Consider the following 55,453-nt stretch of genomic DNA (forward strand, 5'->3'; position numbering starts at 1 on the left):
GGCAAGGAACTCGGCGCCGCGAGGCCGGCCGAGGCGCGCGGGCTTACCCGGACCATGATCCGCTGGGGCCTTGGCTTCGGCGTCGTGACCGGGGCCCTGCTGGCCGTGGCCGCGCCGTGGGCGGGCCTGCTCTTCACCTCCGACGCCGCCGTGCAGTCAGCGCTCACGGGAGCGCTCTGGATCCTGGCCGCCGGGCAGCCGCTGGCCAGCTTCGTGTTCGTGCTCGACGGCGTGCTGATCGGCGCGGGGGACGCCCGCTACCTGGCGATTGCCGGCGTCGTGAACCTCGCCTTCTACCTGCCCCTGCTGGCCGCAGTCCACCTGACGCGGCCCGGGGGCGCGGCCGGGCTGCTCTGGCTCTGGGCGGCCTTCGGCCTGGGCTACATGCTGGCCCGTGGAGTCACCCTCGGGCTGCGCTCGCGCAGCGACAAATGGATGGTACTGGGTTCATAGCCCCGGCCCCGCCGCAGCCCGTCAAGGGCGGCAGGGTCTGATCGCTAAACTGGACGGGTGACTTCCCCCTCGTCCCCAGCATCTGTCCCTTCCTGGCTCTCCGGCTCCGATGATGCCGCGCCCTGGAAGCCGGTGCTGCTGCGTGCCGCAATCGCCCTCGCCTTCGGGGCGCTGACGGTGTTCTGGGGCGCTCCGTCCGTGCAGGTCCTTGCCTGGGCGCTCGGACTGTACCTGCTCGCGACGGCGTTTGCCGTGCTGCGAAGCGGAAGCGCTCCGCTTGCCGTGGCGGCCGTGGTCGCGCTGGGCGGCGTGGCCGCACTGCTTTTCCAGTCCGACGCCGGAGTCACCCTTTCCGCCTCGACCGCCCTCCTGGTGCTCGGCGTATGGGAGCTGGTGCAGGGGCTGCGCCAGCGTGGACGCCAGGTGCTGGCGCGCGACTGGCTGATCTCCGGCGTCGTTGGTGTTGGAACGGCGGCGCTGCTGCCCTTCTTCACCAACCTCGGAGCGCACGCCTTGCTGGGCGTGGCCGGCGGCGGCGCCATCATTTCCGGCGTCCTGTGGACGCTCTCCGGCCTGAGCCTGCGCCATGACGCCGGCGGCCGCGGGAACGGTGGGCACGGCGTGCCCGCCGAGGACGTAAACTAGTTACCGTACCTTCTACTTTCTGTAGAACTCTTGAGGCGCGCGAAGCGCCGGCACCATTGGAGGACCACCTTGGCAGACCAGAAACCAGGAGAGCCGCGCAAGATGCGGACCTCGGTGAAGGGGCCACTGATGTTTTCCGCGTTCTGGGGAGTGCTGGTCTTCTTCGCAGTGCTGATCTTCGCCTCGGGCGGCAGCGGCCACTCGCCGCGCTTCGACCTCGCCTTCACCGGCGGCGGCATCGCTTTCATCGTCAGCCTGGTCATGGCCGCGATGCTCTCCATGAGCCACAAGGAAAACGCTGAACACCTGGGCAAGGGCTCCGGCGTCAACCTGAGTTCGCGCAGGCCCGGCAGCCACGGCGGCGCCGTTCCCGGCCCGGCTTCCCCCGCGCCGGAGAAGCCCGAAACCCCGGACTCCGGCAGCAACTAAGCCGGCTCTTGGTCTGCGCGCTGGCTGTCCTACGCGCTTGCCGTTCTACGCGCTTGCGCGGCGTGCCCGGTACGCTGCCACATGCGCCCGGTTGGCGCAGTTTCCCGTGTCGCAGTAGAGCTTGGAGCGGTTCCGGCTCAGGTCCAACACCACCGCGTCGCAGTCCTCGGCGGCGCAGACCCGCATGCGTTCGCTTTCCTTGCTGCGGATCACGTCCACCAGTCCCATGGCCGCCTCGGTGCCCATGCGTTCCACCAGCGGCGCATCCGGCGTCGTGGCGTGCAGGTGCCAATCCCAATGGTCGTGCTTCACGAGCTGGGGGAGTGCCTTCGCCTTCGCCAGCAGCTGGTTGATCGCCTGGACGGCAGTGTCCTCATCTGCCGTCCACAGCGCCGCGAGTTCCGTGCGGAGCCGCTTGACGCTCTCCAGTTCCCGCTCCGTTCCGGCCCGCACGCCGGTGAATTCTTCGGCGTCGAGGAAGGCATCAAGGTCTTCCGGAGTGCGCAGATCTTCGCCGCCGTTGGCGGCGGTATTGATCAGATTGACGACGGCGCGCAAGGCCACCTCAGTGTCAGGTGCAAAAAGCACTTTGACTCCTTACTTGGCTCGGGAGTATTGTCAGGAGCGTAACCCATTTTACTCCTGACAGGAGGCGTGCTGTGTCAGCTGCCAAGAACCGGGGCGCGGCAGGCTTCATGGCCTCCGGCCTGGGCGTCGCACTATTCTCCTCCGCGGTCTTCGGGCTGTCCGGCTCCTTCGCGAAATCCCTCCTGGAGACAGGCTGGACGCCGGGCGCCGCTGTCGCCATCCGCCTCAGCGGCGCTGCCCTGGTCCTGGCCGTGCCCGCCGTCGTCGCGCTCCGCGGCCGCTGGCACCAGCTCAAGGAAAACTGGCTCACCATCCTGCTGTTCGGACTGATCGGCGTGGCCGGCTGTCAGCTCTTCTACTTCAACGCCGTGGCGCGGCTGTCCGTGGGCGTTGCCCTGCTGCTCGAATACCTCGCGCCCACCATGGTCGTGCTCTGGCTCTGGGCCGCAACCCGGCGCCGTCCCCGTGCGCTGACCTCGATCGGCACGCTGCTGTCCCTGGGTGGCCTGGTCCTGGTCCTGGACCTCACCGGCGCGGTCAAGGTGGACTTCGTCGGCGCGCTCTGGGGCATGGCTGCGGCGGTCTGCCTGGTGATCTACTTCTTCATCACGGCCAAGCAGAATGACGGCCTTCCGCCCCTGGTCCTGGCTTCCGGCGGGCTGCTGGCCGGCGCGGTCGTGATGTGGGCCGCTGCCGCCGTCGGCCTGCTGCCGATGTCCTTCAGCACCGCGGACACCCACCTTGGCCCGTGGAACACCCCGTGGTGGGTTTCCGTTGCCGGCCTGGTGCTGCTGTCCACCGTCCTGTCTTACGTCACCGGCATCATGGCCGCCCGCAGCCTGGGCTCCAAGGTGGCGTCCTTCGTTTCGCTCACCGAAGTGCTCTTCGCCGTCGTCTGGGCCTGGCTGCTGCTGGCCGAACTGCCGGGCACCATCCAGCTCCTGGGCGGCGCCCTGATCATCTTCGGCGTGGTGCTGGTACGCGTGGACGAACTCCGCGCCGAGCGCGCGGATGTTTCCGTGCCCGGCGGTGCCGAGCCGTGTGCGGAGCTTGACCACGCGAACGACGTCGAGCCCGTGCCTTCGGTGCGGACGGTCCCGGAGCGCTAACCAGCGGCGTGGAATTTCCGGCCGAAACGTGGATGGCCCCCTCAAATTTGAGGGGGTCATCCACGTTTGGGCCGGTAGGACCGGTGGTCCGGATGTTAGTGGGAGGCCTGTTCCTGCTCGTTGGCGTTCTTGGTGGCCTTCTTGCCGGCTTCGTCCAGGGCCTGGGCGACCTTCTGGAGGGCGGTCATGTGCTGGGACTGCCATTCGTTGCGGAAGCGGTCGGCGTCCGGGCCTTTCCAGTCGGTGCCCTGGAGGACTTTATTCAGGGTGTTGCGCTGCTGCTCGATTTCGTTCGAGCCTGCGCTGAGCTTGCTGCCGAGGGTCTTGAGCTGCTGTACATCTGCGCCCCAAATGGCCATGGTGTGTCTCCTTTTGGATTGTCGCGGACCCGAACTCTTCGGCATCCCCAATACCTAGAAACTATCCCGGCCGGGTGAAGGGTGTCGATGGGAACCCCTCCCCATGAAGAGATCCCCCGTGAAGAGGTCCCCCGGGAAGGAGTCCCCGTGAAGGAGTCCCCACCGACACCCGGGCCGAGTCAGTTGGCTACTTGCCGAAGCCGCGCAGCCTCAGGGAATTGGCCACCACCAGCACGGAGCTGGCGGCCATCGCGGCGCCCGCGATCATCGGGTTCAGCAGCCCCAGGGCCGCCACCGGAATGCCCACCGCGTTGTAGAAGAACGCCCAGAACAGGTTGGTCTTGATCGTCGCCAGGGTCTTCCTCGACAACTCGATCGCCTGCACCAGCTGCCCCAGCTCGCTGCCCATCACAGTGAGGTCCGAAGCCTCGATCGCCACATCCGTGCCCGAGCCCATCGCGATGCCCAGGTCCGCCTGCGCCAGGGCCGCGGCGTCGTTCACGCCGTCACCGGCCATGGCCACCGTGGCGCCTTTGGCCTGCAATTGGCGGACCGCGGCCACCTTGCCTTCCGGCAGCACACCGGCGAACACATCCTCCGGTGCGATCCCGACGGCGTCCGCCACCTGGGCGGCCACTGCGGCGTTGTCGCCGGTCAGCAGCATCGGACGGATGCCCAGTTTCTTCAGTTCCGCGATCGCCGCTGCGGACCCGTCCTTGATAGTGTCCCGCAAGGCAACGATTCCGGCCGGCGTACCGTCCACGGCCACCCAGATCGCAGTGGCGCCGCCCGCCTCCGAGTCCGCCAGCGCCTTGCGCTGTGCCTCGTCCGGGGCGATCCCGTTCTCTTCCAGCCAGCCGGAGCGTCCCACGACGACGGTCCGGGCAGTACCGCCGTTAAGCGCTACCGTTCCGCGGACTCCGCCGCCGGCCGCCGAACTGAAGTCCGACACCGCGGGGAGGCTGCCGCCGTCGGGCAGCGCATCCTTGGCGGCTGCGGCAATTGCGTGCGCGATCGGGTGCTCGGAGGCTGCCTCCACTGCGCCCGCCAGGGCGAGGACGTCCGCCTCGCGGTGCCCGTTCAGGGAGCTGCCGTTGAAAGATAGCGTCCCGTCCACGGCCAGCTTGCCGCTGGTCACCGTGCCCGTCTTGTCCAGCAGGATGGTGTCCACGGTGCGGGTGTCCTCCAGGACCTGCGGGCCCTTGATGAGGATGCCCAGCTGGGCGCCGCGGCCGGTGCCGGTCAGCAGGCCCACCGGCGTGGCGAGCCCCAGGGCGCATGGGCAGGCGATCACCAGGACCGCGACGGCGGCGGTGAAGGACGCGTTCAGCTCGCCGGTGGCCAGGAACCAGGCCAGGAAAGTGAGCACCGCGAGGACCAGCACTACCGGCACAAAAACCGCGCTGATGCGGTCCGCGAGCCGGGCGATCGGCGCCTTGCCGGTCTGCGCCTGGCTGACGAGCCGCCCCATCTGGGCCAGCGTCGTCTCCGAGCCCACCCGGGTGGCTCTCACGATCAGCCTGCCCGAGGTGTTGATGGTGGCTCCCGTCACCGGGCTGTCCGGGCCGACCTCCACCGGGACGGACTCGCCCGTCAGCAGTGAAGCGTCGACGGCGGACGCGCCTTCCGTGACCACGCCGTCGGTGGCGATCTTCTCGCCCGGCCGGACCACGAACAGGTCGCCTGCTTCGAGTTCGTCCGCGGGGATCTTGTGCTCGACGCCGTTGCGCAGAACAGTGGCGTCCTTCGCGCCGAGGCTCAGCAGGGCCTTGAGGGCGTCGCCGGCTTTTGCCTTTGCGTTCGCCTCGAGGTAGCGGCCCAGCAGCAGGAAAGTGGTGACCACCGCGGCGACCTCGAAATACAGGCCTCCGCCCATGGTCTCCATGCCCGGGTGTTCGGTCATCCGCGGGTCCGCGAACAACTGCCACGCCGAGTACAGGTAGGCCGCCAGCACGCCGATGGAAACCAGGGTGTCCATGGTGGAAGCGAAGTGCCGGGCGTTGATCGCGGCGGCACGGTGGAACGGCCACGCCGCCCAGCTCACCACCGGCAACGCCAGCGCCGCCGCCACCCAGCCCCAGTTCGCGAACTGCAGCGCGGGGATCATGGAGATCGCGAACACCGGAACGGTGAGTACCGCGGCAGTGATCAGCCGCGGGCGCAGGGTCTTGGCGCCGGGGCCATGGTGCATGTGGTCGCCAGCCGCGACGCCACGACCCACATGCTCTGTGTGCTCGACGCCGGTGTGGTCGCCTTGCGCGGCCCCGCGAACCACATGCTCTGCATGCTCGGTCGTTCCTCGCTTAGACGCATGCTGCCGCATGTGTCCCGCATTGCCGCTATGGTCATGTTGCGTCGCGCTGTGCTCAGGGTGAGGTGCGCCAAGCATCTCGGTTTCGCGGTCAGCGCCGTACTGGTGTGCCGGCTCGCTGTGGTCGCCGTGCTCGTGCCCGTAGTGCTCCCCGTGCTTGTGGGTGCCCGGCTGGGGTTTGATGTAGGCCTTGTAGCCTGTGGCGTTGACCGTGTCTACGATCTGTTGGTCCGTGATGTCCGCGGGGACCGTGACGCTGGCGGATTCGAGGGGGAGGTTCACGGAGGCTTCGACGCCCTCCAGTTTGCCGAGCTTCCGCTCCACCCGGGCCACGCATGATGCGCAGGTCATGCCCTCGATATCCAGTTCGACGATGCGGGTACCTTGCTGTTTGAGTAAGTCCTGGTTCCCCACGATGCCCCCTAAGCGTCGTTGGCCACTACCAGGTAGCCGGCCTCGGCAACGGCTTCGCCGATCTCCGAAGGGGCGAGCTCCTGGGTGGAAGTGATGGTCACAGTTGAGATGCCGCCCGCGTTCAGGTCGATCGCCACGGATTTCACGCCGTCGAGGGCTTCGATCTCCTCGCTTACCGCCGAAACACAGTGCCCGCAGGTCATGCCCGAAACACTGACGTTGGTCTGGATGGTGGCGGTGTTCTGTCCCATGGCGTGCTCCTTGGTGGTGAGTTGAATGATGTGGTGAGAGTTCGCGGTGTTACCGCAGCAGGCGCCCGATGGCATCCGTGGCCTCCTTGACCTTGAAATCGATGGCCTCGGCACGGGATCCGGGATCCGGCTCCGCGGCGGCGCCCACCACGCAATGCCCGATGTGCTCTTCCAGCAGGCCGAGGCTGACGGCATGGAGCGCCTTATTGACGGCGGCGACCTGGGTGAGGATATCGATGCAGTACTTGTCCTCGTCAACCATGCGGGCGATTCCGCGGACCTGTCCTTCGATCCGCTTCAGCCTGCGCAGGTAGGAGTCCTTGTTCGAGGAATAGCCGTGCTGGGCGTGCGGCTCTTCCGGGGAACCGGAAGCAGGGGCAACGCCGGCCGGGGTGGTGAGGGGATCTACCGTGCTCATGTGATCAATGTATACCCCCCGGGGGTACTTGGCAAGTACCCCCGGGGGGTATACATGAAGGGTTAGGTGCACAACGCCGGCAGCTAAGCTTGCGCTCGGCCGGAAAGCCCAAGGAAAGGAACCCCATGCAGGAAACCGCACTCGAAAACGGTCCGGGCGGACCCGGCCCCTCGGAGTATTTCCGGGCCAAGCTCCGCTTCGAAATCGACGTCATGGACGTGGCTGACGCCCCGGCCGGCAGCTTCGTGCTGGTGGACACGCGGCGGCAATACTCCTGGGACCACGGGCACATCCCCGGTGCCGTGCACCTGCCGACGGCGCAGATCCCCGCCGGCGCCCCGGAAATCATTCCGGCTGGCAGCCGCGTGGTGGTCTACTCCTGGGGTCCGGGCTGCAACGGGAGCACCTTCGCCGCACTCGCCTTTGCCGAGCTCGGTTATCCGGTACAGGAAATGATCGGCGGGATCGAGTACTGGGCGCGGAATGGTCTTCCGGTGGAAACGGCCGACGGCGTCACGGTTCGGGAGTTCGACGGCCTGGTCACTGCACACCAGCCCGGGTAGTACTCAAGCGCCGATTAGATGGTTCCCGCACGGTTAGACGGCGGCCACCGTCTAACCGTGCGGGAACCATCTATCCGGAGGTGCCAGCCGGCCCGGAAGCCCATGAACCCGCCGGAACCTCAGTGCATCAGCCACCCCGCATTGCATCAGCCACCCCGCATTGCATCAGCCACCCCGCATTGCCGGGTACAGAGGCGTCACACCTTTGAACTGGTGATTTTCAGGTGGTGACTCGGCCAAGCCGTCCATCCGATTAGACGGTTCCCTTCCCACTAGACGTTGGCCACCGTCTAGTGGTGCGGGAACCGTCGAAACGGGCGAGGATCCCGGGCGTGCCGGGAAGGGCCGCCGGTACTTGTCCAGGCCGCCGGCACTGTTCCCGGGGTGCTAGATCCCGAGTCAGCGGCCAAAATGTGCCAAAACGGTTTTTCGCCGCGGGATGACCATAGGGCCACGCAAAGCTCCGCGTCAAGAGAAAAATCCTTTGGGCAGGCCGCTCAAACAATTTTTCTGTGACTCTTGACACGCTCGCCCAATGACCTTTACGGTTTTGCCAAGTCGTTTTGGCAAAACGATTCTTCACCCCGATCAATCTCGCCATTTCCGTTCGAGAGAAAGTGAGTCGACAGCGATGTCCACTCGAAAGACCATCAACAGGTTCGCCGCCCTCGGCGGCATCTGCACCGCCGTCGCACTCGCGGCAACCGGGTGCGGCGCGGGGGGCCCGGCAACCACGGGTAGCGCCGCCAGCAGCACCGTGAACGTCCTTGTCGAGGCCGGCGGCCACGCGGAACTCACCGGCGTCGCGGAGCAGTGCAAGAAGGAAACCGGCGTCACCGCCAACTTCGTCGAACTGCCCTATGACGGCATGTTCAACCGCCTGTCCAGCGAGTTCTCCTCCGGCAACGTCTCCTTCGACGTCGCCGCCCTGGACTCGGTCTGGCTGCCGAGTTTCAAGGACGCAGTCCAGCCCATCGACGAACTCTTCACCGACGAGGCCAAGAAGGACATCTTCCCGGCCTTGGTCAAGGAAGCGAACGTGGACGGCCACTTCATCGGCATGCCCGCCTGGACCAACGCGGAGATCATTCTCTACCGCAAGGACCTCTTTGAGGACGCCAAGAACAAGGCCGACTTCAAGGCCAAGTACGGTTACGAGCTTGCCCCGCCGACCACCTGGAAGCAGTACCAGGAAATCTCCGCCTTCTTCACCCGTGACGGCATGTACGGCACGGACGTGAAGGGCGCCGTCGAAACCGAATGGCTGGCGCACGTGCTGCAGGCCGGTTCGCCGATGGTCCTGGACGCCGACGGCAAGGTGGTCATCGACAACGCCGCCCACAAGGAAGCCCTGGACTTCTACACCAGCCTGGTGAAGTCCGCCCCGTCCGGCGCCGCGCAGGTCGACTGGGCCGCGGCACAGAACCTGTTCAACCAGGGCAAGACGGCGATGACCCGGTTCTGGGCACACGCATACCGCCAGATCCCCAAGGACTCCCCGGTGGCAGGCAAGGTGGGCGCCGCTCCGATGGTTGGCGGCAGCGCCGGCGTCGCGGGCGTCCCCGGACCGTGGTACCTGTCCGTCCCCAAGGCAACCAAGAACACCGAGGCGGCCAAGAAGTTCGTCAAGTGTGCCTACGACTACAACAGCATGGGCATCGAATCCAGCCTGGGCCTGGCCGCGCGCATCTCCGCTTTCGAGAAGTACCAGGACAAGCCGGGCTACGAAAGCTTCAAGCCGCTGATCGAAACCCTCAACGCCAAGGCCACGGCCACCCGTCCCGCAACCGCCAAGTGGCAGCAGATCGTGGACACCGTCCTCGTTCCGATGCTGCAGAAGGCAGTCGCCGGTGGTGACTCCGCCACCCTCCTCGCTGATGCCAAGAAGCAGATCGAGGCCCTCCTCAAGTAAGACTCCGCGGCCGGCACCTGCCCATGCAGGCGCCGCCAGCGCGGCACCGCAAGTTCGGTGCCGGCCGTGGCTCCAACCAGCGGAAGAGAAAACCGTGCGTATCTCCGATCGCCGCTTCGCATTGTTCCTGATGACCCCTGCGGCGCTGTTCCTGGCTGTATTCGTGGCCTACCCTTTGTTCCGCCTCGTGGCGGACAGCTTCTTCAAGATCTCGCCGGTCGCCGGCGGTCCGCGGGACTTCGTCGGCCTCGAGAACTACTTCCGGGCCTTCGCGTCCGAGGCGTTCATGGGTGCGGGCTGGCGGACCCTGGCCTACACGGCCGTGGTGGTCACCCTTGAATTCGCCCTCGGCCTCGGCATGGCCCTGCTGTTCACCACGTTGGGCCGCAAGTCCCAGGTGTGGCGGACCGTCTTCCTGTACCCGCTCATGATCGCCCCGATCGTGGCCGGCCTGCTGTGGAAGTTCCTGATGATCGATAACTTCGGCCTCATCGGCACCCTGCTGCACCAGGCGGGAATCCTCAGCAACCCCAACCAGATCGGCTGGCTCTCCGACCCGAACATCGTGCTGTTCTCGGTGGCCGTCCCGGACATCTGGCTGACCACCTCATTCATGTGCCTGGTCCTCTTCGCCGGGCTGCAGAACATCCCCGGAGACCTCATCGAAGCGGCACGTCTGGACGGCGCACGCGCACCGGCGCTGCTATTCCGGATCATCCTTCCGCTCCTGCGGCCCGTCATCGCCGTGGCGCTGGTGGTCCGCGGTATCGACGCCGCACGGGCCTTCGACACCATCCTCATCCAGACCAACGGCGGCCCGCAGTCCGCCTCGGAAACCATGAGCCTGCTGATCTACCGGACCATGATCCGCTTTGGCGATCCCGGCCTGGCCAGCGCCATGGGCACCCTCTACCTGCTGGCCATGCTCGCCGTCGCGTTTGTCGCGGTGTCCACCATCTGGCGGCCAGGAAAGGACAGCTGATGCGCGTCGCCGAACGAACAAAGCACGACGCCGGGACGCCGGCCGGGGTGCCCGCGGAACCTGCCGCGCAGACACCATCGCGGCCCCCCAGGCGCCGGGGCGCCAACCGGGAAGGCCTGGAAGCAGGCCGCCGGAGTACCAGGACGCTGCTCTGGATCCTCCTCGCCGCAGCGATGGTGCTCTACGGATTCCCCTTCCTGTACCTGCTCTTCACCTCCTTCAAGACCCCCATCGATACCATCGCGGTACCACCGACCATCCTCCCCAGGACATGGACGCTGGAGAACTACATCAACGCGCTGGGGCGGAACGGGGTGCTGGCCTCGTTCATCAACAGCGCGCAAACAGCGGTGATCAGCACCCTGCTGTCCCTGGTGCTGGCGGTCCCGGCGGCCTACGGCATCACGCGGTACAAGACCCCCAGCGGCCGCGTCTTCATCATGGCGGCGCTGGTGACCCGTATGGTGCCGCCCGTGGCCATCGGCATCCCCCTGGCCTCCATGATGGCCTCAGTGGGCCTGGCCGACACGCCCATCGCACTCTCGATCGCCCACACCACCATCTCCCTGCCGCTCTCCATCTGGCTGATGTCCAGTTTCTTCGAAGCTGTTCCACGTGACCTGGAGGAAGCCGCGACCGTGGACGGTTGCAGCAGGCTCGGAGCCCTGTGGCGGGTGGTGATCCCGGTGGTCTCCGGCGGCATCGCAGTCACCGCGATCTTCGCGTTCCTGGCCTCCTGGAACGAGTTCCTCTTCGCACTCCTGATGACGGCGATCCGCTCGCAGACCACCCCGGTGGTGATCGCCAACTTCCAGACCCAGTTCGGCCTGGACTGGGGATCCATGACGGCGCTGGCCGCGGTCTACTCCATCCCGGTCATCCTCCTGACACTTCTATTGCAGCGCAAGATCGTCGCAGGCATGACGCTCGGCGCAGTCAAGGGATAGCGCCGCCAAGGGATAGGGCTGTCGAGGGATAGCAAGCAACGAAAAACGACGTGGGAGACAGATGAGCTACAAGAACATCGGCATCAAGGACGTGGCCGCCGCCGCCGGCGTCTCCGTGACAACTGTCTCCCACGTCCTCAACGATGTTTCCTATGCCCGGATCAGCCCCGAAACCAGGGACAAGGTCAGGGCAACGGCGGAGCAACTGGGCTATGGCCCCAACCGCCTCGCCCAGGCACTTCGCACCCGGAGGACCGGCATGCTGGGCCTGGTCAGCGAGGATATCGCCACCACGCCCCACGCCGGCCGGATCATCCTCGGCGCTGACGAGGCCGCCAAAGCCCGGGGATACAGCCTCATGATCATCAACACCTCCGGCTCAGCCAGCCTCGAATCCCGGCAGGCCGACGTCGAGGCCCTCCTGGAAAGGCGGGTGGACGGAATCCTCTACGCCACCATGTACCACCGGAACGTGGAGCTGCCGGAAAACCTCGGCAGCGTTCCCGCCGTCCTGGTGGACTCGGTGGCTACCGGGGGAAACATCACAGCCGTGATCCCGGACGAAGAAGGTGGCGCACGGGCCGCCGTGGGCGCGCTCCTGGAAGCCGGCCACACCCGGGTGGGCTTCATCAACAACACCGATGACGTCCCTGCAACCCGTCTGCGGCTCCAGGCCTTCCGGGCCATGCTGAATGAGGCAGGGCTCGACGGCGATGCGGCCCCTGTCGAGTCGGAGGTCTCCGAGGTGCAGGGCGGCTACGAAGCGGCCCGGCGGATCCTGGCACGCGGGGACCGCGCCGATATGCCTACGGCGTTGTTCTGCTACAACGACCGGATGGCGATGGGGGCCTACCGGGCCGCGGCGGAATTGGGACTCACCATCCCCGCCGACCTTTCGGTCGTTGGCTTCGATGACCAGGAACTGATCGCCGCCAACCTCCAGCCGGGCCTCACTACCGTGGCCCTGGCCCACTACGAGATGGGTGCCTGGGCCACCGAGCACCTGATTGACGCCGTTGAGGGTAAGACCGACCTTTCCCTCATGGCACTTCACCCGACCATCATGGGCTGTCCTCTCGTGCGGCGCGATTCCATCGCAGCTCCCCGCCGATAGCCAGCCAATCCCTTCCACCCCGCAAGAGGAACGCCAGACATGTCGAGCAGCCTTGATGCCGCACTCCCGGAAACCGCTCCGGCCGGAACCTTCAGCTTCCGGCCGGCCATCCATTTCACGGCAAGGGATACCTGGCTGAACGATCCCAACGGCCTGGTTTTCCACGACGGCCTGTACCACCTCTTCTTCCAGAACAACCCGTACGGCAGCGTTTGGGGCAACATGTCCTGGGGCCACGCCACTTCCCGTGATTTGCTCCATTGGACGGAGCACCCGGTTGCCATTGCCTGCGACGAGACCGAGGACATCTTCTCCGGCAGTGTCGTGGTGGACCACGGCAACACATCCGGTTTCGGGACCGCGGACGTGCCCGCCCTCGTGGCCGTTTACACCAGCGCCTTCAAGGCTGGGTCCGAACACGGCGGCACGCAGGCACAGTCCCTGGCCTACAGCACGGACGCCGGAATGACGTGGCGAAAATACGAAGCAAACCCCGTCCTCACCAGGAACTCCGCCAACTTCCGCGATCCCAAGGTCTTCCGTTACGAAGGCGCGCAGGGTCCGTGCTGGATCATGGTCGCCGTCGAGGCCTTGGAACAGAAAGTGGTCTTCTACCGTTCGAAAGACCTCAAATCCTGGGACTTCCTGAGCGACTTCGGCCCGGCCAACGCCGACGCCGGGGAATGGGAGTGCCCCGACATCTTCCCCCTGCCGGTGGACGGGGACCCGGACAACACCAAGTGGGTGTTGATCGTCAACATCAACCCCGGCGCTGTGGCGGGAGGTTCCGGCGGCCAGTACTTCATAGGACAGTTCGACGGCGTCCGCTTCCTCCCCGACGCCGGTTCCCTTGCCGCTCCGGCAGGACTGTCCAAGCTCCCCGACCCGGAGACGGCCGCTGCCGCCATGCAGCAGTGCCTGTGGCTGGACTGGGGACGCGACTGCTACGCCTCGGTATCCTTCAGCGACGCCCCGGATGGCCGGCGCATCATCATCGGCTGGATGAACAACTGGGACTACGCCAACGATCTGCCCACCGCTCCCTGGCGGTCCTCGATGACCCTCGCCCGCGAACTGAGCCTCACCGCGGCGGACGGCTCCGCGCGCCTGGTCCAGCGGCCGATCCTGGCCGAAGCCGGTGCCGAGCCCCCTGCAGAAGTCCACCTGGACACAGGCACCTTTGAGCTGCGGAATTCAGCCCTCCGCTTGCCGGACCCGGTACCCGGCGGTGCCCTGATCATCGAGGCGGAGATTCTGCCCGGCAGCGCCGAACGTGTTGATTTCCGGCTCTTCGGAAGCGGCGATGGAAGCAAGGGCACCGTCGTCAGCTACGACGCGGGCGGCGCCGCGCTCACGCTTGACCGCAAGCACTCGGGAAACACCGGCTTCCACGAAAAGTTTTCATCAGCGGAGTCAGCCCCGCTGGTCCTTGAGGACGGCGTGCTCAAGCTGCAGATCGTCGTCGACCACTGCTCGGTGGAGGTCTTCGCGCAGGGCGGCAAAGTGGTCCTGACTGATCTCATCTTCCCCGATACCGAAAACCCGGAGAACCGGCTATCGGTTGTGGGAGGCTCAGCAACAGTACTGAAGCTCGCGGTCTCAACGCTCGCCTAGCACCGTCAATAGAAGAAGCACCAAAGGGAAAAGACAATGTCAAGCAACAACCACTACGACGTGACTACCTGGCCCGTCGGCAATCCGTCCAAGGACGTCGGCGAAGTCATCAACAGCATCATCGCCGACATCAAGGACCGGCAGACCGACACAGATGCGGACAATGGCGGAAAGCCGGGCGCGGTGATCTACATTCCGCCAGGGGACTACCACCTTCGCACCCAGGTGGTGATCGACATCAGCTTCCTTAGGATCCATGGCGCGGGACACGGCTTCACGTCGTCGAGCATCAGGTTCAACGTTCCCGAAGACGAATGGCCCGACTTGCACGAGCTGTGGCCCGGGGGGAGCCGCATCATCGTCGACCTTCCCCTCGATGCGGACGGGGAGGAGGCCCAGGGGGCCGCCTTCTACGTCGAGCGAAGCGGGAGCCCGCGGATCAGCTCGGTCGAGTTCGCCAACTTCTGCATTGACGGCCTGCATTTCACCCCGGACGGCTCGGGGATGCATCCGGAGAACAGCTACGTGAACGGCAAGACCGGCATCTACGTGGCGAACGCCAATGACTCTTTCCGCGTCAACGGCATGGGCTTCATCTACCTTGAGAACGCCCTCACCATCTACCACGCGGACGCTCTTTCCATTCACGACAACTTCATCGCCGAATGCGGAAGCTGCATCGAGCTGCGCGGGTGGGGACAGGCATCAAAGGTCACGGACAACCTGGTCGGAGCAGGCTTCAAAGGCCACTCGATCTACGCTGAGAACCATGGCGGCCTCCTGGTCACCGCGAACAACGTCTTCCCGCGTGGTGCGAGCAGCGTCCATTTCGAGGGCGTCACGCGTTCAAGTGTCAGCAACAACCGCTTGCATTCGTTCTACCCCGGCATGCTGGTCCTGGCGGCGAACAGTTCGGAAAACCTCGTGGCCACGAACCACTTCCTGCGTGACCATGAGCCTTGGACGCCCTTCCTGGGGATCGACAACGGGCTGGACGACCTCAACGGACTTCTCAGTGTCAGCGGCAGCAACAACTCCGTCGTCGGCAACCATTTCTCCGAGATCATCGACTCACAGAGCGTCCGCCCGGAAGGTGCGACGCCGGTCATCATCCGGCTGAAGGAGGGGACCGGCAATTTCGTCTCCAACAACCATGTGGTGGCGTTGGATGTTCACGCCAAGTCAAGTGACTCCTGCTTCTCGGCCCAGGTGGACGCCCTTTTGACGACCGAGGCTTCGGACGGCCTCGCCGTGACGGCCGTCCTGGTCGATCCCGAATCAGCCCGGAATACGATCCTGGATTCCGGAACCGACGCCCAGGTTGTCGCAGACAGGACTCTCAACGCCGTGAGGGCCACACCCACGGTCGGTTCCTAGCGGCACGGTAGCCTACTGCTACCAGACCGGCAGGAAACCATGACGACGTGGGAGAGATGTTGAACAACAGGACAGTGGGCATCAAGGACGTAGCCGCCGCCGCCGGGGTGTCCGTCACCACTGTCTCCCATGTGCTCAACGAAGTTTCCTATGCCCGGATCAGCCCGGAGACCCGTGACAAGGTGCGCGAGACCGCGGCCCGGCTGGGCTACGGACCCAACCGCTTGGCGCAGGCGCTGCGGACCCAGCGCTCGGGCATGATCGGCTTCATCAGCGAGGAAATCGCCACCACGCCGCATGCCGGCCGGCTCATCCTCGGCTCCGAGGTGACGGCCAAGGCGCGCGGCTACAACATCATGATCATCAACTCCACCAGCACCGGCTCGCCCGAGTCGCGGGAGAACGACGTCGCCGCCCTCCTTGAGCGGCAGGTGGACGGGATCCTCTACGCCACCATGTACCACCGGCGCTTCACAATCCCCCGGAACCTCGCAGGCATTCCCGCAGTGCTGGTGGACTCGGAGGACATCGGGCACACCATTGCGTCCGTCATTCCGGACGAGGAAGGCGGCGCGCGGACCGCCGTCCAGGTGCTGATCGACGCCGGGCACACCAGGATCGGGATGCTCAACAACACCGACGACGTCCCGGCCACACACGAGCGTCTGAGGGCGTTTGAGGAAACCCTGACGGAGGCCGGGCTGACGTTCCACCCGGAGTTGGTCCAGTCCGAGCTGTCGGAAGCCCTGGGCGGCTACACGGCAGCCATGCGCCTGCTGGCCGGCCCGCACCGTCCCACGGCCGTGTTCTGCTACAACGACCGCATGGCCATGGGCCTGTACCGCGCCGCCAATGAGCTCGGCATCAAGATCCCGGAGGACCTTTCGGTGGTGGGCTTCGACAACCAGGAGCTCATCGCGGAAAACCTCCACCCGGCCCTGACAACGGTGGCCCTGCCGCATTACGAAATGGGCGCCTGGGCCACGCGGCACCTCATTGATGCGATCGAAGGCAAGATCGAGCTTTCGGAGTTCGCCGCGCCGCCCACCGTGGTGGAATGCCCCCTGGTGGCCCGCGACTCCGTGGCCCCGCCGCACCCGCGTCCGTCCGTCTAATCGGAAGGGCACACCGCCGCCGCTACCGGACCGGCGCCCAGGCCCCAGTGTCAGCTGCACCCAGCGGCTCCGGGGTGCTCTCTCCTGCGGCGAAGCGGTCCAGGCGGAAGGTCTTCAAAACGGGCGTCGGCGTTCCGGTGCGGATCTCCTCGGCCAACAGTTCGCCAAGGATCAGCCCCAGGGTGGCACCCGAGTGGGTGAACATCACGTGCAGCCCGGCGATCGAGGGCACGGCACCAACCACGGGTTCGCCGTCGCCCGGAATGGGCTTCAGCCCGGCGCCGACCCGCTGCGCCGTCAGCCGTGGGTTGCCGGCCAGCACCTTCGAGGCCTCTTCGAGCAGGCCCTGCACCGATTCCTCCGGAACGGTAAAGGAGCCGTCATCCTCGGTGACCACCGTCTGTTCGGCCCAGTCGGCGTCGAGCACCAGGCGCCCGTCCGGGGTGGGGCGCACCGCCACGCGCGGAGTGTTCAGCACGGTCTTCACCTCCACGTCCACGGGATCGGTGAACAGCACGAAGGCGGCCGGAGTCGAATCCGGAACCGTGACACCCAGCACCGCGAGCTGGGGAGGAACGAGGCCGCCGGTGGCCAGGACTACCTCGTCCGCGGCTATCCGGGTACCGTCGCCGAGGATCATGCCGCCCGCGACGCCGTCCCGAACGTCCACGCGGACGTCACCGGCGTTTTCGATCACGCGTGCGCCGTGGGCTGCCGCTTCGGCGGCGAGCACCGGGATGAAGTCCGGCATGTTCAGCCAGCCTTCGCCAGGGTTGAAGATGGCACCTTCTTCGGCGACTGCGTCGGGATTTACATCCGGCGCAACGCGGGCGACGTCGGCACGGTCGATCCAGACGGCGTCGTAACCGCCGGCGCGCTCGAACGCGAAAGTCTCACGGAAGCTCTCGCCCGGACCCGCCCATTTCATGGCGCCGTCGAAGCGCAGGTAGGAGTGGCTCTCCGGGTGTCGTGCGCTCCAGGTGCGGTAACGGTCGATCGCGAGCATCCGCAGGTAGTGGTACCCGGGCGTGCGGGCTCCGGAGGAGTTCAACCAGGCGATCGAACGGCTGGATGCGCCGTCCGCGAGCGGCCCGGCGGTTGCGAGTGTCACCTGCACGCCGCCCCGCGCGAGGTGGAGTGCGGTGGAGACGCCCAGGATGCCGCCGCCGATGATGGCGACGTGCTTGGCGGGGGTGGTGGAGGACATGGTTCTCCCTTTCTTCGTCAAAGGAAATCGTGTGGAGGGTGGGCCGCGGTCAAGCGGAAAGCGCGTGGAGGCCTTCGATGATCCGCAGGACCTCAAGGGATTCGCGTGGGTCCACGAGAAGCGGTCCCGTGCCGCGGATAGCCCCGGCCAGGCCGCTATAGAAGCGGGGGTAGGCGCCGCGTTCGGCGGGAACCGGCGTTCCGGAACCCCCGACGCCGAGAATTCCCCAGGCTTCCTCCGGTTCCGTGCCATACGCCGGATCTGAAGGAACGACGCCGGCGGCGAGGTCCGGTTCCTGCCGGTCCAGTCCCCATTTGGTGTAGCCGGCGGCGGAACCCAATACGTGGAAGCGCGGGCCGGTCCTGGCGGCCAGGCCGTTCATCCACAGGCGGGAACGGACGCCCGACTCATGCAGCAGGGAGACGAAGGCCTCGCTTTCGCCGCCCGCAGGATTGGGGCCGTGGTTCGCTGTTTCGCCGTAGCTGTTGGCGACAGGTCCGAACAACTGGACGGCCTGGTCGATCAGGTGCGCGCCGAGGTCGTGCAGCAGGCCGCCGCCCTCGGCCGGCGTGGCACTGTCCCGCCAGTTCCCGAAGCCTTCCGGCCGCCACCACTCAAAGCGTGATTCGAAACTCCGCACCTCGCCCAGCGCACCGTCGGCAATGAGCTTGCGGAGCGTGAGGAAATCGGCATCCCAGCGCCGGTTCTGAAACACGGTCAGCTGCACGCCGGCGTCGGCCGCCAGGGCAAGCAGCTCCCCGCCTTCGGCCGAGGTCGGCACGAACGGCTTGTCCACTACAAGGTGCAGCCCGCGGGCGATCGCCGCGGACGCCAGCGCGAAATGGCTCGACGGCGGCGTGCCCAGGACCACAAGGTCCAGGTCCAATGCGAGGGCTTCCTCGGCCGTCGGGACGGTTTTCGCCTCCGGGTACAGCCGCGCGGCCTCGGCGGCACGTGCCGGGTCCGCCGTGACGATCGCGTCCAGCGAGTACGCCGGGTCCGCGGCGATCAGTGGCGCGTGGAACACCTTGCCGGAAACACCGAAGCCGACGACGGCGGTGCGGATGGGTGCCGATGCCGGCCGGACGGCGGTCATCACAACACCTCGGAGAGGAAGCGCTGCAGGCGCTCGCTCCTGGGGTTGTCGAAGAGCTCGGCCGGAGTGCCGGCTTCGACCACTTCGCCTTCGTCCATGAAGACCACTTGGTCCGCCACCTTGCGGGCAAAGCCCATTTCGTGGGTAACCACCAGCATGGTCATGCCGCGCTTTCCGAGACCCGCCATGAGGTTGAGAACGCCCTTGACGAGCTCGGGGTCCAGGGCGCTGGTGGCTTCATCAAAGAGCATGACCTCGGGCTCCATGGCCAGGGCGCGGGCGATCGCGACGCGCTGCTGCTGGCCACCGGAAAGGTCCCGTGGCCGGTGGTCGGCGCGCTCGGCCAACCCCACCTCGGCGAGGCGGCGGGCGGCGCGCTCCCGGGCTTCGGCCCTGGACATTCCCTTGACGCTCCAGAGCGCGAGGGCCACGTTCTCCAGGGCGGTGTGGTCCGGGAAGAGGTTGAAGTGCTGGAAGACCATGCCGATGCGGCGGCGCAGGACGTCCGGTTTGACCTTCAGGGCGCTGCTGCCGGCCAGCAGCACGTCACCGCTTTTGGGTTCGTGCAGCCGGTTGACGCCACGCAGCAGCGTGGATTTGCCGGAACCGGAGGGCCCGATGATGCAGGTGGTGGTGCCGGGCGCCACCGTCAGGCTGACGTTGCGGAGCACTTCGACGTCGCCGTAGGCCATGGTGAGGTTCCGCAGTTCCAGCGCCGAGCCGTGGAAGGTTTCGACACTTGCGCTGTTGGCGCCGGCGGGTTTGCTGGTGTTGGCGCTTGCGAGGTTCATGTGTTGCTCCCGGAGATGAGCGGCGATGCCGCATCGAGTTCCTTGACTTCCTTGAGGCCACTGGTGGGTGCGGTGGGCCGACGGCGGCCGGTGCGGAACTTGTTGTCGAAGTAGTTGACGAGGTGGGTCAGCGGAACGGTGATGACCAGATAGAAGACACCGGCCAGGACCAGCGGCGAGAGGTTGCCGGAGAGGACGGCGGCGTCCTGGCCCACACGGAAGAGTTCGCGCTCGCTGACCAGCAGGCCAAGGAAGTACACCAGGGAGGAGTCCTTCACGATGGCGATGAACTGGTTGACCAGCGCTGGCAGTACCCTGCGGATGCCCTGCGGCACCACAACCAGTGCCATGGACTTGGCGTAGCCCATGCCCAGGGCGCGGCATGCTTCACCCTGGCCCTTGTCAACGCTCTGGATGCCGGCGCGGAAGATCTCGCCGATGTAGGCGCTGGCGATCAGGCTCAGTGCGATGATTCCCAGCGGGTACGGCGAGGGGCCGAACACGGACTGGCTGAAGCGGGCGAAGCCCTGGCCGATCAGCAGGATGGTGAGGATCGCGGGCAGGCCGCGGAAGAGGTCCGTGTAGATCCGGGCCGGGATCCGCAGCCACTTGGACTGCGAGATTCCCATGACGGCCACCACCATGCCCAGCAGCAGGCCGATGGCCGTGGCCGCGAGGGAAATGATGAGGGTGTTCAGGAGCCCGACTCCAAGGAGCTGGGGGAGGACTTCGGCCATAGCGTCGAAGTCGAAGAAGGTACGGATGATGGTGTTGAGCCAGTCCATGGTTGCTCTCAGACGTAGTTGGCTTGGATGGCCCGGGCGGGCCGGTACGGAGGCCGGTGCCCCGGTGCAGCCCGCCCGGTCATGTGGGCTGCGCCTACTTGCTTGGCGCGGGGGTGGCTGTTTGTTCAGCCTTGGGCAGGTACTGAGCGGGCATCGGGGAGCCGGGGAACCACTTCTGGTACAGCTTCTTCCATGTGCCGTCTTCCATGGCTTCGGCCAGGCCCTTGTCCAGGGCCGCCTTCAGGGCGGTCTTGCCCTTGGCCAGGGCGAAGCCTGCCGGGGCGTCGAAGGATGGGATGTCCGCGGCGCTGACCAGGCCGTGCTGCTTGATGTAGGACTTCGCGGCCTCGTAGTCCAGGAAGTGGGCATCCACGGTTCCGCTGTTCAGGGCGGCGATGGCGGTGTTGTTGTCCGGGAAGCGCACCAGGCTTGCGGAGGTGAAGTTCTTCACCGCGTAGGCCTCCTGCAGGGTGCCCTGGACGACGCCCAGACGCTTGCCGGAGAGGCCGTCCGCGTCCTTGATGCCGGAGTCCTTGGTGGTGATGACGGTGAGGTAGCCGGCCAGGTATCCGTTGGAGAAGTCCACGGTTTCCTTGCGCTTGTCCGTGATACCGATGGCGGCCACGCCGACGTCGAACTGACCGTTGGCTACCGCGGCAAGCAAGCCGGAGAAGTCCTGGCCGGTGAAGACCACCTTGTCCACGCCGGCGCGGTGTGCCACGTCCTTGAAGAGCTCAACGTCGAACCCGGTGAAGTTACCCGAGGCGTCCGCGAAGGTGTAGGGCTTGGAATCGCCCAGGCTGGCAACCCGGATGGTTCCGGGCTGGATGAGGCCGTAGGGGTTGTCCGCCGTCGAACTCGCGGCGGGGGTCGATCCGCCGCAGCCGGAGAGGGCCAGGAGGGTTGCAACGGCTGCCGCAACGATCACCCCCGGGCGGAAGTTCAGTCGTTTGATCACAGCTTTTTCCAATCATGGGAACGGAGGCGCTTGGTGGCCTAGGAGTGCGGAAGTCCTTGTTGAGTCCGGTCTCAACGGCTACGATTGAGACCGGACTCACAGCGGGGTTGATTAGAAATGTAACCTAAGCCACAGCGGCCGTCAAGGCCCTTTCGGAAGGCCAATATGAGCAGCAACAATCCGCGGCGGCGGGACGTCACAGTCGCCGACGTCGCAAGGGCCGCGCAGGTTTCAAAGGCCCAGGCAGCACGGGCCCTGGGCAACTACGGCGCGGTAAGCGAGGACGTCAGGGGGCGTGTGCTGGCCGCCGCCGAGGAACTGTCGTACCGCCCCAATGAGCTTGCGCGGAGCATGAACACGGGCAAGTCGCACACCATCGGCGTGGTGGTGGGCGACATCGAAAACCCGCACTTCGGCCTTGCCACCCGCGGCATCACGGACACCGCCAAAAAGGCCGGATTCAACGTCATCCTCATCAATACCGACGAGGACGTCTCCGCCGAGGTGGACGCCGTCCAGGTGCTTCTCGACAAGCGGGTGGACGGGTTCATCGTGGCCCCTGCCTCTTCTCTGAGCACCACGCACCTGCAGCGAGTGCAGGATTCCGGCCGGCCCCTCGTCCTTCTGGACCGGGGAGCCAAGGGGCTCACAGCCCAGGCCCTGGCCGTGGACATGACGGACATCGCCTATGAATCCACCCGATACCTCATCGGCGCCGGCCATCGCCGCATCGCTTTCATCTCCACCCTGAAGACAGATGTTCCTTTTGCAGAGGGCATCGTCCTGGATTCATCGCAGATTGCGGAGCGCCTGGACGGCATGCGGCGGGCACTGGGCGAGGTTGGCCTGGAGCTTTCCGGCGAATTGGTCAGGCTCAACGCGGGGGATGCCGGCTCCATCCGGGGCCTCACGCGTGAGGTGCTCCAGATGCCGGACCCCGCCACCGCCGTCGTGGCTTCGGACAGCCTCATCGCGCTCAGCGTCATCGAGGCAATCCAGGAACTCGGGTTGTCCATCCCGGACGATGTCTCGTTCCTCATGTACGACGACTTCGCCTGGACCCGGCTCACCACGCCGCCGCTGACAGTCATCGCGCAGCCCGTGTACGACATGGGGGTGGCCGCGGCCGGCGCCTTGATCCGGCAGATCGAGGGCCGGAAGCCTGCCGCGGCGCCGGAGTTGGCCGCCCGGCTGGTCAAGCGCGGTTCGGTTGGCGCGCCGCGGGCGGTCAGCTTCGCTGTTCGAGAAAGCTGAGTGGTGGTCTTGCGGGATTTGTACGTCGTAGCCCACACAGAGGCGACGCACCACGTCGAGAATCTTGTCGGGGGATGGTACGACTCTTCCTTGACGGCGCGTGGAATGGAGGACGCTCAGCGGCTTGCAGCGGAACTGGGCAAAAGGGTTTCGGGGCCCGGCTCCCTGCTTTTATCGTCCGATCTCCTTCGTGCGAGGCAGACCGCAGAACCGATTGCCCGGAACCTGGGCTTGGAAGTCATGATTGACCCAGACCTGCGGGAACAGTCCTATGGCGCTGCCGAGGGGACTACGCCTGGCTCAACGCTCTTTCTGCCTCCGCCCAGCTGTGGCGACCGTATGCGGCATCGCGACGGCATTGAGGGATCTGAGTCCCGGCTGGAATTGGCTGGCCGGGCGTACGCGGCGCTTGAACGGATCATTGCCTATGATGCTCCGGAGGCAATTGTTGTCAGCCATGGCGGTACTGTGAACTACCTCATCGCGGCCTGGATCGGGCTGCCCCTTGAAGACGCTGGTTACGTAAAGTTCAAAGTGTCTCCGGGCGGCATTACCCATTTGCGGGAAGACGACTATTTCCATGACCGCCAGGTCGTGAGCTTGAGCGACGTCGGCCACCTCCGCTGAGCCGCCGTTTAGACGGTTCCCGCACCACTAGACGGCGGCCACCGTCTAGTGGTGCGGGAACCGTCTAATTGGGCGGCGGCCCTTGCGATGCCGTGGCCCAGTGCAGCGGCACCTTCACCCGGCTGTGCAGGGGAACCGGCGCTGCCCCGTCGCGGAGCATGCCCAGCAGTGTTTCCATGGCGGTCTCGCCCAGGAGGTCGCCGTCCACCTGCAGTGCGGTGATGTCGAGCTCGGAGAGCGGGCCGATGGCGAGGTCGTCCGCGCTGGCGATGGTCAGCCCGCCCGGCACCGGGATTCCCTGGCGCTGCAGTTCGAAGATCAGCCCCAGCGAGATGGCGCTCGCGTAGACCACGACGGCGGTGGCACCTGAGCCCGCAAGCTGCCGGGCCACTTCCACTCCCGAAGCGAAGAGCGGTGGCAGCGGGCCGATGACGTCCACGCCGCAGTCGTCGCCCGCCGCTGTCCGGACGGCGGCCAGGCGGCGCTGGTCCATCCACGATCCTGCCGGTCCGCTGACATAGGCGATCCTGCGATGGCCATCCGCCACCAGTCCGGCCACCAATTCAAGAAGTGTGGCGGGCGTGTCCGCAATGACGGAGGGGATGCCTTTCACCTGCCGGTCCACGGTGACCACGGGCTTGCGCTGGGAGAGTGTCGTCAGGAAGCCGGACGGCGCCCGCGGGGAGGCCAGGACAAAGCCGTCCACCTGTTCGGCGAGGCGCAGCAGGCGTTGCTGTTCGGCGTCGCTTTCGGCCTGCAGGACCGAAACGGTGGCGTGCAGCTCGCCTTGTTCGGCGGCGCGCTGGGCGCCCTGGATGATGGGCGTGAAGAAGCTGTTCTCGAGGGTCGGCACCACCAGTGCCACCAGTCCGGTGGATCCCTTGGCGAGTGCCCGGGCCGCGCGGTTGGCGGAGAACCCCAGCTCGGCCGCTGCTGAAACAACGCGGTCCCGGGTTTCGGGAGCCAGCAGTTGGGGCTGGTTCATCGCCCGGGAGGCCGTTGCCTTGGAGACACCCGCCCGTGCGGCTACATCTGCCAGCGTCACCATCTGGTCATACCTTCCCCTTGTGGATCTTGATGTGTACCCTACAGGAGGGGATGAAACCGGTTGTACAACCGCGTTCATTGGTCATTGCATCGTATCTCGAAACGGAGAACCTCCGGGTGCTTTCAAAGAAATCTTCGCTCCTCCTGCTTGGGCCGGGGCTTCTCTTCATCATGCTCGGCTTCTGCCTGCCGGCCGTGATGCTGCTGCTCGCCCCGCCCGGAATCGGCCCTTCCGAGGTGTTCGCCCGGCTGGGACGCATGCTCCAGGATCCCTATGACCTGACGATCATCGGACGGACCATGGGCCTGGGACTGCTGGTCACCGTGCTCTGCCTGGCCCTCGGCTTCCCGATCGCCCTGCTGCTGGCCCGCTCGACCTCGCGCTGGTCAGGCCTGCTGCTGGCACTCGCCATCTTCCCCCTCCTGCTCAGCAACGTGGTGCGCACCTACGGCTGGCTTGTCCTGCTTGGCCAGAACGGCGTGATCGGCCAAGTCATCAGCGCCATGGGCCTGCCGGCACCGCAGCTGCTCTACACCGAGAGCGCCATTGTGCTGGGCCTGCTCCAGCTGTTCCTGCCCCTGGCGATCATCTCCTGCTATTCCGCCGTGGCCCAGGTGGACGCGGGACTCGACGACGCCGCCCGCGGCCTGGGTGCCTCGCGCACCCGGGTGCTGTGGACCGTTACCCTGCCCCTGTCGATCCCGGGCGTGATCGTCGCGGCCACCCTGGTGTTCGCAGGCGCCACTACCGCCTACACCACCCCGTACCTGCTGGGCGGCAGCAACCAGCGCATGCTGGCCACCCAGCTGTTCAACTACTCCACGGTGAGCATCGACTGGGCAGCCGCGTCCGCCGTCGCCCTCATCATGACAGTTCTGGTGTTCGCGGTCTCGGCAGTTTCCACCGCCCTCGGCTCCCGGAAGGGGAAGACCTCGTGAGCATCCAGACAGCCACCAGGCGTCCGCGCATGCAGAAGACCGGCGGCCGCCCCGTGCTCGGCGCGCTCGCCGTCGTCGGCTACATCGTCATGATCGTCCCGATCCTGTTCGTCGTGGCGGCGGCATTTTCCGGCGGCGACAGCCTGCGTTTCCCGCCCGAGAACTTCTCCCTGAAATGGTTCGCCGCCGCTGCCGCCTACAAGCCCTTCATGTCCTCGCTGGCTTCCAGCGCCCAGCTGGCCGTGCTGGCCACGCTGCTTGCCCTGCTGATCGGCGTTCCCGCGGCCCTGGCCCTCCAGCGCAGCACCTTCGCCGGCAAAGGCTGGATCCAAGGGCTTTTCCTCTCGCCGCTGATCGTCCCCGAGCTGGTGGTGGGCCTGGCCCTCTACCAGCAGCTGATCGCGGGCCTGGGCACCTCCACCTTCACCGCACTGCTGGTAGGGCACACCGCCCTGCTGATCCCGTACGCCGTCCGCGTCACCGGTGCCGCCCTGGCACTGGCCGATCCGTTCGTAGAGGAAGCCGCCCGCGGACTCGGCGCCGGGCCACTCAAGGTTTTCACCTCGGTCACCCTCCCCCTGCTGCGCCCGGGCATCGTCTCCGCAGCGCTGCTGAGCTTCGTGACGTCCTTCAACAACGTGCCGCTCTCCCTGCTGCTGCAGGGCCGCAATTTCAGCACGCTGCCCGTCTCGATGCTCGACTACGTCCAGAAATCCTACGATCCGATGATCGCCGCCATGTCCACGCTGATCCTGGTCGCCACCATCGTCTTCGCATTCATCGCTGAGCGCGCCGTCGGCTTCGCCACAATCTTCGGAGGCATCAACAAATGACCATTGCAGCGCAATTGCGCGACGTCGGCCAGGTCTTCGGCGACTTCACCGCCGTCGACGGCATCAACCTCGACATCGAAAGCAGCAAGCTGACCACCCTGCTCGGCCCCAGCGGCTGCGGCAAGACCACCACCCTGCGGATGATCGCCGGTTACTCGCAGCCGACGTCGGGCTCCATCCTGATCAACGGCAGGGACGCCACCCGGCTTCCCCCGGAGAAGCGCAACCTCGGCATGGTGTTCCAGAGCTACGCGCTGTTTCCGCACATGACCGTGGGCGACAACGTGGGCTACGGCTTGAAGCTGCGCAAGGTTCCCGCCCCGGAACGCCGCAAGCGCGTGGCCGAGGCACTGGAAATGGTGGGCCTCGGGCACCTGGCGGACCGCCGGCCCAAGGCGCTTTCCGGCGGCCAGCAGCAGCGCGTTGCCCTGGCCCGCGCCATCGCGATCCGCCCGGACATCCTGCTGCTGGACGAGCCGCTGTCCAACCTGGACGCGCGACTCCGCCTGCAGATGCGCGCCGAGATCCGCCGCATCCAGCAGGAGACCGGACTGACGGTTGTCCTGGTCACCCACGACCAGGAAGAAGCCCTGGAGATGAGCGATGTCATGGTGCTGATGCGCAGCGGTCACATCATGCAGCAGGGCACCCCGCAGGACGTCTTCGAGCGTCCCGCCAACCGTTTTGTGGCCGAGTTCATGGGCTACGAAAACTTCTTCGCCACCTCCGAGCACCCGCAGGCCACAGTCCGTCCGGAAAACCTGCAGCTCCTGGAACGCGGCGCCACCCTCAACAGCGGAGCCCATAACCTGCCGGCGGTCATCACCCGGATCGCCTACCGGGGCGTGGATGTGATGGTCCGGGCCACCGCCACGGACGCCTCCGGCACCGCCGTCGACCTTCTCGCCGCCGTGCGCGCGGATTCCGGACTGGCTTCCGGCATCCGGCTCGAGCCCGGCAGTGAAATCACCGCAGCCGTCCGGCCGGCGGACCTCGTTCCGCTCGCGGACTAAGCATCCCCCAACCCGAAAAGGCAATCATGAACACGAACAAGCCATCCATGCGCTGGGCCGTCGGCGCCGCGCTCCTCACCTCCGCGCTCGCCCTCACCGCCTGCGGCGGCGGGGACGCCCAGGCCGGCGGCGATGACAAGACCCTGGTGCTGAGCACCTTCGCGTTCGGCGTGGACGACTTCAAGAAGTCCGTCGTCGAGCCCTTCACCGCCGCCACCGGCATCAAGGTGGAAATCGAAACCGGTTCCAATGCCGACCGCCTGTCCAAGCTGGAACTCAACAAGAAATCCGGCATCGACGTCATGCTGATCTCGGACTACTATGCCGCCGCGGGCCAGGCGAAGGATCTGTTCGGGAAGGCCGATCCGGCGAAGATCCCCAACATGGCCAAGGTGGCCCCGTTCGCCGTGGACAACAAGCTCAACGGCCCGGCCTACACCTTCCAGCTCAACGGCATGATGTACCGCACCGACGTCATGGATGCCGCCAAGGCCGCCAAGTGGGACACTCTGTCCGCACCTGCGAATGCCAAGAAAATCGCCCTGCCGGACCTCGCCGCCACCTCGGGACAGCTGACGCTGTCCGGCTTCGCCGCGACGTACGGTTCCGGCCCGCTCGACGTCGACAAGGGCATGGCGAAGATGGGCACCCTTGCGCCGTCGGTGCTGAAGTTCTACACCGCCTCCACCGAGGTCACCAACCTCATCCAACAGAAGGAAATCGTGGCCGCCCCTGCCCTGGACGGCTTCGCCCGCAACCTGGTTGCCTCCGGCGCCCCGGTTGCCTGGACCCCCACGGCCACCGGCAAGTACATGACCACCAACCGCGCCATGATCGTCAAGGGCAGCGAGCACCAGGCCGCCGCGGAGAAGTTCATCGACTACCTCCTCTCCACCGAGGCTCAGAGCGCTTCCGCGGAAGCCTTGGGCGACAAGCCGGTGAATCCGGCAGCGAAGGTCCCGGCCATCCTCACCAAGGTCTCCGGCCCGGCCGCCAAGGACCCGGTAGCCGCCGGCTTCACCACCCTGGACCTGGAACCCATCGTCCAGAACCGCTCCGCCTGGGTTGAGCGCTACGCCCGGGAAGTCACCTCCAAGTGACCCTTCCCGTCATCATCAGCTGCGACCCCGGCATCGACGACGCCGTGGCACTTGCCCTGGCGTTCGGCTCCCCGGAGCTGGAGGTGCTGGCGGTCGCCGCTACCGCAGGGAATGTCTCCCTGGAGAGGGCGACGGCGAACGCGGCCGCCCTGCTTGACCTGCTGGGTGTTGCGGCGGACCTCCCTGTCCATGCGGGAGCCGCCGCGCCCCTGGCCGGCGGCGAACGGATCCCGGACGAGCCCGTGCACGGCGCCGGGGGACTGGGCGGCGTGCAGCTTCCCCCGTCCAGCCGGCCGATCAGGCCCGATGCCGTCGCGCACATGGCCGGACTCATCCTGTCCAGGCCCGGGGAGATCACGCTCCTCGCGCTCGGTCCGCTGACCGACGTCGCGCATTTGTTCGAACGGTTCCCGGCGACGATCGGGGCGATCGGGCGGCTGGTGGTGATGGGCGGTGCAGTGTTCGCCCAGGGGAACGTCACGCTGAGCGCCGAATTCAACTTCTTCGCCGACCCGGAAGCCGCGGCACTCGTCCTTGAGCGGGGCAGGCGGATCCGGCTGGTGCCGCTGGACGTGACCCGCAAGGCCGTCGTGGATCGTACGACGGCGGAGCAGCTCGCCACGCTGCCGTCCCCGGCGGGGGAGTTCGGGGCCATGCTCCTGGACATGTGCAACACCATGGCGGCCCGCGGCCGTCCGGACGGCGCGGTGATGCACGATCCGCTGGCCGCCGCCGTCGTGCTCGATGAATCGCTGCTCGCCTGGGAAGCCATCACGGCCACGGTGGAACTGGAAGGCACCCTCACGCGGGGCGCCGTCGTGGCCGATGCCCGTGGCGTTTCCGGACGGCAACCCAACATCCGCTACGGCCGCGACATAGCCGCGGCCGGCTTCCTGACCATGCTGACTGAACGACTCAAGGACCTGGGCCGCTCCGGCGCTGACCGCGCCGGCCGCCCCGTGTCCGACCATCCCGGAGGGGAAACACCACAATGATCGACAGCGCTGCCTACGGCGCCTACCTCGACCGCATGCCTAAGACGGACCTCCACGTCCATCTGACGGGAACCGTCCGGGCCACTACCTTCGCCGAGCTGGCCGCCCGCGAAGGCCTGCAGCTCCCGCAGGAACCATTGGAAATCTTCGCCAACATCAACTCGCGTCCGCCGGACCCGGCCCTGTACGTCAACACCCGCGTGCCGGTTCCGCAGGGCCCCTCCGCAGACGAGCCCGAGGTGTCCTACTCCCTGTTCCAGGCCTCCGAATGGGCCCTTCAGTGCCTGCGCTCCGCCGGGGACGTCACCCGGATTGTCTACGAGGCCTTCGAGGACGCGCATGCCAGCGCCACCCGGCACCTGGAGCTGTTCTTCGACGAACTGCCGCCGAGCCTTGAGCACCTCGGGTACAACGGCTACGTCGACGCCATGGCCGCGGGCATCCGCCGGGCCGGGCAGGACTTCGGGATGACCGGCCTGCTGATCGCCGGCATCGACCGCAGCAAGTCCGGCGAACACGCCCTCGCGCTGGTACAGAACCTGATCGACAACCCGCACCCCGACGTCGTCGGCATCGGCCTGGACAACCTGGAGACCTCCGGCCCGCCGGAACGGTTCGAGGCCGCCTACCAGCTGGCCGGCCGGCACGGCCTCAAGCGGACGGCGCATTCCTCCGAGCACGCGCCGCTCGCGAAGAACACCGTCACCTGCCTGGACGTGCTCGGCTGCGACCGCATCGACCACGGCTACTTCGTGCTGGAAGACGACGACGTCGTGGCCCGGGTCCGCGACGAGCAGGTCGCCTTCACCGGCATCTTCACCACCTCGCGCCGTTCCTGGCGCCCGTGGCGCCGTGCCTCCATCAAGGCCATGGCCGACGCCGGGCTGAAGATGGTCATTGCCTCCGACGACCCCGGCATGTTCCCGACGACGCTCGCCGCCGAGTACCGGATCGCCGCCTTTGAACTCGGCTTCACCGCGGCGAAGATGCGCGAAATCGCGCTCAACGGCGTGGACGCCTGCTGGCTTCCCGATTCAGCGAAAGGCAGGCTGAGGGAGCGCTTCACCGCCGAACTGGATGCGCTGGAAGCGGAGCTTTTCGAAGCCGTGCAGTAGGTCCCGGACGGCCGCAGCATTCCTGCTGCGGCCGTCTTCCGGGCTTTGGGAAGCTGCTACTTCCGGCGGCTCGCGCAGACCACGCGGTTCCTGCCGAGGGCCTTGGCCTCGTAGAGCGCGGCGTCGGCGGCCTTGACCATACGCGGAAGGTCGGCGTCGGCGATCCCGCTCGCGGCCACACCGTAACTTACCGTGGGAAACACCACCCCGGGAGGTGCCGGCGACTCGGCCATGGCCCGGCTGATCACGGCTGCGATGACCTCGCCGGTTTCCTGTTCGGCTCCCGGGAGCAGGATGAGGAATTCCTCGCCGCCGTACCGGCCCACGAGGTCGGTGGAGCGGATCGAGGCCACGGCGGCCGACGCGAACGCCTGGATCGCGGCGTCACCCGCGGCGTGTCCGTGCTCGTCGTTGAGGGTCTTGAAATGGTCAAGGTCGGCCATGATCAGGGTGGAGGCTGTGCCGCTGGCGTCCATGCGCTGCACCTCGCGGGCGGCGAGTTCCATGAAGGCCCTGCGGTTGAGGACCCCCGTGAGGCTGTCCCGGTTGGCGCGTTCGTTCAGGCCGTTGATCAGCTGGGCGTTGCTGAGCGCCGTCATGCTGAAGGAGACGGTGACCAGCAGGCCGATGGTGAGCAGGCTGGTGACCGCCGGGCTGAAGTAGGTGCGGAAGGCCGGGCCGTCGGGCCCCTCCATCAGATAGACGGGCCAGCGGCAAAGGTAGAAGGCTGCGAGAGCCCCCGCGCCCACGGCCAGGGAACGGTTGACGTAGGAACTGCGGGGTTCCAGCAGCGCGAGCTCGCGCGTTGCCAGGCCCATGCCGACGGCCATCATGCCCAGATACACCAGGCCGCCCGACCATTCATTGGACGCCGGATTTTCCAGCGCCGAAGCCAGGGCCGTGACGGCGGGCGCCGCGAGGAGTATCCAGAGCGGGGTGGGCAGCATCCTCAGTGAGCGGGCGCCGGCCCAGACGCTGAATGCGCCCGCGACCAGCAAACCGTTGCCGAGCGGATCGGCCCAGACTTGTTGCGGGGTCCCGGTAAGCAGGAACGCCAGGTTCCCGGCCAGGAAGGACACGAGCGAAACGCACCACCAGCCGCTGTAGGGTGAGCGGGTTTGTCGGAACGAAAGGAAGAACAACAAGCACAGGATTACTGTGACAACCCCGAGAGCCACCCTCAGGCTTAATGTATCGAGTTCCATTTTCCTACCCCCTAGCCAAGGCTAAAGCTTAGGGCATAGCGGCTGCTACCCGGTGTCACGCTGAATAACCCGCTCCGGTGTAAGGAAAACGTGCCCGGCGGGAGTCATTCGGGCCGCCGAGGCGTTGAATTAGACAAGAAGAAGATTTCCCACCAGTGGCCGGGAGCGCTTTGGCGTCCGGTCTTCAAGGCGGGGTCGGCGACGTGAGAGCTCAAGGGGCCCGGGGCCCGGGCTCTCTCCCCAGCCGTCGTCGGCCCCCCCCGGAAACGTTCGACGGCGGCACCCGCCACTGCTTGTGAAGGCGCGGTGCCGTCGTCGAACCTTATCCAAAGTGGTGCAAAGCCGCGAAGGCGCCGCCATTTGCGCGTCCTGTCCTGTGCGCCCTCGATCCTGTGGGTGGCTTTTGGGGCTGGTCCTGTCATGGCTGCGGGGTCTAGGCTCCAAGACGACGGCGTGTGCCATGCACGCCCCGACCGTGGGTGGGTGGAACATCTTGGACGCCTTCGACAACAAGCAGCAACTGGACGCTTTGGAAGCTACTGCGAGGGATGCGGTCGAGGGGGAGGCGGCCAAGGGGAAGCCCGGGTTCAGCGGTCCGTACCACCACCCTGCGGCCGGTTGGGGAGCCGCCATGAGTGTGGGACGGATCCTGCTCCGTGAACGCACCCTGCTGGACGGCCCCAGGGCCATTTTCCGCATGAACCATGAGGGCAAGGGCTTCGACTGCCCGGGCTGTGCCTGGCCGGACGACACCAAGGGCTTGCACCTGGATATCTGCGAAAACGGGATCAAACACGTCACCTGGGAAATGACCCACAAACGGGTGGGCCCTGAGTTCTTTGCGGAGCATTCGGTGGAGGAACTGTCCGGATGGAGCGAATTCGAGCTGGAGAACAAGGGCCGGCTGACCGAGCCGATGGCCTACGACGCCGCCACGGACCACTATGTTCCGATCACCTGGGACGACGCCTTCGAGTTGATCGGACGCTCCCTGCGGGAACTGGACGATCCCAACCAGGCTTCCTTCTATACCTCCGGCCGGCTGGGCAACGAGGCGACGTTCCTCTACCAGCTCCTCGCCCGGGAACTGGGCACCAACAACCTGCCGGACTGTTCAAACATGTGCCACGAAGCCAGCGGCCGCGCACTCAAGGCAGCCCTCGGCACGGGCAAGGGGACAGTGGACCTGGCGGACTGGGAAGCCACCGATGCCCTGTTCATCATGGGCGTGAATGCGGCCTCGAACGCGCCCAGGATGCTGACCGCGCTGGCGGAAGCACACCGCCGCGGCGCGCAGATCGTGCACATCAACCCCTTGGTCGAAGCCGCCGCGAGCCGCACGATCGTTCCGCACGACATGCTGGACATGGCCGTCTTCCGCTCCACGAAGACCAGCACCCTGAACCTGCAGCCGCGCATCGGCGGGGACATGGCACTGCTGCGCGGCATGGCCAAGGCGATCCTGGAAATGTCCGCCACCGACGCCAAGGCGCTGGACAAAGAGTTCATCGAACGGCACACGGCCGGTTTCGAGGAATACCGTGCAGTATGCGAGGCCACCACCTGGGATGACATTGAGCTGCAGTCCGGGCTGTCCCGGGCTGACATCCTCAAAGCCGCCCGCGTCTACCGCAAAGCCGACCGCAGCATCATCAGCTGGTGCCTGGGCATCACCCAGCACGAGCATGGCGTGGACACCATCCGGGAAATCGTCAACGTCCTGCTGCTGCGCGGCAACCTGGGCCGCGAAGGCGCCGGACCCTCGCCCGTGCGCGGACACAGCAATGTCCAGGGCAACCGGACCTGCGGCATCGACCACCGGCCCGCCGAGCAGTTCCTGGCCCGGCTGGACGAGGTATGCGGTATCGAATCCCCGCGCGGACACGGCCTGGACACGGTAAGGACCATCGAAGCGATGCACCGCGGGGACGTGAAGGTCTTCGTAGGCATGGGCGGAAACTTCGCCCTCGCGGCCCCGGACACCCCTTACACCCAGGCCGGACTCCGCAACTGCGAGCTGACGGTGCACGTGAGCACCAAGCTCAACCGCAGCCACCTCGTCCACGGGCGCCAAGCCCTGATCCTGCCCTGCCTCGGCCGCACCGAGAAGGACGAACAGGCCGAGGGGCTCCAGAGCACCTCGGTGGAGGACTCCATGAGCATGGTCCACCTCTCCGTCGGCATGAAGCGCCCGGCGTCTCCGCTGCTGCGCTCCGAACCGGCCATCATCGCCGGCATCGCCAAGGCCGCATTGCCGGAAAGCAAGACCCCCTGGGACTGGTACGTGGGAGACTACGACCGCATCCGGGACACCATGTCCAAGGTGCTGGATGGCTTCGAGGACTTCAACCGCCGGGTCCGGCTTCCCTTGGGTTTCCGGCTCAAGCAGCCCGCACGGGAACTCGTGTTCGGCACGCCTTCCGGAAAGGCCGGCTTCTCCGCCGCGCCGCTGCCGGACGTCATCCCGGCTTCGGGAACCATCGCCCTGGGAACCATGCGTTCGCACGACCAGTGGAACACCACGATCTACTCGGACAACGACCGCTACCGCGGGATCAAGAACCTGCGCACCCTGGTCTTCATGAACGCCCAGGACATGGCAGAACGGGGCATCAAGGAACTCGACCCCGTGGACATCGTCAGCACGGCGAAGGACGGATCCGTGCGCTCGTTGGAGGGCTACCTCGCGATCCCGTACGACATTCCCCGCAGCTGCGCGGCCGGTTACATGCCGGAGATGAACGTCCTCTGCGCGATCGGCGACTACAGCACGCAAAGCGACCAGCCGATCATGAAGCACCTCAAGGTCACCATCACGCGGAGCGCCTGATCCTAAAGCCCGACGGCGGCACCCGGCCTTGCTGGTCAAGGTGCAGTGCCGCCGTCGGGCTGTTAACTCGGGCTGCTAAGCCGCGGGCCGGCTCACGAGCTGGATGAGGTTCCCGCAGGTATCGTCCAAAACGGCGGTGACGACGGGGCCCATGGGGGTCGGCGGCTGAGTGAAGGCGACGCCCTTTGCTTCGAGTTCCTGGTGGGCGGCCTCGACGTCGTCAACGGCGAAGGACGCAGCCGGGATGCCGTCCGCCACGAGCGCCTGCTTGTAGGCTTTCGCCGCGGGGTGCTGGTCCGGCTCGAGCAGGAGCTGGGTGCCCTCGGGTTCGCCTGCGCCGACCACGGTCAGCCATCGGTAATCCCCGACCGGCACGTCTTCCTTGGGGACGAATCCCAGCTTTTCGGTGTAGAACTCCAGGGCCTTGGCTTGGTCGTCGACAAAGACGCTGGTCACATGGATCCTGGCCTGCATGGGCATCTCCTTGCTCGGGTTCTCGGTTCCGGCTGTGTGTGCCGATCCTACGGTCCCAGATTAGGGTGGGAGGCTGTAGTCATGGATGAATCAACGGAAGCCGACCGCGTCATCATGGCATTCCAAAATGCCATGAGCCACATGCAAGATCCTGCGATCGTGATTCAGGCGCTGTGGGCAGACACTGCCCACAGCGCTCATTTCCTATCTGAAGAAGTACGACCGGGGAATCTCCTGGCTCGGCATCTCTTCGCCACCATTTCCTGAGCTTCCCGGGGTGTAGCCGAGCTTCTTTGCATGCTCCGCGGAACCACCGAAACAGGCGCGCAAACGCCCGACGCCGGTCCCCACCGAAAGGCGGGGACCGGCGTCGGGCGCTAAACCGAAAGAAGCGAAAAACTAGGCAGTGACAGCCAGGGCGTCGATCTCGACGAGCATGACCTCGTGGGGCAGGTCGACGAAGACCGTGGTGCGGCTGGGGAGCTGGCCGCTGGGGACGTTCTCGTTGATGAACTCGCCGTAGACCTCGTTCATGGCGGCGAAGTCGTCGCGGGTGGTGAGGTAGACGCGGAACATGATGACGTCTTCCACCGAGGAACCGCCGGCTTCGAGGATGGCTTTGACGTTCTCCAGGGTGCGGCGGGTCTGGACGCGGACATCGCCGTCGCCGATGTACTGGTTGGTGGCCGGGTCCATGGGGCCCTGGCCGGACACCTGGAACAAGCCGCCCTTTTTCACGCCCTGGGAGAAGGTGTGGGCCGGTGCGGGGGCGTTCTCGGTACGGACGATGGTCTTGGCGCTCATGCTGCGTTCCTTTCAGGTGGGGTCCAGCCGAGATCTTGTGAAATGGCTGCGGTGGTTGCTTTCAGTTCGGGGAGCAGGCCCATCAGGCCTTCGTAGTCGAGCATGACAATCGGCACGGAGCAGGATGCCGCCGCAACGACGGCGCCGCTCGCGTCCCGGATGGGGGCCGCGATGCAGTGCACGAACGCTTCGTGTTCGGCGTTGTCATGGGCCCAGCCCTGGGTCCTGACCACGTCCAGCTCGGCCAGCAGGGCCTCGGGGGAGGTAAGGGTGTTCTCGGTGACTTTGACGTAGTCCAGTTCCGCGGCGATCTTCTCCTGCCGCGCGCGCGGCATGTCCGCCAGCAGGACCTTCGCGACGGCGGCCGAGTGCAGCGACGCCGTGAGGCCGATCCGCGAATACATCCGCACGGGGTGGTGGGACTCGAACTTGTCGATGTACACCACGTCCTTGCCTTCGAAGGCCGCCAGGTGCACGGTGTGCCCGGTGCGGGCATTCAGCTCGGCCAGGTGCGGGCGCGCCACCTCGCGGATGTCGCGCTGCTCCAGGGCGAGGGAGGACAGCTCGAACAGCTTGGAGCCGAGGCGGAAGCGCTGTTCGTCATCGCGCACCACCATGCGCTTCTCCTCCATGGCGTGCAGCAGGCGCATCACGGTGGTCTTGTGCACGGAGGAGCTGCGGGCGAGCTCGTCCAAGGTGGCGGGCTTCGCGGCGAGCTCGTTCAGGAGGTCGATCGCGCGGAGTAGGCTCTGGCTCACGGTGCCACGCTCCCTTCGGCCGGGGCCTTTGCCTGGCCGGCATCTGACGCCGCCGGCACGTCGAAGTGGCCCGGGCTGACCCGGATCCCGGCCCATTGCTCATCGCTGCATTCCAGGATTGCTGCGAGTTCATCCGCGTCGGGGAGCGGTCCGCGGTCTCCGTGCACGGTCAGCGTGCAGGCCGCGGCGGCGTGCCCGCGGCGCAGGCTGGCCTTCTGGCTGAGCCCGAACAGCACGCCGCTGAGGTACCCGGCGGCAAAGGAATCTCCCGCGCCCACCGGTTCCACCACCTCCACGGAGAGCGCCGGCACTTCGTCCCGGCCGCCGTCGCGGTGCAGCGCGATGGCGCTGATCGCCTCGTTCTTGATGACAACGACGGCGGGATCCGGCATGAGCGCGCGGAGCTCGCCTTCGTCCGTGGTGCCGAAGGCGTGCCCGGCTTCGTCCTTGCCCACCAGCACGATGTCCGCGAGGTTGGCCAGCTGCCGCAGCACCGACTTGTCCTGCCCGGCCCAGAGCGCGGGGCGCCAGTTGACGTCGAAGGTGATGAGGCGGCCGCTGCGCGGAGCCTTGAGCAGGACCTCAAGGAGCGCACGGCAGTCGGCGGACAGCGCGGCGGTGATGCCGCTGAGGTGGATGAGCCCGGCTTTGCCGATCAGCTCGGCAACCGCCGGATTGGCCAGGGTGGCCGGGGCCATGGCGGACGCGGCGGAACCGTGCCGGTAGTACAGGACCGAGCTGCCGGCGTCGGGATCGGATTCCTGGGCGGGGACCTTGACGTACAGGCCGGTGGGGAGGCCGGGGTCCACCTCGACGCCCGTGACGCCCACACCGTGGTCCCTGAGGTCTTCGATGATCCGGGTGCCGAATCCGTCGTGGCCAACGCGGCCCACCCAGTGCGCGTCGAGGCCCATTGCGGCCAAGCCCATAGCGACATTGGACTCGGCTCCGCCGATGCTGCAGTGCAGTTCCTCGGCCCGGTGCAGGGGGACCCCGTTCACGGGGGTGAGCATGGCCATGGTCTCGCCGATGCAGACAGCTGTTGGCATAAAGCTCCCCTTACTTCAGGTATACCGGGGCCTTGACGCCCAATCCGGGACCATGTTAGACATATCTGCAACAGCTTTGCAACCAGCGTTGCAAAATACGCAACGCAGATCCTTGGTGTGCCGGACAATGACCGACCGGCCCCGTGAAGGGAACAGATTGGTGAACATGTCCACCTCCGAAGCCGGATCAACAGCCCCCGCCATAGCCGCCGACGCCGTCGCGCGGCTTTCTGCGACCTCGCTGAGCTGGCGGCACAAAGCCGTGCCCGCTGACGCGAACGGGACGACTGCCGGCGACTTCATCCATGCGTGCCATACACTGGCCGAGCTCCAGACGCCCCTGCTCACGCTTGACGGCCGCGCGCTGGAAGCCAACGCCGATCGGCTGGCCGCCTGGTGCGTCGAAAAGGGCGTGAAACTCGCCCCGCATGGCAAGACCACCATGGCCCCGCAGCTCTGGGCCGAACAGCTGGAACGCGGCGCCTGGGGCATCACCCTGGCCAACTTCGCCCAGCTCCGCGTGGCCCGCGAATTCGGCGTGCGCAAGCTGCAGCTGGCCAACAGCCTCACCGATCCGCACGCCATCGAATGGGTCGCCTCGGTCACCGGACCCGGGCAGCCTGAAAATGCAGGCCAGACCATCCTGTCCTGGGTGGATTCCGTGGCCACGGTGGAGCTGATCGGCCGCACCCTTGAAGCCGCCGGAAGCAGCGCCGTGCTGGACGTCCTGGTGGAGCTCGGCGCCCACGGCGGACGCACCGGCGCCCGCGGAATCGACGCCGCCCTCGAGGTGGCCCGCGCCGCGGCGGCCTCACCGCATGTGCGGCTCGTCGGCGTCAGCGGCTACGAAGGCTCCCTCGCGCACACCGCCGACGCCGATGCGCTCGCCGCGGTGCGCGGTTACCTGGGGCAGATGCTGGAGCTGCACGAGCAACTGCTCGCGGACGGGCTCTACGGCTCGGACGAGCTGATCGTCACCGCCGGCGGCAGCGCCTACTTCGACGACGTCGTCGACGTCCTCTCACCCTGCATCACGGAAGGCGACGACGCCGGCCCGAAGGTCGAGCTGCTCATCCGCAGCGGCGCCTACATCATCCACGACGACGGCTTCTACCGGGTGATCTCGCCGTTCTCCCGGCACGGCGGGCAGCCCTTCAGCTCCGCCATGCACGGCTGGGCCCGCGTGGTATCCCAGCCGGAGCCCGGCCTGGCCCTGCTCGACGCCGGCAAACGCGACCTTCCCGTGGACGAAGGACTGCCGCGCCCGCAGCTGATCGGACCTGCACTCGGCGGACCCATGACCCCGCTGGAAGGCGCCGAGATCACCGCGGTGAACGACCAGCACTCCTTCCTGAGCTTCGACCCCGCCACCACCACGGTTCAGCCGGGTGACGTGGTGCGGCTGGGCCTTTCCCACCCGTGCACGGCCTTCGACAAATGGACGCTGATCCCGGTGCTGGCCGATACGGATGGTGACCAGACCGTCGTCGACCTCATCCATACCTTCTTCTAGGAGCCATGATTCTTGTGGAGAACAGGATGAAGACCCTCATCAGCAACGCCGTCCTCATCGACGGCACCGGAGAGCCCCGCCGGAACGCGGACGTCCTGGTGGACGGCACCAGCATTGCAAGGATCGCCGACGCCGGCAGCCTCACCGCGGCCGGGACCGGCGCCGGGCGCACCATCGACGCCACGGGACTGGTCCTCAGCCCGGGCTTCATCGACATGCACGCCCACTCGGACCTGCAGGTGCTGGTCACCCCGGAGCACTATGCCAAGCTCAGCCAGGGCGTCACCACGGAGCTCCTGGGCCAGGACGGGCTGTCTTACGCACCCGTGGACGACGCCACCCTGTCCGGCATCCGCCAGAAAATCGCCGGCTGGAACGACAACCCGGAGGACTTCGACTGGGACTGGCGCACCGTGGGGGAGTACCTGGACCGCCTGGATGCGGAGTTCGACGGCGGCCGGATCGCCACGAACGCCGCCTACCTCGTGCCGCAGGGCACCGTCCGGGCGCTCGTCATGGGCTTCGACGAAGGCGAGGCCAGCCCGGAACAACTGGAGCAGATGCGCGAGGTGGTCCGGACCGCGATGGCGGAGGGCGCCGTCGGAATGTCCTCCGGGCTGACCTACACGCCCGGCATGTACGCCACCACCGAGGAACTCGGGGCGCTGTGCAGCGTGGTCGGCGAGCTGGGCGGCTTCTACGCGCCGCACCACCGCTCCTACGGCAAGGGAGCCCTCGCCGCCTACGCCGAAATGATCGGGCTGAGCCGGGACACAGGCTGCGCCCTGCACCTGTCCCACGCCACCATGAACTTCGCCGAGAACAAGGGCCGAGCGGGTGAACTGCTGGCCCTGATCGACGAGGCCCTGGACGCCGGCGTGGACATCACCCTGGACACCTACCCGTACCTTCCCGGCGCCACCACCCTCTCGGCGATCCTGCCCAGCTGGGCCTCCTCCGGCGGCACCGACGCCACCCTCGACCGGCTCCGCGATCCGGAAGCTTCGGCGAGGATCCGGGAGGCCGTGGAAATCTACGGCTCGGACGGCTGCCACGGCGTGGTGGCCGAATGGGACACCCTGGAAATCAGCGGCGTGCAGAACCAGGCGCTCGCCGGCTACGTGGGCCGCACCATTGCTCAGATCGCGGAGGACGAAGGCCGCGAACCGTTCGAGGTCTTCACCCGGATCCTGCTCGATGACCGCTGCGGCACCGGCATCCTGCAGCACGTGGGCCACGAGGAAAACGTCCGCGCCATCATGGTGCACCGCACGCACACCGGCGGCAGCGACGGACTGCTGGTGGGCGGCAAGCCGCATCCGCGGGCGTGGGGCACGTTCCCGCGCTACCTCGGCCACTACAGCCGGGAGCTGGGCCTGATGAGCCTGGAGGAAACCGTCCACCACTTGAGCGGCCGGCCGGCCGCGCGGCTCAAGCTCGACCGCCGCGGCCTGGTCCGCGAAGGCTACGCCGCGGACCTGGTCCTCTTCGACCCGGAGACCGTCCGCGATACCGCCACCTTTGAAAACCCCCGCCAGCCGGCAGCCGGCATCCACTACGTGTTCGTCAACGGCACGGCAGTGATCGACGGCGGCCGGCCCACCGGTGCCCGGGCCGGCCGTGCCTTGCGGCGCAGCCCCGACGGCCGCACCCGAACAACCCCGACAGAAGGTATCCACGCATGACTCCCGAAGAATTCATACAGCAGCTGGAGGCGGACCGCACCCTCGCCGTCGTCCGCGCGCCCGGCATCCCGGACGCCGCCGAGCTGTGCCACGCCCTGGCCTCCGGCGGCATCCGCTCCGTGGAGCTGACCTTCACGACGCCGGACGCCCTCGCCCATGTGCGCCGCGCAGCGGACACCGCCGCGGAGCACGGCGCCGCCGTAGGAATCGGCACCGTCCTCACCGCGGACCAGGCCAAGGCCGCCATCGACGCCGGCGCGAAGTTCCTCGTCACTCCGGGCCTCCGCCCGGAGGTGGCCGAGGTGGCCGTCAAGGCGGGCATCCCGTTCAGCCTCGGCGCCATGACCCCCACGGAGGTGGCCCAGGCCCTGGACCTCGGCTCGGCCGCGGTGAAGATCTTCCCCGCCCGCCAGCTTGGACCGGTGTACCTGAAGGACCTTCAGGGACCTTACCCGGGCATCAAGCTCCTGCCCTCCGGCGGCATCGACGCCTCCAACGCCAAGGGCTACCTCGACGCCGGAGCCGCCGCGGTCTGCTGCGGAACCAGCGTTGTGCCCCCCGCCGCTGTCGCCGCCGGCGACTGGGCAGACATCTCAGCCAGGGCCGCCGCGTTCACCGGCGCCCTCAAGTAGGAACCCACCGGAAAGGAAGATCAATGAATGAATTCCTGGACTGGCTGCGGCACGACACAGCTGGCCTGCTCCTGCTCGCGGGCGTGGGCATCGCGCTCCTGCTTTTCCTGATCATCAGGCTCAAGGTCGAACCGTTCATCGCCCTGGTGGGCACCAGCGTCCTGGTGGCCCTCGTGGGCGGTGTGACCGTCGAAGCTCTTGTCGGTTCACCCGTCAAGAGCGGCGACGCCCTCATTGAAAAGGGCTTCGCCGGAATCCTCGGGCACATCACCCTGATCATCGGCCTCGGCACGGTGCTGGGCGCCATCCTCGAACGATCCGGCGGCGCGGAGGTGCTGCTCGGCAAGCTCGTGAAGGTCTTCGGCGAAAAAGGCACGCCGATCGCCATGGGCGTCACCGGCTTCGTGCTCGGCATTCCGGTCTTCTTCGACATCGGCATCTTCGTCCTCGCGCCCCTGGTCTACGTCGCTGCGGTGCGCGGCGGGAAGTCACTGGCCCTGTACGCCCTGCCGCTTCTCGCCGGCCTCTCCGTGACCCACGCCTTCCTGCCCCCGCACCCCGGCCCCGTGGCCGCGGCCGGGCTCTTCCACGTCGAACTGGGCTGGATCATCATCATGGGCCTCGCCTGCGGCATCCCGGCTTGGTTTGCCTCCGGCATTCTCTGGGGCACCTGGATCGGCAAGCGCGTGAGCGTCAGCGTCCCCGAAGACCGCGTGATCCCGGAGGCCGAGGAAGCCAAGGGGCACGAGCCGCCCATGAGCCTGGTGGCCCTCGCCATCGGCCTGCCCATGCTGCTGATCCTCGGCGCGACCTTCGGCAACGTGTTCCTGCCCGCGGGCGCCCTGCGCGACGTCTTGGTCTTCCTGGGCAACCCGGCCATCGCCCTGACTGTCGCCGTGGCCCTGTCCATGTGGCTGCTCGGCATCCGGCGCGGCATGTCGGCCAAGGACCTGTCCGACCTCAGCTCCGCCTCCCTGAAGCCGGTGGGCATGATCCTGCTGGTGGTCGGCGCCGGTGCATTCTTCGGAGCCGTGCTCTCGGCAACCGGCGTGGGCAAGGCCGTCGCGGACACCCTGGCCACGGCCGGCCTCCCCGTGATCCTTTCCGCGTACGTGATCGCCTGCGGCATGCGTATCGCCCAAGGTTCGGCCACCGTGGCCATCGTGACCACCGGTGGCATCCTGGCCCCGGCCCTCACGTCCGGGCATTACTCGCAGCCGCAGCTCGCCTTGATCGTCATGGCGATCTCCTCCGGCTCGATCATCGCCAGCCACGTCAACGACGGCGGCTTCTGGATCATCTCCAAGTACTTCAACATGTCCGTCAAGGACACCCTGAAGACCTGGACCGTGCTGGAAACCGTGCTCTCCGTGGTCGGTTTCGGCATGTCGGCGCTGCTGTACCAGTTCGTCTAGCATTTGCCAGCCCCCGACGGCGGGTGGCCACCTCCGGCGCGTTTGCCGCCCGGGTGGCCGCCCGCCGTCGTGCGTTAACGGCACAGCCTGCGTGGGGGGCGCCTGGGCGCTTCAGCGAGGCGGCCGTTGGTTAACAGCGGAGGTGACGCCCGGTCCCTGGGCCAGGTCTCGTGGTTAATCCTGCAGATCAGGAGGGGTCGGAGGCCTCCAGCCCGCCTGATCTGCAGGAGCAATGGCCCAAAGGGGCCTCGTTTCAGGGCCGGGGCGCCGTGGGCAGGGGCCTTGGCTGGGGCTTAAACAAAGGAGCTCCGGAGTGCGTTATTGGGGGATACGCACTCCGGAGCAGCCTTTGGGCAGGTGCCTTGCGGTTCCTGCTGTCATTCAGCTTACGTGCCGATTTCCCGCACCGCCACCACCTCGAATAAGTACTTTTGCTTTAGTTTCAACCGACCTGTTTTGGCTTTCCGGGTCGTCTTCAGGCGGTTCCCGGGCGGTTCACGTGGAGGCGGGACCGTCCTCGCGGTCCTCGTCCATCTCGTCCCCGGCCCGGTGTGCGTGCCGGGTCTGGACTGCCTTGGCGAGCGGCACGATCAGCACCGGCCGGCTCTGGTGATGGCTCAGCCAGGACGCCACCGAACCGTTCAAGGCCTCGGAAATCCGGTGCCCGATCCCGGGCTCAGGGCTGCCCACGATGATCATGGAGGCGTTGATTTCCGCTGCCAGCCGGCCGATCGCGCGGGCGGGGTCGCCGGCCAGGAGCCGCAGGGTCCATTCCAGCCCGGTGCCCTGGGCGAGTTCGGTGATGCGTCCCTTCAATCCTTGGCGCATGGCGGCGATGTCGGCGTTGTCCTTTTCCGGGTGCAGTGACAAGCGGTGGGTGTCCCGGGCGGGGTCCCATTCGACGAGATAGCTGGCCTCGTCCACGTAGGCGCACACCAAGGGTGCGTCGAGGCGCTGGGCGAAGGTGGCTGCCGTCTGGAACACCTCGGGATGCTGCTCGGGCACGATGCCGAGAAGCAACGGGGCCCGTCCGCTGAAGCCGTCAGACATACTCAAATTGTCGCGCGACGCCAGGCCAATGAACAGGCCGGGCCGCCGCCGGATACGCAACAGGCCCCGCCCGGCAATGATCCGGACGGGGCCCTGGCGAAGCGGGAAGGTCACATGTTTCTGTAGGACGCCGCCATCGAGACGCTGACGATCACGATGATGATTCCGACGACAATTCCGAGGTAACCGATCACCAGGCCCGCGATGGCCAGCCCGCGGCCGCCTTCGCCGGTGTTCTTGATCTGGTTCAGGGCGATGTGCCCGAGGATGACGCCCAGGAGGCTGATGAAGAACGAGGAAACGAGGGCGGCGATGGCCAGCCCGTTGGTCTTGGGCGGTTGTGCCGCGTAGGTGATGGGTTGCTGGTACTGGGGTGTGCTCATGGAATGGAGATCCTTTCGATCCGGACGGTGTGGGTCCCCCGTGCCCGCGCTGTGCGGAACGGCAGGATCAAGCTACCAATTCCTGCGGCAATTGGGCATACCGGCGGCGCAAATATTTCCGGACGGGAGCGGGCATTTTCCGGGTCCGGGGCTGTCCCGGCTATTGCTGCGCCCACGGTGCGGGCCTAGCGTTAAGGCACAGAAAGGGGTGGTCCGCATGGAGATCTTCATGTGGTGGCTGGATCTGGACCTTGAACACAAGGAATGGCTGCGGGAAAACCTGCGCGTCACGGAGCTGCCTTTGACGGTGCTCCAGGGAATCGCCGAAGCGGGCGGACCGCATCCGGACGATCCCGCCGGCGGGCTGAGCGCAGCCGACTGGGACTTCATCGAGACCCAGTCGGAGTTCGTGGATTAGGTGTTCCTGGGTTAGGTGTTCCTGGATCATGCGGACCGGCGGGCCGCCGGAAAAAACCGTTGCGGCCCGCTGGTGCGGGTGGTTGCATGGGGACCATGGCTAACGCAGAGAGTTACATCTTGGCGATCGGGACCAAAAAGGGCTTGTGGCTGGCGCACAGCACAGACCGCAAGGAATGGTCCCTCACCGGCCCGCACTTCCTCATGAGCGAGATCCCCAGCATCGGGATCGATACCCGTGGGGATTCCCCGCGCATCATGGTCGGCGTGCGGTCCGAGCATTGGGGGCCCACCGTGGCCCACTCCGATGACCTTGGCGCCACCTGGACCGAACCGGAACAGGGCGCCATTTCCTTTCCCTCAGACACCGAGGCCGCGCTGGAGCGCATCTGGCAGATCTACCCTGACGCCGAGTCCCGGCCCGGCGTCGTCTGGGCGGGCTGCGAACCGATTTCCGTCTGGAAGTCCACCGACGGCGGCGAGCACTTCGAGCTGAACCGCGGCCTGTGGGACCACCCGCACCGCAGCGAATGGGGTGCCGGCTATGGCGGCGCGGCGGCCCACTCGATCGTGGTGGACCCTTCCGGCGAGAAGGTGCACATCGCCATGAGCACCGGTGGCGTCTACAGATCGCTCGACGGCGGTGCCTCCTGGGAGGCGCGGAACAAGGGGATTTCGGCCTACTTCATGCCGGATCCCAACCCGGAGTTTGGCCAGTGCGTGCACAAGATCGCCGCGGATGCCGCCGTCGAGGGCCGGCTTTACGCGCAGAACCACCACGGGGTGTACCGCACGGATGACGGCGGCGAGAACTGGGAATCGATCGCGGAGGGGCTGCCGGCCGATTTCGGTTTCGTGATGCTCACCCACCCGCGCCGGTCCGGCACCGCCTGGGTGGTTCCGATGAAGGCCGACGGCGAGCGGATCCCGCCGGACGGCCGGCTCGCCGTGCACCGGACGGACGACGCCGGCGGCACCTGGAAGCGGCTGGACACCGGTTTGCCGGACCACGAGTACAACGCGGTGCTCCGTGACGCCGCGTCGGTGGACACCGCCGAGCCGGTGGGCGTGTACTTCGGCACGCGCGGCGGCGAGGTCTACGCCAGCGCGGACGAGGGCGAAACGTTCCGGGAAGTGGTTTCGCACCTGCCGGACGTGTTGTGCGTCCGGGCAGCGGTTCTGGATGGTGCGGCGGTTCCGTCCGGCGCCGCAGTCTAGGAGCGGTCTTGCCTGACATCACCGTGGTGTTGCCGAGTGTCCTCCAGCCTCTCGCCGGCGGGCAGTCCGTACTGACTGCGCCCGCCGGCGGGGCCGTGACTGTGAGTGCGCTGCTTGACGCAGTGACCGGGGACTACCCGGTGCTTGCCCGGAGGCTCCGGGACGAGACCGGTGCCCTCCGCCGTTACGTGAATATTTACGTCAACGGCGAGGAGGTCCGGCGCTTGAAAGGCTTGGATACCGAAGTGGCTGCCGGCCAGGAGGTGTTGATCATCCAATCCGTGGCCGGCGGTTGAAACAGTGGGGCGGGCTGGCTCAGGCCACTCGCCAGAGGGTGCATTCGTCCGTATTGATGGCCTTGCGCAGGCCGCTCAGCTGGTCCATGATCCACACGACACCGATGCCCGGCGCGGTCTCCTGGACGCTTCCCCTGCGGATGACCACGTCATCGTAGGCGGGTCCGACAGAGAGGCGGGCCTCGATCTTGTCGCCGCGGTGCAGCTGGTCAAGGGTGCGGATTCGGGTGGTTTGGACTGGTACTTCCTTCAACATGGTGGCCTCCTTGGCTGGAGCTGCCAGCGTTTGCCGGCACTTCCAGTGTGGAGGGCGAATGTTGCAGGGCGGTTTCAGCCCCGTTTAACTCGCGCGAACGTACAGTTGAGGCCCCGAAATCCGCAGATTCGGGGCCTCAACTGTACGTTCGCGCTGTTTGGAAGGGCTCGACGGCGGGCGGTGCCGGGGCTACCTCGAGCCGAGTTCCGCCGTCGGGGTCTTGAAGGACTCGCGGGCGGTGCTCGCCGAGACCGCGGCGATCAGGCAGATGGCGCCGGTGAAGAGGCTGATCTGCACCCAGCCGCCGGCCTTGGTGCCGCCGATGGCGGTGACGATCGCCGGGGCGAAGCCGGCCATCAGGAAGCCGAGCTGCGTGCCGATGGCCAGTCCGGAGAACCGCACTTTGGTGCTGAACATTTCACCGTAGAAGGACGGCCATACGGCGTTCGCGGCGGCGTAACCGAAGGAGAAGTAGGCCACGGACACCAGGAACATCAGCGGAACCATGCCCGATTCCAGGGTCAGCAGGAACATGGGGGTCATGACGGCGCTGGCCAGGGCCCCGTAGATGAAGACGGGCTTGCGGCCGATCCGGTCGGCGAGCTTGCCGAACAGGGGCTGGGTGCCCAGGGCCACGATGTTCGCGACCACCACCAGCCACAGGGTGATGGTGCTGCTGACGTGGGCAACGTCCTGGGCGTACTTGATGGCCAGGGTGCCGAACACGGTGCTGACGGCGGCGATAAAGGCGCAGCAGACCACGCGGAGCACGTCGCGCCAGTGCAGCTTCAGGAGGTCGGCCACGGGGAGCTTGGCGATCTGGTGGTTCTTCTTGGCCTCGGCGAACGCAGGCGGTTCGTGCAGGGTGCGGCGGATGAAGTACGCAACGATCACGACGGCGGCGCTCAGCCAGAACGGGATGCGCCAGCCGATGCCGTACTTGACTTCGTCCGGCAGGGCGACCACCGGAATGAACACGAGGGCCGCGAGGATCTGGCCGCCCTGGGTGCCGGTGAGGGTCCAGGAGGTGAAGAAGGAACGGCGGTTGTCCGGGGCGTGCTCAAGCGTCATGGAGGAGGCGCCTGCCTGCTCGCCGGCGGCGGAGAGGCCCTGGCAGAGCCGGGCGAACACCAGCAGCGCCGGTGCCCACCATCCGATGGCCTTGAAGTCCGGGAGGCAGCCGATGATGAACGTGGCCGCGCCCATGAGCACCAATGTGAACATGAGAACCCGCTGCCGGCCGATCCGGTCGCCGAAGTGCCCCAGGATCACGGCGCCCACCGGCCGCGCGATGTAGGCGAAACCGAAGGTGGCGAAGGACATGATGGCGGCGTTGGCGTCCGCGCTGGGGAAGAAGACGTGCGGGAAGATCAGTGCCGCGGCGGAGCCGAAGATGAAGAAGTCGTAGTACTCGACGGCGCTGCCCAGGAAGCTGGCGAGGGCCGCCTTCTTCGGCGTACCCGACTGAGTTGTGCCTGACTGCGGTGTGCCTGCGGCGCCGGTCCCCGGCGTCGCAGACGGGATCGTGTGGCTCATGGTGTTCCTTCGGTGTGACGACGGTGTCGCATCTGAATTCCCCAAGCTCTCACAATGTGGGAGCTGTTTGTGCAATATAGAAATGATGGCTGTGAGTACGGTCACCTGTCAAGAAAATTATTCACGATCTAGATATAGCTCTCACGATGTGGCAATCTTTCTTCATGAGCGTCAAAGAGGACACCAAAACGGACATGATCGGCAAGGCCCTGGGCCTCCTGGTATTGCTGGGCAATGAGCCCAAGGGAGCCAGCGCCTCCGAGCTCTCCCGGCAGGCCGATCTGCCCTTCAGCACCACCTACCGCCTGCTGGGCTCCCTGACGCGGGACGGTTTTGTGGACTACGAGCCGGATGGCCGCCGCTACCATCTGGGCCTGCGGGTCTTCCAGCTCGGCCAGCGCGTCTCGAACCATCACGGCTTTGCCGGCACGTCGCGGCCCATCCTGCAGAAGGTGACGGAGGCGACCGGTGAGGCCACTATCCTCTCCGTGCGGGACGGGCACCACCACCTCACCGTGAACAAGGTGGACGGGCCCCAGATGTTCCGCGTCACCAGCGACCCCGGCCATCTGGGCATGCTGCACACGACGGCGGTGGGCAAGGCGCTGGTGGCTTTCGCCGCCGACGACGAGCGCGCCGAACTGCTCGAAGGCCTGGAGCTGGAGGCGCTCACCGAATTTTCCATCACCGACCGCGAAGCCTTCCGGGCCGAAATCGAGAAGGTCCGCCGCCAGGGCTACGCGCTCATGGATGAGGAAAACGAGGTGGGCATGCGGGCCATTGCGGTGCCGGTCTTCAACGGCCAGGGCGTCGCCTTCGCCTCCCTTGCCACGGCCGCCCCGGCATTCCGGATGTCGGTGGAGCAGCTCCGGGCCGCGGTCCCGCTGCTGAAGGACGCCGCCGCCGAGCTCTCCGCACGCCTGCCTCAGCGGTGACTGTTTCCCGTGGCGATGGAGCGCGAACGTACAGTTGCGGCCCCGAATCGGCGGATTCAGGGGCCTCAACTGTACGTTCGCGCCGGGTCCGGGCAGAGCAAAGTTCGCGATAAGAACACTAGTGCAATATGTGAACACGTTGTGTAAGCTGGTTCATACCGCAAGGCGCCGGGCTTCCTTGAAACCGCCGCCGTCGGAGTTGTCAAAGGAGCAATGACCATGAGCACTCGAGCCGAGTCCCATCTGATGGGCCTGATCGGTGAAGGCGTCCTTCCGTCGCTGACGCCGGCCATGCACGAGCGCGAGGCGGACCGCCAGGGCCTGCGCTGCCTCTACCGCCCCATCGACCTGCTCGAGCTCGGACTGCCGGGCACCGCCGTCGGCGATCTCCTCACCGCCGCGCACCGCATGGGCTTCAACGGCCTGAACATCACGCACCCCTGCAAGCAGCTGGTGCTCGAACACCTGGATGAGGTGTCCGACGACGCCCGCCGCCTGGGCGCGGTGAACACCGTGCTCATCCGGGACGGCCGCTTCATCGGGCACAACACCGACTTCTCCGGCTTCGGAGCAGCATTGGCCGGCGGCCTCCCGGGCGCAGACCTGGAGCGCGTGGTACAGCTGGGCGCGGGGGGTGCCGGGTCCGCCGTCGCGTACGCCCTGCTGTCCGCCGGCGTCCGCACGCTGGACCTGGTGGACATGGACCCCGCCCGCTGCGCCGAACGCGCCGCCGAGCTTTCCGGCTTTTTCCCGGAGGCCACCGTGACGGCCCGCTCGACGGCGGAGCTGCCGCAGCTCATGCCGCTGGCCGACGGTCTGGTGCACTGCACCCCGGTGGGCATGGCCGCGCATCCGGGTACCCCGCTGGACATGTCCCTAGTGGAAGCGCGCCACTGGGTGGCGGACATTGTCTACCGGCCGATCGAGACGCAGCTGGTGCGCGAGGCCCGGGCAAAGGGCTGCCGGGTGCTTGACGGCGGACGCATGGCCGTGGGCCAGGCCGCCGACGCCTTCCGCATCTTCACCGGCCGCGACGCCGACGCCGACCGGATGCGCGAACACTTCCTCGAACTGATCGCCGCCGAAGAGGCTGCGGTTGCCGGGGTGAACGCCTGATGCGCACTGGAATCGCCACGGTATGCCTGTCCGGCACCCTCAAGGAGAAGATGCAGGCCTGCGCCATCGCGGGCTTCGACGGCATCGAGATCTTCGAGCAGGACCTCGTCACCTCTTCACTCAGCCCCGAGGATGTTCGCAAGATGGCCGCCGATCTCGGCCTGGGCCTGGACCTCTACCAGCCCTTCCGCGACTTCGACAGCGTTCCCGAGGAACTGCTCAAGGAAAACCTGCGCCGCGCCGGGGCAAAGTTTGAGCTGATGTCCCGCCTGGGCATGGACACCATCCTGGTGTGCAGCAACGTGGCCACCGCGGAAATCGACGACGACGGCCTGCTCGCCGAGCAGCTCGGTCGCCTCGCCCGGCTGGCCGGGGAGCACGGCGTGAAGGTGGCCTACGAGGCGCTGGCCTGGGGAAAGTACGTCAACGACTACGAGCACGCCCACCGCCTGGTGGAAATGGTGGACCACCCCAATCTCGGCACCTGCCTGGACTCCTTCCACATCCTCTCCCGCGACTGGGATACCGCCCCCATCGAGGCCATCCGCCCGGAGAAAATCTTCTTCGTGCAGGTGGCGGACGCCCCGAAGCTCTCCATGGACGTGCTCTCCTGGAGCCGCCACTACCGGGTTTTCCCCGGGGAGGGACAGTTCGAGCTCGCCAAGTTCATGGGCCACGTGGTGCGCGCCGGCTACGCCGGTCCGGTGTCCCTTGAGGTCTTCAACGACGTCTTCCGCCAGTCCGACGTCGAACGCACCGCCGTGGACGCGATGCGTTCGCTGATCTGGCTGGAGGAGCAGAGCGCCAAGTGGCTGGACGCGAACAGCCTGGACGCGAACAGCCTGGACGCGAACGACGCCGGTGCCGCCGGCGGTGCGTCCGCCGCGGACGGTGCCGCTCCCGCGAAAGTGCCCGGCCGCCGTCGTTATCCGATGGAACTGGCCACGCTGCCCAAGGTGGCCGAACCGGCGGGCTTCAACTTCGCCGAGGTCAAGGCCGACGACACCGCCGGCCTCGAGAAACTCCTCGGCCAGCTGGGCTTCGAGTTCGAGGGCCGCCACCGCACCAAGGACGTGCAGCTATGGACCATGGGACACGCTCGCGTGATCATCAACGAACAGGCGCCCTCGCACGCCGAGCCGGCCATCGCGGCGCTGGGCTTCGACGTCGACTCCCCGGTGATTGCCTCCGCCCGCGCCCAGCAGCTCAAGGCGCCGGTGGTTCCGCGGAAGGTTCAGGCGGACGAGGAAGTCTTCCAGGGCATCGCGGCCCCGGACTCCACCGAGATCTTCCTGTGCCAGGGCAGCCCGGACGGGACGGCGGCGTGGACGCATGAATTCGGAGACGGGATGTCGGCCGCAGGCGGTGCGGGCGCGGTGATCGACCACGTCAACCTGGCCCAGCCCTGGCAGCATTTCGACGAGGCCGTCCTCTTCTACACGAGCGCGCTCGCCCTGGAACCGGCGCCGTTCGCCGAGGTGCCCAGCCCCACCGGCCTGGTGCGCTCGCAGATCATGCAGACCACGGACCGGGCCGTGCGCCTGGTCCTGAACCTGGCCCCGCTGATCCAGCAGGACGGCCGCCACAAGAGCTACCAGGAGCACATCGCCTTCGCAGTGGATGACCTGGTGGGCCTGGCCCGTGACGCCCGGGACCGCGGCCTGGAGTTCCTGCAGATCCCGGCGAACTACTACGAGGACCTGGCCGCCCGCTTCAGCCTGGAGCCCGGCTTCCTCGCCACGCTCAAGGAGCTCAATCTGCTTTACGACCGCGATGCCAGCGGCGAGTTCCTGCACTTCTACACCGCCACCGTGGGCAGCGTGTTCTTCGAAATGGTCGAACGCCGCGGCGGCTACGACGGCTACGGCGCCCCGAACGCCCCGGTGCGCCACGCCGTCCAGTACGACTCGCTGCACCTGGAGCACGTCCGCCGCCCACCGACCATCGAAACGCAACCACGCTGACCGCAAGAAGCTACTTCAACCGAAAGGAGCCGGCCATGACCATCGACGCACATGGCACGCAGCCCGCCGAAGCTGAGCACGCCGCGCAGGACGCCGAAGCTGAGCACGCCGCGCAGGACGCCGCCGCGCAGAACGAGAATGACGAGCTCGTTCCCGCCGCCGAAGCCCACGCAGCCCACGTCCTGGATGCCGCCGCCGAGTCGCAGACGGACATCAGCGCCGAAATCGCCGCGATCGGCGAAGCCTACCGGCGCGAACTCAAGGACGGCGCGGCACCGGAGACCCAGCCCCGCCTGGACTTCGCCCCGTACCGCAGCTCGATCCTGCGCCACCCCACCAAGAGCCTGCACCACGCGGACCCGGAGACCATCGAGCTGTACTCGCCGGCCTTCGGCCACCAGGACGTGCACGCCCTCGAAGCGGACCTGACCATCCAGCACAACGGCGAACCCCAGGGCGAGCGGATCATCGTCGCAGGCAAGGTGCTCGACGGCGACGGCCGCCCGGTCGCCGGGCAGCTGGTGGAAATCTGGCAAGCCAACGCCGCCGGCCGCTACGTCCACAAGCGCGACCAGCACCCCGCCCCGCTGGACCCGAACTTCACCGGCGTGGGCCGCTGCATCACCGGCCCGGACGGCTCCTACCGCTTCACCACCATCAAGCCCGGTGCCTACCCGTGGAAGAACCACCTCAACGCCTGGCGGCCGGCGCACATCCACTTCTCGATGTTCGGCACGGACTTCACGCAGCGCATCGTCACCCAGATGTACTTCCCGGGTGACCAGCTGTTCCCGCTGGACCCGATCTACCAGTCGATCGTGGACCAGGACGCCCGGGACCGGCTCGTGGCCAGCTACGACCATGACCTTACCGAACCCGAATGGGCGCTTGGCTACACCTGGGACATCATCCTCAGCGGGTCGAAGCGGACCTGGACCGAAAACGAAGCCTTTGGCGACGCCGGGGATGAGGAGTAGAACATGAGCAAACTGACACCAACACCCGGCCAGACCGTCGGCCCCTTCTACGGCTACGCGCTGCCCTTCAACAAGGACAACGAGCTCCTGGCCCCCGGAACGCCCGGCAGCATCCGCCTCCAGGGCACCGTGTACGACGGCGCCGGCCACACCATCCCGGACGCCATCCTGGAAATCTGGCAGCCGGACGCCGAAGGCAACATTGTCCAGCGCACCGGCTCCCTGGTCCGCGACGGCTACACGTTCACCGGCTGGGGCCGCGGCGCGGCAGGGAACACCGGCGTCTTCACCTTCACCACAGTCAACCCCGGACCCACGTCCGAAGGTGCCGCGCCGTTCATCTCCGTGGCCGTCTTCGCCCGCGGCCTCATGAACCGGCTCTTCACCCGCATTTACCTGCCGGAAAACGAGGAAGCGCTGGCCAACGATCCGCTGCTGTCCTCGCTTCCGGAAGAGCGCCGCAAGACCCTCATCGCGCGCCGCGACCCCGACGGCGGCCTCACCTGGGACCTGCGCCTGCAGGGCGCGGACGAAACTGTTTTCCTTGATTTCGAGGGCACCTCCACCGGGACGGGCGCGTACCGATGAGCGGCTCCGGCCTGCCTGGTGACTTTGGCCTGCTGAGCCCGGTCACGGCGTCGCCCGCGGCGGCCGCGCTGACGGGCGACCGCGCGGTCCTCGCGGCGATCCTCGACGTCGAGGCCGCCTGGGCTGCCGTCCTCGAACAGGCGGGCCTGGCACCGGAGGGTGCCGCCGCCGTCGTCGGGCAGGCCGCGGACCCTGAGCTGTACGATCCCGAGGCCATCGCCGAACGCTCCCAGGGCGGCGGCAATCCGGTGATCCCGCTGCTCGGGGACCTCCGCGCCCGGGTCCGCGAACTCGACCCTGCTGCGCTGGCCGCCGTGCACAGCTCGCTGACCAGCCAGGACGTGCTGGACTCCGCCCTCATGCTGCTCGCCGACCGCGTACGCGCCGCCGTGCTCCGCGAGGTCAGGGGGACGACGACGGCGCTCGCCGCCCTCGCGGAACAGCATGCGGGCACGCTGTGCGTCGGCAGGAGCCTGACGCAGCATGCGCTGCCGTACACCTTCGGGTTGAAGGCCGCGCAGTGGTTCCAGGGCGTGGCCGCCGCGGCCCGCCGCCTGGACTTCCTGGAGTTGCCTCTGCAGTTCGGCGGCGCCGGCGGGACCCTTGCTTCCGCAACGGTGTTGACCGCGGGAACAGCGGCCGATCCCTTCGGGCTGGCCGAAGCACTCGCCGCGAAGCTCGGACTCGCCGCTGCCCCCGCACCATGGCACACGAACCGACTCCCGGTGACCGGGCTCGGCGACGCGCTGGCCGCGCTCACGGACGCCTTCGGGAAGATCGCCGCGGACGTGGTGTTCCTCAGCCGCCCTGAAGTGGCCGAACTCGGCGAACCGTTGGCCGCCGGCCGCGGGGTTTCCTCGGCCATGCCGCAGAAGCAGAACCCCGTGCTGTCCGTGCTGGTCCGCAGCGCGGCGCTGCAGGCCCCGGCGCTTGCCGGGCAACTGCACCTTGCCGCCGCCACTTTCAACGACGAACGCCCGGACGGGGCCTGGCACAGCGAATGGCCGGCCCTGCGCGGTCTGCTGGCCCTGGCTCTCGGTGCCGCCGTGCAACTGCGCGAACTCGCCGAAGGCCTGCGGGTCTTCCCCGACGCCATGCGCAGCAACCTGGGTCTCTCCGGCCCGTTGCTGCTCAGCGAAGGCGTGGCGGCCGCCGTCGGGCCCCTGCTGGGTTCCCGTGGGAAGCAGGAGCTGCAGGCCGTTGTCGACGCCGTGCTGCTGGTGCCCGCCGCCGAACAGGCCGCCACGTACGCGACGCTGCTGCGCGACGCCGTGCCGGAGCAGCTGCTCCCGGACGCGCGGCTCGCCGAGCTGCTGGATCCCGCCAACTACCTCGGCGAGGCCGCGGAAATCAGCCGCCGCATCCTGGCCGCCTACCCCGATTTCGCCGCGACAACCCTGAAAGGAGCCACCCATGACTAAGCCAGCCATCAAGGCCGTGCTGCTTTCCCCGCAGCGCCCCCTCGGGGAGAAGCCCCTGCTGGTTGTGGGCAACTCGCTCGGCACCTCCACCGTCCTGTGGAACGGGTCCGCCGAACTGCTGGGCGACGAGTACGACATCATCGGCTGGGACCTCCCGGGCCACGGCGTCTCGCCCGCCGCCACGGAGGCCTTCAGCGTGGCCGAACTGGCCGACGCCGTCGTAGAGCTTGTTGACTCGCTGCTCCCCGCTTCCGGAGAACAGCGCGCCCGCTTCCACTACGCCGGGGTTTCCCTGGGCGGCGCCACCGGCCTGCAGCTGGGCATCAAGCACGGCGAACGCCTCCTCAGCCTCTCCGTGCAGTGCTCCGATGCGAAAATCGGCACCCCGGAGGGCTGGCTGGAACGCGCGGACACCGTCCGGAGCCAGGGCACGCCCGTGATGATCCAGGGTTCGGCGCAGCGCTGGTTCGGCGCCGGATTCATGGACCGCGAGCCCGCGGTCAGCAGCCGTCTCCTGCACTCGCTGCGTGACACCGACCGCTTCAGCTACGCCTTCTGCTGCGAGGCCCT

At 67.0% G+C, this 55,453-nt stretch carries 56 protein-coding genes (2 of these 56 running past the window's edge); 36 read left to right on the forward strand and 20 right to left on the reverse strand.

All coding sequences use genetic code 11. The features are described from left to right. The 3 genes from ACNQPB_RS04665 to ACNQPB_RS04675 all read left to right on the forward strand — a co-directional run. Window positions 1-453, forward strand: the final stretch of a protein-coding gene (locus ACNQPB_RS04665) for an MATE family efflux transporter (RefSeq protein WP_498749499.1). 888 nt of this gene lie to the left of the window's left edge; 453 of the gene's 1,341 nt are visible here — the last part of the coding sequence; its start codon lies beyond the left edge, outside the window; the stop codon is at window positions 451-453. A gap of 57 nt (window positions 454-510) precedes the next feature. Further along, window positions 511-1,098 carry a hypothetical protein gene (locus tag ACNQPB_RS04670; protein WP_498749501.1) on the forward strand — a complete coding sequence of 196 codons (588 nt, stop codon included), beginning with the start codon at window positions 511-513 and terminating at the stop codon, window positions 1,096-1,098. 69 nt (window positions 1,099-1,167) lie between these two features. Next, a complete protein-coding gene (locus ACNQPB_RS04675) occupies window positions 1,168-1,527 on the forward strand; it encodes a hypothetical protein (RefSeq protein ID WP_498749503.1) in 360 nt (119 codons plus the stop codon). 45 nt (window positions 1,528-1,572) lie between these two features. Here ACNQPB_RS04675 and ACNQPB_RS04680 read toward each other — a convergent pair whose 3' ends face one another. Beyond that, on the reverse strand, window positions 1,573-2,115 hold the full coding sequence (locus ACNQPB_RS04680; RefSeq protein ID WP_498749505.1) for a CGNR zinc finger domain-containing protein: 543 nt from the start codon (window positions 2,113-2,115) through the stop codon (window positions 1,573-1,575). A gap of 107 nt (window positions 2,116-2,222) precedes the next feature. Here ACNQPB_RS04680 and ACNQPB_RS04685 point away from each other — a divergent pair, with 107 nt between their 5' ends. Next, on the forward strand, window positions 2,223-3,224 hold the full coding sequence (locus ACNQPB_RS04685) for an EamA family transporter (protein WP_498749944.1): 1,002 nt from the start codon (window positions 2,223-2,225) through the stop codon (window positions 3,222-3,224). A gap of 95 nt (window positions 3,225-3,319) precedes the next feature. On the opposite strand, the gene ACNQPB_RS04690 is transcribed toward ACNQPB_RS04685, so the two are convergent. From ACNQPB_RS04690 to ACNQPB_RS04705, 4 genes are all read right to left on the reverse strand, one after another. Continuing rightward, window positions 3,320-3,583, reverse strand: a complete 264-nt coding sequence (locus ACNQPB_RS04690; protein WP_498749507.1) for a WXG100 family type VII secretion target — start codon at window positions 3,581-3,583, stop codon at window positions 3,320-3,322. Between the two features lie 187 nt (window positions 3,584-3,770). Then, entirely contained in the window at window positions 3,771-6,245 is a 2,475-nt protein-coding gene (locus ACNQPB_RS04695; RefSeq protein ID WP_498749945.1) for a heavy metal translocating P-type ATPase, read from the reverse strand. A gap of 71 nt (window positions 6,246-6,316) precedes the next feature. Further along, window positions 6,317-6,559, reverse strand: coding sequence for a heavy-metal-associated domain-containing protein (locus tag ACNQPB_RS04700; protein ID WP_498749509.1), 243 nt, complete (start codon window positions 6,557-6,559; stop codon window positions 6,317-6,319). 49 nt (window positions 6,560-6,608) lie between these two features. Continuing rightward, window positions 6,609-6,977 carry a metal-sensitive transcriptional regulator gene (locus tag ACNQPB_RS04705; protein ID WP_498749511.1) on the reverse strand — a complete coding sequence of 123 codons (369 nt, stop codon included), beginning with the start codon at window positions 6,975-6,977 and terminating at the stop codon, window positions 6,609-6,611. Between the two features lie 125 nt (window positions 6,978-7,102). Here ACNQPB_RS04705 and ACNQPB_RS04710 point away from each other — a divergent pair, with 125 nt between their 5' ends. The 8 genes from ACNQPB_RS04710 (at window position 7,103) to ACNQPB_RS04745 (ending at window position 16,601) form a co-directional block, all read left to right on the forward strand. After that, window positions 7,103-7,540, forward strand: coding sequence for a rhodanese-like domain-containing protein (locus ACNQPB_RS04710; RefSeq protein WP_498749513.1), 438 nt, complete (start codon window positions 7,103-7,105; stop codon window positions 7,538-7,540). A gap of 631 nt (window positions 7,541-8,171) precedes the next feature. Further along, window positions 8,172-9,452 carry an ABC transporter substrate-binding protein gene (locus ACNQPB_RS04715; protein ID WP_498749515.1) on the forward strand — a complete coding sequence of 427 codons (1,281 nt, stop codon included), beginning with the start codon at window positions 8,172-8,174 and terminating at the stop codon, window positions 9,450-9,452. A 94-nt stretch (window positions 9,453-9,546) separates the two neighbouring features. Further along, window positions 9,547-10,434: a carbohydrate ABC transporter permease gene (locus tag ACNQPB_RS04720; RefSeq protein ID WP_498749517.1), complete on the forward strand. Its 888-nt coding sequence runs from the start codon at window positions 9,547-9,549 to the stop codon at window positions 10,432-10,434. Next, window positions 10,434-11,381 (forward strand): carbohydrate ABC transporter permease, encoded by a 948-nt coding sequence (locus tag ACNQPB_RS04725; RefSeq protein ID WP_498749519.1) that lies wholly within the window; start codon window positions 10,434-10,436, stop codon window positions 11,379-11,381. The genes ACNQPB_RS04720 and ACNQPB_RS04725 overlap by 1 nt, the downstream gene beginning before the upstream one ends. Window positions 11,382-11,442: 61 nt before the next feature. After that, window positions 11,443-12,495, forward strand: coding sequence for a LacI family DNA-binding transcriptional regulator (locus ACNQPB_RS04730; protein ID WP_498749521.1), 1,053 nt, complete (start codon window positions 11,443-11,445; stop codon window positions 12,493-12,495). Window positions 12,496-12,534: 39 nt separating this feature from the next. Next, window positions 12,535-14,109, forward strand: coding sequence for a glycoside hydrolase family 32 protein (locus ACNQPB_RS04735; protein ID WP_498749523.1), 1,575 nt, complete (start codon window positions 12,535-12,537; stop codon window positions 14,107-14,109). Window positions 14,110-14,145: 36 nt separating this feature from the next. Then, window positions 14,146-15,486 carry a NosD domain-containing protein gene (locus ACNQPB_RS04740; protein ID WP_498749525.1) on the forward strand — a complete coding sequence of 447 codons (1,341 nt, stop codon included), beginning with the start codon at window positions 14,146-14,148 and terminating at the stop codon, window positions 15,484-15,486. 59 nt (window positions 15,487-15,545) lie between these two features. Then, a complete protein-coding gene (locus tag ACNQPB_RS04745) occupies window positions 15,546-16,601 on the forward strand; it encodes a LacI family DNA-binding transcriptional regulator (RefSeq protein ID WP_498749947.1) in 1,056 nt (351 codons plus the stop codon). A gap of 22 nt (window positions 16,602-16,623) precedes the next feature. Here the strand turns inward: ACNQPB_RS04745 and ACNQPB_RS04750 are convergent, their stop codons facing one another. The 5 genes from ACNQPB_RS04750 to ACNQPB_RS04770 form a co-directional block, all read right to left on the reverse strand. Continuing rightward, complete coding sequence (locus ACNQPB_RS04750) at window positions 16,624-17,808, reverse strand: NAD(P)/FAD-dependent oxidoreductase (RefSeq protein ID WP_498749527.1); 1,185 nt, start codon at window positions 17,806-17,808, stop codon at window positions 16,624-16,626. 49 nt (window positions 17,809-17,857) lie between these two features. After that, window positions 17,858-18,904, reverse strand: coding sequence for a Gfo/Idh/MocA family protein (locus ACNQPB_RS04755; RefSeq protein WP_498749529.1), 1,047 nt, complete (start codon window positions 18,902-18,904; stop codon window positions 17,858-17,860). Continuing rightward, window positions 18,904-19,695: an amino acid ABC transporter ATP-binding protein gene (locus ACNQPB_RS04760; protein ID WP_498749531.1), complete on the reverse strand. Its 792-nt coding sequence runs from the start codon at window positions 19,693-19,695 to the stop codon at window positions 18,904-18,906. Before ACNQPB_RS04760 ends, ACNQPB_RS04755 begins: the two co-directional genes overlap by 1 nt. Continuing rightward, complete coding sequence (locus ACNQPB_RS04765) at window positions 19,692-20,480, reverse strand: amino acid ABC transporter permease (protein WP_498749533.1); 789 nt, start codon at window positions 20,478-20,480, stop codon at window positions 19,692-19,694. Before ACNQPB_RS04765 ends, ACNQPB_RS04760 begins: the two co-directional genes overlap by 4 nt. Before the next feature lie 94 nt (window positions 20,481-20,574). Then, window positions 20,575-21,435 (reverse strand): ABC transporter substrate-binding protein, encoded by an 861-nt coding sequence (locus ACNQPB_RS04770; RefSeq protein ID WP_498749949.1) that lies wholly within the window; start codon window positions 21,433-21,435, stop codon window positions 20,575-20,577. Between the two features lie 168 nt (window positions 21,436-21,603). Here ACNQPB_RS04770 and ACNQPB_RS04775 point away from each other — a divergent pair, with 168 nt between their 5' ends. Together ACNQPB_RS04775 and ACNQPB_RS04780 are read left to right on the forward strand one after the other, a co-directional pair. Next, window positions 21,604-22,692 (forward strand): LacI family DNA-binding transcriptional regulator, encoded by a 1,089-nt coding sequence (locus tag ACNQPB_RS04775; protein ID WP_498749535.1) that lies wholly within the window; start codon window positions 21,604-21,606, stop codon window positions 22,690-22,692. A gap of 3 nt (window positions 22,693-22,695) precedes the next feature. Continuing rightward, on the forward strand, window positions 22,696-23,319 hold the full coding sequence (locus tag ACNQPB_RS04780; protein WP_498749951.1) for a histidine phosphatase family protein: 624 nt from the start codon (window positions 22,696-22,698) through the stop codon (window positions 23,317-23,319). Between the two features lie 64 nt (window positions 23,320-23,383). On the opposite strand, the gene ACNQPB_RS04785 is transcribed toward ACNQPB_RS04780, so the two are convergent. After that, the gene (locus ACNQPB_RS04785; protein ID WP_498749537.1) at window positions 23,384-24,367 is read right to left on the reverse strand and encodes a LacI family DNA-binding transcriptional regulator; all 984 of its coding nucleotides are present in this window, start codon (window positions 24,365-24,367) and stop codon (window positions 23,384-23,386) included. 116 nt (window positions 24,368-24,483) lie between these two features. Here ACNQPB_RS04785 and ACNQPB_RS04790 point away from each other — a divergent pair, with 116 nt between their 5' ends. From ACNQPB_RS04790 to ACNQPB_RS04815, 6 genes are read left to right on the forward strand one after another with little or no spacing between them, the layout of a single operon-like run. Further along, window positions 24,484-25,305, forward strand: a complete 822-nt coding sequence (locus ACNQPB_RS04790; protein WP_498749539.1) for an ABC transporter permease — start codon at window positions 24,484-24,486, stop codon at window positions 25,303-25,305. Next, window positions 25,302-26,138 (forward strand): ABC transporter permease, encoded by an 837-nt coding sequence (locus ACNQPB_RS04795; protein ID WP_498749541.1) that lies wholly within the window; start codon window positions 25,302-25,304, stop codon window positions 26,136-26,138. Before ACNQPB_RS04790 ends, ACNQPB_RS04795 begins: the two co-directional genes overlap by 4 nt. Next, window positions 26,135-27,151: an ABC transporter ATP-binding protein gene (locus ACNQPB_RS04800; protein WP_498749542.1), complete on the forward strand. Its 1,017-nt coding sequence runs from the start codon at window positions 26,135-26,137 to the stop codon at window positions 27,149-27,151. Before ACNQPB_RS04795 ends, ACNQPB_RS04800 begins: the two co-directional genes overlap by 4 nt. 26 nt (window positions 27,152-27,177) lie before the next feature. Continuing rightward, entirely contained in the window at window positions 27,178-28,251 is a 1,074-nt protein-coding gene (locus ACNQPB_RS04805) for an ABC transporter substrate-binding protein (protein WP_498749544.1), read from the forward strand. Further along, window positions 28,248-29,246, forward strand: a complete 999-nt coding sequence (locus ACNQPB_RS04810) for a nucleoside hydrolase (protein WP_498749546.1) — start codon at window positions 28,248-28,250, stop codon at window positions 29,244-29,246. The genes ACNQPB_RS04805 and ACNQPB_RS04810 overlap by 4 nt, the downstream gene beginning before the upstream one ends. Continuing rightward, on the forward strand, window positions 29,243-30,361 hold the full coding sequence (locus ACNQPB_RS04815) for an adenosine deaminase family protein (RefSeq protein ID WP_498749547.1): 1,119 nt from the start codon (window positions 29,243-29,245) through the stop codon (window positions 30,359-30,361). Before ACNQPB_RS04810 ends, ACNQPB_RS04815 begins: the two co-directional genes overlap by 4 nt. A 56-nt stretch (window positions 30,362-30,417) precedes the next feature. Here the strand turns inward: ACNQPB_RS04815 and ACNQPB_RS04820 are convergent, their stop codons facing one another. Next, a complete protein-coding gene (locus ACNQPB_RS04820; protein ID WP_498749549.1) occupies window positions 30,418-31,503 on the reverse strand; it encodes a GGDEF domain-containing protein in 1,086 nt (361 codons plus the stop codon). A 523-nt stretch (window positions 31,504-32,026) separates the two neighbouring features. On the opposite strand from ACNQPB_RS04820, the gene ACNQPB_RS04825 reads away from it, so the two are divergent. Then, window positions 32,027-34,396: an FdhF/YdeP family oxidoreductase gene (locus ACNQPB_RS04825; protein WP_498749550.1), complete on the forward strand. Its 2,370-nt coding sequence runs from the start codon at window positions 32,027-32,029 to the stop codon at window positions 34,394-34,396. Between the two features lie 75 nt (window positions 34,397-34,471). Here ACNQPB_RS04825 and ACNQPB_RS04830 read toward each other — a convergent pair whose 3' ends face one another. Beyond that, the gene (locus ACNQPB_RS04830) at window positions 34,472-34,870 is read right to left on the reverse strand and encodes a VOC family protein (protein ID WP_498749551.1); all 399 of its coding nucleotides are present in this window, start codon (window positions 34,868-34,870) and stop codon (window positions 34,472-34,474) included. A gap of 81 nt (window positions 34,871-34,951) precedes the next feature. On the opposite strand from ACNQPB_RS04830, the gene ACNQPB_RS04835 reads away from it, so the two are divergent. After that, complete coding sequence (locus ACNQPB_RS04835) at window positions 34,952-35,137, forward strand: hypothetical protein (RefSeq protein ID WP_498749553.1); 186 nt, start codon at window positions 34,952-34,954, stop codon at window positions 35,135-35,137. A 132-nt stretch (window positions 35,138-35,269) separates the two neighbouring features. Here ACNQPB_RS04835 and ACNQPB_RS04840 read toward each other — a convergent pair whose 3' ends face one another. Genes ACNQPB_RS04840 through ACNQPB_RS04850 form a run of 3 tightly spaced genes read right to left on the reverse strand, consistent with a single transcriptional unit; the run spans window position 35,270 to window position 37,481 of the window. Beyond that, window positions 35,270-35,674, reverse strand: coding sequence for a RidA family protein (locus tag ACNQPB_RS04840; RefSeq protein WP_498749555.1), 405 nt, complete (start codon window positions 35,672-35,674; stop codon window positions 35,270-35,272). Continuing rightward, window positions 35,671-36,432 carry an IclR family transcriptional regulator gene (locus tag ACNQPB_RS04845; protein WP_498749556.1) on the reverse strand — a complete coding sequence of 254 codons (762 nt, stop codon included), beginning with the start codon at window positions 36,430-36,432 and terminating at the stop codon, window positions 35,671-35,673. The genes ACNQPB_RS04840 and ACNQPB_RS04845 overlap by 4 nt, the downstream gene beginning before the upstream one ends. Continuing rightward, window positions 36,429-37,481, reverse strand: coding sequence for a sugar kinase (locus ACNQPB_RS04850; RefSeq protein ID WP_498749557.1), 1,053 nt, complete (start codon window positions 37,479-37,481; stop codon window positions 36,429-36,431). The genes ACNQPB_RS04845 and ACNQPB_RS04850 overlap by 4 nt, the downstream gene beginning before the upstream one ends. Window positions 37,482-37,647: 166 nt before the next feature. Between ACNQPB_RS04850 and ACNQPB_RS04855 the strand changes: the two genes are divergently transcribed. From ACNQPB_RS04855 to ACNQPB_RS04870, 4 genes are read left to right on the forward strand one after another with little or no spacing between them, the layout of a single operon-like run. After that, on the forward strand, window positions 37,648-38,994 hold the full coding sequence (locus ACNQPB_RS04855) for a type III PLP-dependent enzyme domain-containing protein (RefSeq protein WP_498749559.1): 1,347 nt from the start codon (window positions 37,648-37,650) through the stop codon (window positions 38,992-38,994). A gap of 26 nt (window positions 38,995-39,020) precedes the next feature. Beyond that, window positions 39,021-40,679: an N-acyl-D-amino-acid deacylase family protein gene (locus tag ACNQPB_RS04860; RefSeq protein ID WP_498749953.1), complete on the forward strand. Its 1,659-nt coding sequence runs from the start codon at window positions 39,021-39,023 to the stop codon at window positions 40,677-40,679. After that, a complete protein-coding gene (locus tag ACNQPB_RS04865) occupies window positions 40,676-41,311 on the forward strand; it encodes a bifunctional 4-hydroxy-2-oxoglutarate aldolase/2-dehydro-3-deoxy-phosphogluconate aldolase (RefSeq protein WP_498749560.1) in 636 nt (211 codons plus the stop codon). Before ACNQPB_RS04860 ends, ACNQPB_RS04865 begins: the two co-directional genes overlap by 4 nt. Before the next feature lie 23 nt (window positions 41,312-41,334). Beyond that, on the forward strand, window positions 41,335-42,726 hold the full coding sequence (locus ACNQPB_RS04870) for a GntP family permease (protein WP_498749561.1): 1,392 nt from the start codon (window positions 41,335-41,337) through the stop codon (window positions 42,724-42,726). A gap of 495 nt (window positions 42,727-43,221) precedes the next feature. On the opposite strand, the gene ACNQPB_RS04875 is transcribed toward ACNQPB_RS04870, so the two are convergent. Further along, on the reverse strand, window positions 43,222-43,776 hold the full coding sequence (locus tag ACNQPB_RS04875) for a universal stress protein (RefSeq protein ID WP_498749563.1): 555 nt from the start codon (window positions 43,774-43,776) through the stop codon (window positions 43,222-43,224). A 110-nt stretch (window positions 43,777-43,886) separates the two neighbouring features. Beyond that, complete coding sequence (locus tag ACNQPB_RS04880; protein WP_498749565.1) at window positions 43,887-44,159, reverse strand: DUF4190 domain-containing protein; 273 nt, start codon at window positions 44,157-44,159, stop codon at window positions 43,887-43,889. A 217-nt stretch (window positions 44,160-44,376) separates the two neighbouring features. On the opposite strand from ACNQPB_RS04880, the gene ACNQPB_RS04885 reads away from it, so the two are divergent. The 3 genes from ACNQPB_RS04885 (at window position 44,377) to ACNQPB_RS04895 (ending at window position 46,090) form a co-directional block, all read left to right on the forward strand. Continuing rightward, a complete protein-coding gene (locus ACNQPB_RS04885) occupies window positions 44,377-44,577 on the forward strand; it encodes a hypothetical protein (RefSeq protein ID WP_498749566.1) in 201 nt (66 codons plus the stop codon). Window positions 44,578-44,663: 86 nt separating this feature from the next. Then, window positions 44,664-45,794, forward strand: coding sequence for a WD40/YVTN/BNR-like repeat-containing protein (locus ACNQPB_RS04890; protein WP_498749568.1), 1,131 nt, complete (start codon window positions 44,664-44,666; stop codon window positions 45,792-45,794). 8 nt (window positions 45,795-45,802) lie between these two features. Next, the gene (locus tag ACNQPB_RS04895) at window positions 45,803-46,090 is read left to right on the forward strand and encodes a MoaD/ThiS family protein (RefSeq protein WP_498749569.1); all 288 of its coding nucleotides are present in this window, start codon (window positions 45,803-45,805) and stop codon (window positions 46,088-46,090) included. A 19-nt stretch (window positions 46,091-46,109) separates the two neighbouring features. On the opposite strand, the gene ACNQPB_RS04900 is transcribed toward ACNQPB_RS04895, so the two are convergent. Then, on the reverse strand, window positions 46,110-46,346 hold the full coding sequence (locus ACNQPB_RS04900) for a hypothetical protein (RefSeq protein ID WP_498749571.1): 237 nt from the start codon (window positions 46,344-46,346) through the stop codon (window positions 46,110-46,112). Between the two features lie 189 nt (window positions 46,347-46,535). Continuing rightward, window positions 46,536-47,882, reverse strand: coding sequence for an MFS transporter (locus tag ACNQPB_RS04905; protein WP_498749573.1), 1,347 nt, complete (start codon window positions 47,880-47,882; stop codon window positions 46,536-46,538). Window positions 47,883-48,046: 164 nt separating this feature from the next. Between ACNQPB_RS04905 and ACNQPB_RS04910 the strand changes: the two genes are divergently transcribed. The 7 genes from ACNQPB_RS04910 to ACNQPB_RS04940 all read left to right on the forward strand — a co-directional run. Beyond that, on the forward strand, window positions 48,047-48,817 hold the full coding sequence (locus tag ACNQPB_RS04910; RefSeq protein ID WP_498749575.1) for an IclR family transcriptional regulator: 771 nt from the start codon (window positions 48,047-48,049) through the stop codon (window positions 48,815-48,817). Between the two features lie 219 nt (window positions 48,818-49,036). Then, window positions 49,037-49,933: a shikimate dehydrogenase gene (locus ACNQPB_RS04915; RefSeq protein WP_498749576.1), complete on the forward strand. Its 897-nt coding sequence runs from the start codon at window positions 49,037-49,039 to the stop codon at window positions 49,931-49,933. Continuing rightward, window positions 49,933-51,897 (forward strand): bifunctional sugar phosphate isomerase/epimerase/4-hydroxyphenylpyruvate dioxygenase family protein, encoded by a 1,965-nt coding sequence (locus ACNQPB_RS04920; protein WP_498749577.1) that lies wholly within the window; start codon window positions 49,933-49,935, stop codon window positions 51,895-51,897. Before ACNQPB_RS04915 ends, ACNQPB_RS04920 begins: the two co-directional genes overlap by 1 nt. Window positions 51,898-51,932: 35 nt before the next feature. Continuing rightward, the gene (gene pcaH / locus ACNQPB_RS04925; protein WP_498749579.1) at window positions 51,933-52,874 is read left to right on the forward strand and encodes a protocatechuate 3,4-dioxygenase subunit beta; all 942 of its coding nucleotides are present in this window, start codon (window positions 51,933-51,935) and stop codon (window positions 52,872-52,874) included. A gap of 3 nt (window positions 52,875-52,877) precedes the next feature. Next, window positions 52,878-53,462, forward strand: coding sequence for a protocatechuate 3,4-dioxygenase subunit alpha (gene pcaG / locus ACNQPB_RS04930; RefSeq protein ID WP_498749581.1), 585 nt, complete (start codon window positions 52,878-52,880; stop codon window positions 53,460-53,462). Further along, the gene (locus ACNQPB_RS04935; protein WP_498749582.1) at window positions 53,459-54,883 is read left to right on the forward strand and encodes a lyase family protein; all 1,425 of its coding nucleotides are present in this window, start codon (window positions 53,459-53,461) and stop codon (window positions 54,881-54,883) included. The genes pcaG and ACNQPB_RS04935 overlap by 4 nt, the downstream gene beginning before the upstream one ends. After that, window positions 54,876-55,453: the 5' portion of an alpha/beta fold hydrolase gene (locus tag ACNQPB_RS04940; RefSeq protein ID WP_498749584.1), read on the forward strand. The gene runs 241 nt beyond the window's last position; the window shows 578 of its 819 coding nt (coding positions 1-578); its start codon is at window positions 54,876-54,878; its stop codon lies beyond the right edge, outside the window. The genes ACNQPB_RS04935 and ACNQPB_RS04940 overlap by 8 nt, the downstream gene beginning before the upstream one ends.

The sequence above is a fragment of the Curtobacterium sp. LFS079 genome, from assembly GCF_047977865.1.
GTDB lineage: Bacteria > Actinomycetota > Actinomycetes > Actinomycetales > Micrococcaceae > Arthrobacter.

Coding starts and splice junctions, on each gene's coding strand:
- ACNQPB_RS04685 (WP_498749944.1), top strand. CDS start 2,223: ATGGCCTCCGGCCTGGGCGTCGCACTATTCTCCTCCGCGGTCTTCGGG.
- ACNQPB_RS04690 (WP_498749507.1), bottom strand. CDS start 3,583: ATGGCCATTTGGGGCGCAGATGTACAGCAGCTCAAGACCCTCGGCAGC.
- ACNQPB_RS04695 (WP_498749945.1), bottom strand. CDS start 6,245: ATGACCTGCGCATCATGCGTGGCCCGGGTGGAGCGGAAGCTCGGCAAA.
- ACNQPB_RS04700 (WP_498749509.1), bottom strand. CDS start 6,559: ATGGGACAGAACACCGCCACCATCCAGACCAACGTCAGTGTTTCGGGC.
- ACNQPB_RS04705 (WP_498749511.1), bottom strand. CDS start 6,977: ATGAGCACGGTAGATCCCCTCACCACCCCGGCCGGCGTTGCCCCTGCT.
- ACNQPB_RS04710 (WP_498749513.1), top strand. CDS start 7,103: ATGCAGGAAACCGCACTCGAAAACGGTCCGGGCGGACCCGGCCCCTCG.
- ACNQPB_RS04715 (WP_498749515.1), top strand. CDS start 8,172: ATGTCCACTCGAAAGACCATCAACAGGTTCGCCGCCCTCGGCGGCATC.
- ACNQPB_RS04725 (WP_498749519.1), top strand. CDS start 10,434: ATGCGCGTCGCCGAACGAACAAAGCACGACGCCGGGACGCCGGCCGGG.
- ACNQPB_RS04730 (WP_498749521.1), top strand. CDS start 11,443: ATGAGCTACAAGAACATCGGCATCAAGGACGTGGCCGCCGCCGCCGGC.
- ACNQPB_RS04735 (WP_498749523.1), top strand. CDS start 12,535: ATGTCGAGCAGCCTTGATGCCGCACTCCCGGAAACCGCTCCGGCCGGA.
- ACNQPB_RS04740 (WP_498749525.1), top strand. CDS start 14,146: ATGTCAAGCAACAACCACTACGACGTGACTACCTGGCCCGTCGGCAAT.
- ACNQPB_RS04750 (WP_498749527.1), bottom strand. CDS start 17,808: ATGTCCTCCACCACCCCCGCCAAGCACGTCGCCATCATCGGCGGCGGC.
- ACNQPB_RS04755 (WP_498749529.1), bottom strand. CDS start 18,904: ATGACCGCCGTCCGGCCGGCATCGGCACCCATCCGCACCGCCGTCGTC.
- ACNQPB_RS04760 (WP_498749531.1), bottom strand. CDS start 19,695: ATGAACCTCGCAAGCGCCAACACCAGCAAACCCGCCGGCGCCAACAGC.
- ACNQPB_RS04765 (WP_498749533.1), bottom strand. CDS start 20,480: ATGGACTGGCTCAACACCATCATCCGTACCTTCTTCGACTTCGACGCT.
- ACNQPB_RS04775 (WP_498749535.1), top strand. CDS start 21,604: ATGAGCAGCAACAATCCGCGGCGGCGGGACGTCACAGTCGCCGACGTC.
- ACNQPB_RS04785 (WP_498749537.1), bottom strand. CDS start 24,367: ATGGTGACGCTGGCAGATGTAGCCGCACGGGCGGGTGTCTCCAAGGCA.
- ACNQPB_RS04800 (WP_498749542.1), top strand. CDS start 26,135: ATGACCATTGCAGCGCAATTGCGCGACGTCGGCCAGGTCTTCGGCGAC.
- ACNQPB_RS04805 (WP_498749544.1), top strand. CDS start 27,178: ATGAACACGAACAAGCCATCCATGCGCTGGGCCGTCGGCGCCGCGCTC.
- ACNQPB_RS04815 (WP_498749547.1), top strand. CDS start 29,243: ATGATCGACAGCGCTGCCTACGGCGCCTACCTCGACCGCATGCCTAAG.
- ACNQPB_RS04825 (WP_498749550.1), top strand. CDS start 32,027: ATGCACGCCCCGACCGTGGGTGGGTGGAACATCTTGGACGCCTTCGAC.
- ACNQPB_RS04830 (WP_498749551.1), bottom strand. CDS start 34,870: ATGCAGGCCAGGATCCATGTGACCAGCGTCTTTGTCGACGACCAAGCC.
- ACNQPB_RS04835 (WP_498749553.1), top strand. CDS start 34,952: ATGGATGAATCAACGGAAGCCGACCGCGTCATCATGGCATTCCAAAAT.
- ACNQPB_RS04840 (WP_498749555.1), bottom strand. CDS start 35,674: ATGAGCGCCAAGACCATCGTCCGTACCGAGAACGCCCCCGCACCGGCC.
- ACNQPB_RS04850 (WP_498749557.1), bottom strand. CDS start 37,481: ATGCCAACAGCTGTCTGCATCGGCGAGACCATGGCCATGCTCACCCCC.
- ACNQPB_RS04855 (WP_498749559.1), top strand. CDS start 37,648: ATGTCCACCTCCGAAGCCGGATCAACAGCCCCCGCCATAGCCGCCGAC.
- ACNQPB_RS04860 (WP_498749953.1), top strand. CDS start 39,021: ATGAAGACCCTCATCAGCAACGCCGTCCTCATCGACGGCACCGGAGAG.
- ACNQPB_RS04865 (WP_498749560.1), top strand. CDS start 40,676: ATGACTCCCGAAGAATTCATACAGCAGCTGGAGGCGGACCGCACCCTC.
- ACNQPB_RS04870 (WP_498749561.1), top strand. CDS start 41,335: ATGAATGAATTCCTGGACTGGCTGCGGCACGACACAGCTGGCCTGCTC.
- ACNQPB_RS04875 (WP_498749563.1), bottom strand. CDS start 43,776: ATGTCTGACGGCTTCAGCGGACGGGCCCCGTTGCTTCTCGGCATCGTG.
- ACNQPB_RS04880 (WP_498749565.1), bottom strand. CDS start 44,159: ATGAGCACACCCCAGTACCAGCAACCCATCACCTACGCGGCACAACCG.
- ACNQPB_RS04885 (WP_498749566.1), top strand. CDS start 44,377: ATGGAGATCTTCATGTGGTGGCTGGATCTGGACCTTGAACACAAGGAA.
- ACNQPB_RS04890 (WP_498749568.1), top strand. CDS start 44,664: ATGGGGACCATGGCTAACGCAGAGAGTTACATCTTGGCGATCGGGACC.
- ACNQPB_RS04900 (WP_498749571.1), bottom strand. CDS start 46,346: ATGTTGAAGGAAGTACCAGTCCAAACCACCCGAATCCGCACCCTTGAC.
- ACNQPB_RS04905 (WP_498749573.1), bottom strand. CDS start 47,882: ATGAGCCACACGATCCCGTCTGCGACGCCGGGGACCGGCGCCGCAGGC.
- ACNQPB_RS04910 (WP_498749575.1), top strand. CDS start 48,047: ATGAGCGTCAAAGAGGACACCAAAACGGACATGATCGGCAAGGCCCTG.
- ACNQPB_RS04915 (WP_498749576.1), top strand. CDS start 49,037: ATGAGCACTCGAGCCGAGTCCCATCTGATGGGCCTGATCGGTGAAGGC.
- ACNQPB_RS04920 (WP_498749577.1), top strand. CDS start 49,933: ATGCGCACTGGAATCGCCACGGTATGCCTGTCCGGCACCCTCAAGGAG.
- pcaH (WP_498749579.1), top strand. CDS start 51,933: ATGACCATCGACGCACATGGCACGCAGCCCGCCGAAGCTGAGCACGCC.
- pcaG (WP_498749581.1), top strand. CDS start 52,878: ATGAGCAAACTGACACCAACACCCGGCCAGACCGTCGGCCCCTTCTAC.
- ACNQPB_RS04935 (WP_498749582.1), top strand. CDS start 53,459: ATGAGCGGCTCCGGCCTGCCTGGTGACTTTGGCCTGCTGAGCCCGGTC.